Annotated in this window: 54 protein-coding genes and 1 other RNA gene (2 of these 55 running past the window's edge); 20 read left to right on the forward strand and 35 right to left on the reverse strand. The window is 59.6% G+C overall.

Annotation, left to right across the window (positions count from 1 at the left end; genetic code table 11):
- Window positions 1-858, reverse strand: the 5' portion of a protein-coding gene (gene xerD, locus ACJ8QF_RS15835) for a site-specific tyrosine recombinase XerD (RefSeq protein ID WP_048795302.1). Its footprint begins 42 nt before the window's first position; only the first 858 of its 900 coding nucleotides appear in the window; the start codon lies at window positions 856-858; its stop codon lies beyond the left edge, outside the window.
- Window positions 859-964: 106 nt separating this feature from the next.
- Between xerD and fldB the strand changes: the two genes are divergently transcribed.
- Window positions 965-1,483, forward strand: coding sequence for a flavodoxin FldB (gene fldB, locus ACJ8QF_RS15840; RefSeq protein WP_004931683.1), 519 nt, complete (start codon window positions 965-967; stop codon window positions 1,481-1,483).
- A 65-nt stretch (window positions 1,484-1,548) separates the two neighbouring features.
- On the opposite strand, the gene ACJ8QF_RS15845 is transcribed toward fldB, so the two are convergent.
- Together ACJ8QF_RS15845 and sdhE are read right to left on the reverse strand one after the other, a co-directional pair.
- The gene (locus ACJ8QF_RS15845) at window positions 1,549-1,971 is read right to left on the reverse strand and encodes a protein YgfX (protein WP_021505702.1); all 423 of its coding nucleotides are present in this window, start codon (window positions 1,969-1,971) and stop codon (window positions 1,549-1,551) included.
- Window positions 1,952-2,218 (reverse strand): FAD assembly factor SdhE, encoded by a 267-nt coding sequence (sdhE, locus tag ACJ8QF_RS15850; RefSeq protein ID WP_004931679.1) that lies wholly within the window; start codon window positions 2,216-2,218, stop codon window positions 1,952-1,954. Before sdhE ends, ACJ8QF_RS15845 begins: the two co-directional genes overlap by 20 nt.
- Before the next feature lie 321 nt (window positions 2,219-2,539).
- Here sdhE and ygfZ point away from each other — a divergent pair, with 321 nt between their 5' ends.
- Window positions 2,540-3,532 (forward strand): tRNA-modifying protein YgfZ, encoded by a 993-nt coding sequence (gene ygfZ, locus ACJ8QF_RS15855; RefSeq protein WP_286093573.1) that lies wholly within the window; start codon window positions 2,540-2,542, stop codon window positions 3,530-3,532.
- 38 nt (window positions 3,533-3,570) lie between these two features.
- Here the strand turns inward: ygfZ and ACJ8QF_RS15860 are convergent, their stop codons facing one another.
- On the reverse strand, window positions 3,571-4,068 hold the full coding sequence (locus ACJ8QF_RS15860; protein ID WP_049186827.1) for a DUF2165 family protein: 498 nt from the start codon (window positions 4,066-4,068) through the stop codon (window positions 3,571-3,573).
- A 150-nt stretch (window positions 4,069-4,218) separates the two neighbouring features.
- Window positions 4,219-4,893, reverse strand: a complete 675-nt coding sequence (trhA, locus tag ACJ8QF_RS15865) for a PAQR family membrane homeostasis protein TrhA (protein ID WP_021505704.1) — start codon at window positions 4,891-4,893, stop codon at window positions 4,219-4,221.
- A 183-nt stretch (window positions 4,894-5,076) separates the two neighbouring features.
- Between trhA and ACJ8QF_RS15870 the strand changes: the two genes are divergently transcribed.
- On the forward strand, window positions 5,077-5,685 hold the full coding sequence (locus tag ACJ8QF_RS15870) for an HD domain-containing protein (RefSeq protein WP_325962448.1): 609 nt from the start codon (window positions 5,077-5,079) through the stop codon (window positions 5,683-5,685).
- A gap of 219 nt (window positions 5,686-5,904) precedes the next feature.
- Window positions 5,905-9,057, forward strand: coding sequence for a DUF4214 domain-containing protein (locus ACJ8QF_RS15875; RefSeq protein WP_442537681.1), 3,153 nt, complete (start codon window positions 5,905-5,907; stop codon window positions 9,055-9,057).
- A gap of 323 nt (window positions 9,058-9,380) precedes the next feature.
- Here ACJ8QF_RS15875 and rbsK read toward each other — a convergent pair whose 3' ends face one another.
- The 12 genes from rbsK to ACJ8QF_RS15935 form a co-directional block, all read right to left on the reverse strand.
- Window positions 9,381-10,307 (reverse strand): ribokinase, encoded by a 927-nt coding sequence (gene rbsK / locus ACJ8QF_RS15880; RefSeq protein ID WP_021505706.1) that lies wholly within the window; start codon window positions 10,305-10,307, stop codon window positions 9,381-9,383.
- A complete protein-coding gene (gene alsK, locus ACJ8QF_RS15885; RefSeq protein ID WP_004931666.1) occupies window positions 10,304-11,212 on the reverse strand; it encodes an allose kinase in 909 nt (302 codons plus the stop codon). The genes rbsK and alsK overlap by 4 nt, the downstream gene beginning before the upstream one ends.
- Window positions 11,213-11,222: 10 nt before the next feature.
- On the reverse strand, window positions 11,223-11,894 hold the full coding sequence (gene alsE, locus ACJ8QF_RS15890; protein WP_004931664.1) for a D-allulose 6-phosphate 3-epimerase: 672 nt from the start codon (window positions 11,892-11,894) through the stop codon (window positions 11,223-11,225).
- A 31-nt stretch (window positions 11,895-11,925) separates the two neighbouring features.
- Complete coding sequence (locus ACJ8QF_RS15895; RefSeq protein ID WP_075685243.1) at window positions 11,926-12,960, reverse strand: ABC transporter permease; 1,035 nt, start codon at window positions 12,958-12,960, stop codon at window positions 11,926-11,928.
- A gap of 10 nt (window positions 12,961-12,970) precedes the next feature.
- Window positions 12,971-13,957, reverse strand: a complete 987-nt coding sequence (locus ACJ8QF_RS15900) for an ABC transporter permease (protein WP_442537682.1) — start codon at window positions 13,955-13,957, stop codon at window positions 12,971-12,973.
- Window positions 13,950-15,467: a sugar ABC transporter ATP-binding protein gene (locus tag ACJ8QF_RS15905; protein ID WP_131165545.1), complete on the reverse strand. Its 1,518-nt coding sequence runs from the start codon at window positions 15,465-15,467 to the stop codon at window positions 13,950-13,952. Before ACJ8QF_RS15905 ends, ACJ8QF_RS15900 begins: the two co-directional genes overlap by 8 nt.
- Window positions 15,468-15,469: 2 nt before the next feature.
- A complete protein-coding gene (locus tag ACJ8QF_RS15910; RefSeq protein WP_442537683.1) occupies window positions 15,470-16,453 on the reverse strand; it encodes a substrate-binding domain-containing protein in 984 nt (327 codons plus the stop codon).
- 47 nt (window positions 16,454-16,500) lie between these two features.
- Window positions 16,501-17,319, reverse strand: a complete 819-nt coding sequence (locus tag ACJ8QF_RS15915) for a DeoR/GlpR family DNA-binding transcription regulator (RefSeq protein WP_004931653.1) — start codon at window positions 17,317-17,319, stop codon at window positions 16,501-16,503.
- A 381-nt stretch (window positions 17,320-17,700) separates the two neighbouring features.
- The gene (locus ACJ8QF_RS15920) at window positions 17,701-18,018 is read right to left on the reverse strand and encodes a BrnA antitoxin family protein (protein WP_004931651.1); all 318 of its coding nucleotides are present in this window, start codon (window positions 18,016-18,018) and stop codon (window positions 17,701-17,703) included.
- The gene (locus ACJ8QF_RS15925; protein WP_088381899.1) at window positions 17,981-18,304 is read right to left on the reverse strand and encodes a BrnT family toxin; all 324 of its coding nucleotides are present in this window, start codon (window positions 18,302-18,304) and stop codon (window positions 17,981-17,983) included. Before ACJ8QF_RS15925 ends, ACJ8QF_RS15920 begins: the two co-directional genes overlap by 38 nt.
- Window positions 18,305-18,381: 77 nt before the next feature.
- A complete protein-coding gene (locus ACJ8QF_RS15930) occupies window positions 18,382-19,128 on the reverse strand; it encodes an SDR family oxidoreductase (RefSeq protein WP_031300616.1) in 747 nt (248 codons plus the stop codon).
- Window positions 19,129-19,224: 96 nt separating this feature from the next.
- On the reverse strand, window positions 19,225-19,458 hold the full coding sequence (locus ACJ8QF_RS15935; protein WP_004931645.1) for a hypothetical protein: 234 nt from the start codon (window positions 19,456-19,458) through the stop codon (window positions 19,225-19,227).
- Window positions 19,459-19,647: 189 nt separating this feature from the next.
- On the opposite strand from ACJ8QF_RS15935, the gene ACJ8QF_RS15940 reads away from it, so the two are divergent.
- Genes ACJ8QF_RS15940 through ACJ8QF_RS15950 form a run of 3 tightly spaced genes read left to right on the forward strand, consistent with a single transcriptional unit; the run spans window position 19,648 to window position 22,257 of the window.
- Complete coding sequence (locus ACJ8QF_RS15940) at window positions 19,648-20,307, forward strand: response regulator (protein ID WP_250602253.1); 660 nt, start codon at window positions 19,648-19,650, stop codon at window positions 20,305-20,307.
- 4 nt (window positions 20,308-20,311) lie between these two features.
- Complete coding sequence (locus ACJ8QF_RS15945; RefSeq protein ID WP_440484576.1) at window positions 20,312-21,730, forward strand: ATP-binding protein; 1,419 nt, start codon at window positions 20,312-20,314, stop codon at window positions 21,728-21,730.
- Window positions 21,730-22,257 carry a GNAT family N-acetyltransferase gene (locus ACJ8QF_RS15950; RefSeq protein ID WP_031300620.1) on the forward strand — a complete coding sequence of 176 codons (528 nt, stop codon included), beginning with the start codon at window positions 21,730-21,732 and terminating at the stop codon, window positions 22,255-22,257. The genes ACJ8QF_RS15945 and ACJ8QF_RS15950 overlap by 1 nt, the downstream gene beginning before the upstream one ends.
- A 10-nt stretch (window positions 22,258-22,267) precedes the next feature.
- On the opposite strand, the gene ACJ8QF_RS15955 is transcribed toward ACJ8QF_RS15950, so the two are convergent.
- The 8 genes from ACJ8QF_RS15955 to ACJ8QF_RS15990 all read right to left on the reverse strand — a co-directional run bounded on the left by ACJ8QF_RS15955 (window position 22,268) and on the right by ACJ8QF_RS15990 (window position 32,765).
- Window positions 22,268-23,233, reverse strand: coding sequence for a quinone oxidoreductase family protein (locus ACJ8QF_RS15955; RefSeq protein WP_049186819.1), 966 nt, complete (start codon window positions 23,231-23,233; stop codon window positions 22,268-22,270).
- Between the two features lie 108 nt (window positions 23,234-23,341).
- On the reverse strand, window positions 23,342-26,221 hold the full coding sequence (gcvP, locus tag ACJ8QF_RS15960) for an aminomethyl-transferring glycine dehydrogenase (protein ID WP_004931634.1): 2,880 nt from the start codon (window positions 26,219-26,221) through the stop codon (window positions 23,342-23,344).
- Between the two features lie 92 nt (window positions 26,222-26,313).
- On the reverse strand, window positions 26,314-26,700 hold the full coding sequence (gene gcvH / locus ACJ8QF_RS15965) for a glycine cleavage system protein GcvH (protein ID WP_004931633.1): 387 nt from the start codon (window positions 26,698-26,700) through the stop codon (window positions 26,314-26,316).
- Window positions 26,701-26,746: 46 nt separating this feature from the next.
- A complete protein-coding gene (gene gcvT, locus ACJ8QF_RS15970; RefSeq protein WP_004931631.1) occupies window positions 26,747-27,844 on the reverse strand; it encodes a glycine cleavage system aminomethyltransferase GcvT in 1,098 nt (365 codons plus the stop codon).
- Window positions 27,845-28,350: 506 nt separating this feature from the next.
- Complete coding sequence (gene ubiI, locus ACJ8QF_RS15975; RefSeq protein WP_265261362.1) at window positions 28,351-29,553, reverse strand: FAD-dependent 2-octaprenylphenol hydroxylase; 1,203 nt, start codon at window positions 29,551-29,553, stop codon at window positions 28,351-28,353.
- An 81-nt stretch (window positions 29,554-29,634) separates the two neighbouring features.
- Window positions 29,635-30,813 (reverse strand): 2-octaprenyl-6-methoxyphenyl hydroxylase, encoded by a 1,179-nt coding sequence (gene ubiH / locus ACJ8QF_RS15980; protein WP_265261361.1) that lies wholly within the window; start codon window positions 30,811-30,813, stop codon window positions 29,635-29,637.
- A gap of 1 nt (window position 30,814) precedes the next feature.
- Window positions 30,815-32,131 (reverse strand): Xaa-Pro aminopeptidase, encoded by a 1,317-nt coding sequence (pepP, locus tag ACJ8QF_RS15985; protein WP_265261360.1) that lies wholly within the window; start codon window positions 32,129-32,131, stop codon window positions 30,815-30,817.
- 55 nt (window positions 32,132-32,186) lie between these two features.
- A complete protein-coding gene (locus tag ACJ8QF_RS15990) occupies window positions 32,187-32,765 on the reverse strand; it encodes a YecA/YgfB family protein (RefSeq protein WP_004931622.1) in 579 nt (192 codons plus the stop codon).
- A 319-nt stretch (window positions 32,766-33,084) separates the two neighbouring features.
- Between ACJ8QF_RS15990 and zapA the strand changes: the two genes are divergently transcribed.
- The 3 genes from zapA (at window position 33,085) to ACJ8QF_RS16005 (ending at window position 34,298) form a co-directional block, all read left to right on the forward strand.
- Complete coding sequence (zapA, locus tag ACJ8QF_RS15995) at window positions 33,085-33,414, forward strand: cell division protein ZapA (RefSeq protein ID WP_004931621.1); 330 nt, start codon at window positions 33,085-33,087, stop codon at window positions 33,412-33,414.
- Window positions 33,415-33,454: 40 nt separating this feature from the next.
- Window positions 33,455-33,637, forward strand: a non-coding RNA gene (gene ssrS / locus ACJ8QF_RS16000) — 6S RNA.
- Between the two features lie 52 nt (window positions 33,638-33,689).
- Window positions 33,690-34,298, forward strand: coding sequence for a 5-formyltetrahydrofolate cyclo-ligase (locus tag ACJ8QF_RS16005; RefSeq protein WP_197753832.1), 609 nt, complete (start codon window positions 33,690-33,692; stop codon window positions 34,296-34,298).
- 48 nt (window positions 34,299-34,346) lie between these two features.
- Here ACJ8QF_RS16005 and serA read toward each other — a convergent pair whose 3' ends face one another.
- Window positions 34,347-35,585: a phosphoglycerate dehydrogenase gene (serA, locus tag ACJ8QF_RS16010; protein ID WP_004931617.1), complete on the reverse strand. Its 1,239-nt coding sequence runs from the start codon at window positions 35,583-35,585 to the stop codon at window positions 34,347-34,349.
- A 292-nt stretch (window positions 35,586-35,877) separates the two neighbouring features.
- Entirely contained in the window at window positions 35,878-36,534 is a 657-nt protein-coding gene (rpiA, locus tag ACJ8QF_RS16015; RefSeq protein ID WP_004931614.1) for a ribose-5-phosphate isomerase RpiA, read from the reverse strand.
- Window positions 36,535-36,738: 204 nt separating this feature from the next.
- Here rpiA and ACJ8QF_RS16020 point away from each other — a divergent pair, with 204 nt between their 5' ends.
- Entirely contained in the window at window positions 36,739-37,632 is an 894-nt protein-coding gene (locus tag ACJ8QF_RS16020) for a LysR family transcriptional regulator ArgP (protein WP_004931613.1), read from the forward strand.
- Between the two features lie 48 nt (window positions 37,633-37,680).
- On the opposite strand, the gene ACJ8QF_RS16025 is transcribed toward ACJ8QF_RS16020, so the two are convergent.
- Both ACJ8QF_RS16025 and argO read right to left on the reverse strand, forming a co-directional pair.
- Window positions 37,681-38,412, reverse strand: a complete 732-nt coding sequence (locus tag ACJ8QF_RS16025) for an oxidative stress defense protein (protein WP_031300626.1) — start codon at window positions 38,410-38,412, stop codon at window positions 37,681-37,683.
- A 121-nt stretch (window positions 38,413-38,533) separates the two neighbouring features.
- Window positions 38,534-39,151: an arginine exporter ArgO gene (gene argO / locus ACJ8QF_RS16030; RefSeq protein ID WP_004931603.1), complete on the reverse strand. Its 618-nt coding sequence runs from the start codon at window positions 39,149-39,151 to the stop codon at window positions 38,534-38,536.
- Between the two features lie 210 nt (window positions 39,152-39,361).
- On the opposite strand from argO, the gene ACJ8QF_RS16035 reads away from it, so the two are divergent.
- Window positions 39,362-40,060, forward strand: coding sequence for an RluA family pseudouridine synthase (locus ACJ8QF_RS16035; protein ID WP_049186812.1), 699 nt, complete (start codon window positions 39,362-39,364; stop codon window positions 40,058-40,060).
- 7 nt (window positions 40,061-40,067) lie between these two features.
- On the opposite strand, the gene ACJ8QF_RS16040 is transcribed toward ACJ8QF_RS16035, so the two are convergent.
- Window positions 40,068-40,607, reverse strand: a complete 540-nt coding sequence (locus ACJ8QF_RS16040; protein ID WP_004931599.1) for a DUF2058 domain-containing protein — start codon at window positions 40,605-40,607, stop codon at window positions 40,068-40,070.
- A gap of 304 nt (window positions 40,608-40,911) precedes the next feature.
- Here ACJ8QF_RS16040 and ACJ8QF_RS16045 point away from each other — a divergent pair, with 304 nt between their 5' ends.
- The 3 genes from ACJ8QF_RS16045 (at window position 40,912) to ACJ8QF_RS16055 (ending at window position 44,468) form a co-directional block, all read left to right on the forward strand.
- Window positions 40,912-41,889, forward strand: a complete 978-nt coding sequence (locus ACJ8QF_RS16045) for a DUF1852 domain-containing protein (protein WP_033632135.1) — start codon at window positions 40,912-40,914, stop codon at window positions 41,887-41,889.
- Between the two features lie 25 nt (window positions 41,890-41,914).
- Window positions 41,915-42,946 carry a methionine synthase gene (locus tag ACJ8QF_RS16050; RefSeq protein ID WP_004931594.1) on the forward strand — a complete coding sequence of 344 codons (1,032 nt, stop codon included), beginning with the start codon at window positions 41,915-41,917 and terminating at the stop codon, window positions 42,944-42,946.
- Window positions 42,947-43,118: 172 nt separating this feature from the next.
- Window positions 43,119-44,468 carry an MFS transporter gene (locus ACJ8QF_RS16055; RefSeq protein ID WP_280631227.1) on the forward strand — a complete coding sequence of 450 codons (1,350 nt, stop codon included), beginning with the start codon at window positions 43,119-43,121 and terminating at the stop codon, window positions 44,466-44,468.
- Window positions 44,469-44,549: 81 nt separating this feature from the next.
- On the opposite strand, the gene mscS is transcribed toward ACJ8QF_RS16055, so the two are convergent.
- On the reverse strand, window positions 44,550-45,416 hold the full coding sequence (mscS, locus tag ACJ8QF_RS16060; protein WP_015378992.1) for a small-conductance mechanosensitive channel MscS: 867 nt from the start codon (window positions 45,414-45,416) through the stop codon (window positions 44,550-44,552).
- A gap of 205 nt (window positions 45,417-45,621) precedes the next feature.
- Between mscS and ACJ8QF_RS16065 the strand changes: the two genes are divergently transcribed.
- Window positions 45,622-46,290 carry a DUF1345 domain-containing protein gene (locus ACJ8QF_RS16065; protein ID WP_049186806.1) on the forward strand — a complete coding sequence of 223 codons (669 nt, stop codon included), beginning with the start codon at window positions 45,622-45,624 and terminating at the stop codon, window positions 46,288-46,290.
- A 56-nt stretch (window positions 46,291-46,346) separates the two neighbouring features.
- Here the strand turns inward: ACJ8QF_RS16065 and fbaA are convergent, their stop codons facing one another.
- From fbaA to ACJ8QF_RS16085, 4 genes are all read right to left on the reverse strand, one after another.
- A complete protein-coding gene (gene fbaA, locus ACJ8QF_RS16070; RefSeq protein ID WP_004931586.1) occupies window positions 46,347-47,426 on the reverse strand; it encodes a class II fructose-bisphosphate aldolase in 1,080 nt (359 codons plus the stop codon).
- Between the two features lie 116 nt (window positions 47,427-47,542).
- Window positions 47,543-48,706, reverse strand: a complete 1,164-nt coding sequence (gene pgk / locus ACJ8QF_RS16075; protein ID WP_025160206.1) for a phosphoglycerate kinase — start codon at window positions 48,704-48,706, stop codon at window positions 47,543-47,545.
- 70 nt (window positions 48,707-48,776) lie between these two features.
- Window positions 48,777-49,793 carry an erythrose-4-phosphate dehydrogenase gene (epd, locus tag ACJ8QF_RS16080; RefSeq protein WP_004931582.1) on the reverse strand — a complete coding sequence of 339 codons (1,017 nt, stop codon included), beginning with the start codon at window positions 49,791-49,793 and terminating at the stop codon, window positions 48,777-48,779.
- Window positions 49,794-50,105: 312 nt separating this feature from the next.
- The gene (locus tag ACJ8QF_RS16085) at window positions 50,106-51,065 is read right to left on the reverse strand and encodes a LysR substrate-binding domain-containing protein (protein WP_306211264.1); all 960 of its coding nucleotides are present in this window, start codon (window positions 51,063-51,065) and stop codon (window positions 50,106-50,108) included.
- A gap of 82 nt (window positions 51,066-51,147) precedes the next feature.
- Between ACJ8QF_RS16085 and ACJ8QF_RS16090 the strand changes: the two genes are divergently transcribed.
- From ACJ8QF_RS16090 to ACJ8QF_RS16105, 4 genes are all read left to right on the forward strand, one after another.
- Window positions 51,148-52,233, forward strand: coding sequence for a tartrate dehydrogenase (locus ACJ8QF_RS16090; protein ID WP_004931578.1), 1,086 nt, complete (start codon window positions 51,148-51,150; stop codon window positions 52,231-52,233).
- Between the two features lie 364 nt (window positions 52,234-52,597).
- Window positions 52,598-54,208 (forward strand): BCCT family transporter, encoded by a 1,611-nt coding sequence (locus tag ACJ8QF_RS16095; RefSeq protein ID WP_021505733.1) that lies wholly within the window; start codon window positions 52,598-52,600, stop codon window positions 54,206-54,208.
- 26 nt (window positions 54,209-54,234) lie between these two features.
- Window positions 54,235-55,359 carry an aromatic ring-hydroxylating oxygenase subunit alpha gene (locus tag ACJ8QF_RS16100; protein ID WP_131165538.1) on the forward strand — a complete coding sequence of 375 codons (1,125 nt, stop codon included), beginning with the start codon at window positions 54,235-54,237 and terminating at the stop codon, window positions 55,357-55,359.
- Window positions 55,360-55,404: 45 nt separating this feature from the next.
- Window positions 55,405-56,114, forward strand: partial view of an NAD-dependent succinate-semialdehyde dehydrogenase gene (locus tag ACJ8QF_RS16105; protein ID WP_131165537.1) — the beginning only. Its footprint extends 739 nt past the window's final position; the window shows 710 of its 1,449 coding nt (coding positions 1-710); its start codon is at window positions 55,405-55,407; its stop codon lies off the right edge, out of view.

Consider the following 56,114-nt stretch of genomic DNA (forward strand, 5'->3'; position numbering starts at 1 on the left):
TTCGGTCGCTACATGAGTATAAATTTGCGTGGTCGAGAGATCGCTGTGCCCTAACAACATCTGTACGACACGGAGATCGGCCCCATGGTTCAGCAAATGGGTAGCGAACGCGTGCCGCAACACGTGCGGCGACAGACGCTCGCTGTCGATGCCCGCAAGGATGGCATAGTGTTTGATGCGATGCCAGAACGTCTGTCGGGTCATTTGCTGACAGCGGGTGCTGGGAAACAGCACATCCAGCGTCTGGCCGTTGACCAGCCATGGGCGGCCGTGCTCCAGATAGTTTTCGATCCAGTAGACCGCCTCTTCGCCCAGCGGCACCAGCCGCTCCTTGTTGCCCTTGCCGATCACCCGCACCACGCCCTGGCGCAGGCTGACGTCGCTGATGCTCAGCCCCACCAGTTCGGAGACCCGCAGCCCGGTGGCGTACAGCACTTCGAGCATCGCCTTGTCGCGCAGCTCCAGCGGCTGATCGACGCAGGGCGCCTGCAGCAACGCATCGACCTGCGCCTCGCTCAGATCCTTCGGCAAGCGCTGCGGCAGTTTGGGAGACGCCAGCTGCGCGGTGGGATCGTCGGCGCGCAGCTTTTCGCGGTACAGATATTGAAACAGGCGCCTCATGGCGCTCAACAAACGCGCGGAGCTGGTGGCCTTGTAACCGCCATCCACCCGCTCGGCGAGAAACGCCTGCAGATCCAGCGCCTGCGCCTGCAGCAAATCGGTCTTCTGCTGGCCAAGCCAGGCGCCCAGGGCCTGCAAATCCAGCCGGTAGGAGGCCAGCGTATTTTCCGCCAGATTGCGCTCAAGCCACAGCGCATCCAGGAATTGTTCAATCAGCGCATTGTCTTGCTGTTGCACGCGGTCCTCTCTTCGTTGCATTTCCACCCGCGCCATTATGCCTTAAGCCGACGCAAATCAGGTATACTCGCTGCAATTCTCTAAACAGCAACGTAACGGTTTACACATGAAGATTGGTCTGTTTTACGGCTCCAGCACCTGCTACACCGAGATGGCGGCAGAAAAAATCCGTGAGATTCTGGGTGAAGACCTGGTCGACCTGCACAACCTGAAAGACGTCTCGCCCAAGCTGATGGAGGACTATTCCATTCTGATCCTCGGCATCCCGACCTGGGATTTCGGCGAACTGCAGGAAGACTGGGAAGCGATCTGGCCGCAGCTGGCGGCGCTGGATCTGAAAGGCAAAATCGTCGCCATGTACGGCATGGGCGATCAGCTCGGTTACGGTGAGTGGTTCCTCGACGCGCTGGGCATGCTGCACGATCACATCGCGCCGCTGGGCGTACAGTTCATCGGCTTCTGGCCCACTGAGGGTTTCGAGTTCACCAGCCCCAAACCGCTGAGCGCCGATGGCAAACACTTCGTCGGCCTGGCGCTCGATGAGGTCAACCAATACGATCTGAGCGAAGAGCGCCTGCAGCAATGGTGCGAACAGATCCTGTTGGAGATGGAGCCGCTGCTGTAGCCGCTATCGGGCGTTCCTCCCCAAACGCCGAGCGCCGGCGGCATGATTCGCGCCGGCGCCCCCTATCAGTCTTGTTCGCCGTCACCCGCCGGCGGATACAGCAACAGCTGCCGCAGGTGGCGCCATTCCTCTTTGCTCATGCAGTCGGAAGCCAGCCACAGCCGGCGGCGCTTTTTGCCTTCCATCGGCTGCAGCGTCAACAGCATGCCGTAACCCGGCATCCACGGTTTTTTCGCCAGCCGCCACTCGCGGCCGTGCCAGCTGAAACGCCGATCCGCCAGCAGCCGCAGCTCGCCCTGCACCGCGGCGATGCGCTTCTGGCTGCGAATGCACTGAAACACCACCAGCGTCAGCAGCACCAGCCAGAGCGGGCCAAAGCCTTCCGGCCAGGGCGAAATCAGGATCAGCAGGATCAGAACGCCGTGGGTCAACAGTGAAAACAGCTGGGTGCGCCAGGAAATGCGGATATCACATCGCCACTGGGCCACGGTCTTTATTTCGCGTTTGGATCAGGGTCACCATTCTCTGCAGCTCGCCGTCCTGCGGCGCGCCATGATTCATCAGCCAGTTGAACAAATCGGGATCGTCGCACTCCAGCAGGCGGATAAACAGCGCCTTGTCCGCGTCATTCAGGCTGTCGTATTCGTATTCGAAGAACGGCATGATGGAGATGTCCAGCTCGCGCATGCCACGGCGGCAAGCCCAGTGAATACGTGCTTTGTTGTTAATATCCATGTTGTTATGACTCACCTCTTTTCAGCGCGGCAGCGCCAGCGCAGGGTTCAAATGACACACTGTATGGCAACGCCGTCGCAATATAATTCCATCAGCCGGGGGGTCTGTGTGCAAGGGTGCCCTGGCCACAAGTCTATAGAGTAACAATTTGACATACACGCCGGGAAGGCGCTTTGTGGCGGAAAACGCAATAAAGCGCAAAATGCCAAAAAAAGCGCCCCCCGGCGCCGCGGCGCGAATAACAGTTTGCAAAGCCCGCCGCCTCTTTTACCATGGGCCCAATACCCTTCAGGTAAGCTAAACGTTGAGCAGGAACTTACTATGGCGCATAACATTCCATTCCCACCCCGTCAGCCCTCCGCTTCCACCCATCTGCCCCTGACGCTGATCTCGCTGGAAGATTGGGCGTTGGTGACGCTGAACGGGCCGGACACGGTGAAATATCTCCAGGGCCAGGTGACGGCGGACATCGACGCGCTGGCGGCCGATCAACACGTGCTGTGCGCCCACTGCGACGCCAAGGGCAAAATGTGGAGCAACCTGCGTCTGTTCCACCGTGGCGAAGGCTTCGCCTATCTGGAGCGCCGCAGCGTGCTGGACAGCCAACTGGCGGAAATCAAAAAATACGCGGTGTTCTCCAAAGTCACCATCGCCGCCGATAATGACGCGGTATTGCTGGGCGTCGCCGGTTTCCAGGCGCGCGCCGCGCTGACGGGCCTGTTCGCCACGCTGCCGAGCGCCGAGCACCCGGTGGTGCAGGACGGCGAGACCACGATTCTGCACTTCAATGCGCCGGCGGAACGTTTTCTGCTGGTGACCCGCCCCGCCGTGGCCGAACAGCTGATCGGCAAACTGCATGACCAGGCGGAACTGAATGACAGCAGCCAATGGCTGGCGCTGGAGATCGAAGCCGGTTATCCGGTTATCGACGCCGCCAACAGCGCGCAGCTGATCCCGCAGGCCACCAACCTCCAGGCGCTGGAAGGCATCAGCTTCAGCAAGGGTTGCTATACCGGTCAGGAGATGGTGGCGCGCGCCAAGTTCCGCGGCGCCAACAAACGTGCGCTCTACTGGCTGGAAGGTAAAGCGGCCCGCGCCCCGCAGGCGGCGGAAGATCTGGAGCTGCAGCTGGGGGAAAACTGGCGCCGCACCGGCACCGTACTGGCGTCGAGTCAGTTAGCCGATGGTACGCTGTGGGTGCAGGTGGTGATGAACAACGATCTGGATGCCGACAGCAAGCTGCGGGTGCGCGACGATGCCGCCAGCCAGCTGGCGATCAAACCGTTGCCCTACTCGCTGGCCGAAGAGAAATAATCCGTCGGCCGCAGGCCCCCTGCCTGCGGCCATCTTCGTTACTCGTCCAACTCCCCGTCGCGCTGCACCAGATAGATCAGCACCAAGATGATGGTGACGAAGAAGCGAAACGCGCTCGGCACGCCGTTCCATTGCTGCGACATCCACATGCCGAACCACTCCCCCCCAATCGACATAAAACCGACCTGCCAGGTAAGGAAGCCCAGCGTCAGCCCCGCTACCGCCCATTTTTTTCGGCCGTTGAAAGCGTTGGCGGGCAGTTTCAGGCCGCACAGCAGGCGCAGGCCACCAATCCAGCACAGCAGCGCGGTCAGACTCTCCAACGCAATGATGAAAATATAACCGGCGTGATGCAGCCACGGCGTCTGTATCGAGCGGTAGCCGATGGTGGCCTCGGGGAATATAGTGTCCATCATAAAGACGTGGCGCACGAAGGCGAAGTTGGAGCCGTAGTCGGTGAGGTTACCGAAGGCCACCAGCGAAGCGAACAAGGCGATAGCGCAGACCAGCAGCGCTTTGGATAAGCGAACGATCATCTTGATGAGTCCTGAACAGAGGTTAGAGAAACGGTATGCGGGCTCAGAAATGAAGGACAGGGCTTGCTGGATACCCGAAAGAAGCAAGCGCCTCTTTTTTAAAACAAAAGAGGCGCTTGTTCAATACGCATTCAGATGTAGCGGCAACGCTTAGACGTACAGGTAGATCGCCATGAAGTGGCAGGCGCTGCCGCCGAGCACGAAGCCGTGCCAGATGGCGTGGCCAAAGCGAATGCGCTTGGAAGCGTAAAAAATCACGCCCAGGGTGTAGACCACCCCGCCGATCGCCAGCAGCGTGACGCCGCCGGCCTCCAGCCGCGTGACCAGCTGATAAATCACGATCAGCGACAGCCAGCCCATCGTCAGGTAGGTCACCAGCGACAGGGCTTCAAAACGGTGGGCGAAGGCCAGCTTGAACAGTACGCCAAGCAGCGCCAACCCCCAGATTACCGCCATCAAGCCCTTCGCCAGCGGCGAATCCAGCCCTACCAGCAAGAACGGGGTGTAAGTGCCGGCAATCAGGAGATAAATGGCGCAGTGGTCAAATTTTTTCAGCCAATGCTTGGCCTTTTGATGCGGGATCGCATGGTACAGCGTAGAAGCGAGAAACAGCAGGATCATGCTGCCGCCGTACAGGCTGTAACTGGTGATGGCCGTCGCATCGGCGCCGGTATTCACCGCCTGCACCAGCAGCAACACCAGGCCGACAATACCGAACACCAGCCCGATGCCGTGGCTGATGCTGTTGGCGATCTCTTCCGCCCACGGATAAGCCGCGGTGACAATCTTATTGTTCCCGGCTTTCACTACGTCCGTTTTCCCCATAACGCGCAACCCCTCAAAATGCCCTGCTTTGTGCGAAATTAACGCAAAGCAGCTTAACTGAGAATAATTCCAGTGTACACGTGTACGCTAAAATAAAAATGTGAACACGTGTAACCATCGAAATCCCCCGCCCGCTGGTCTACAATCGTCAGGCTTCAACCCACCCACCTTGAGGTTTACACCATGTCATCCGCTGTACACGCGTTAGATTTCGGTTCAATGACCCAGGCCATCCAGTTCCTGATGGAAATCGATAAGTTAAAAGGCGTACAACGCCGCACCAAGGTACTGGGCACCCAGCGCCAGGAAAACTCCGCCGAACACAGCTGGCATTTCGCCATCGCCGCCATGAGCCTGGCGCCCTACGCCGGTGATGACGTAGACATTCAGCGCGTGATCCAGATGGCGCTGCTGCATGACATCGTGGAAATCGACGCCGGCGACGTGCTGGTCTACGATCTGGCGGCCCGCGCGGCGATCCACGATCAGGAAGTGGCGGCGGCGCGCCGTCTGTTCGGCATGTTGCCGGAGGCTCAGCGCGAGTATTTCACCGCTTTATGGCAGGAATATGAAGACGGCGAGAGCGCCGATGCCCGCTTTGCCTTGCTGCTGGATCGCACCATGCCGATGCTGATGAACCTGCACAATGAAGGCCAGAGCTGGGTGGAAAACGGCATCAGCCTGGAGCAGGTGCTGGCGCGCAATGCGTCGATCGCCGACGTGCATCCCGAGCTGTGGCGCCATATGGAGCAACATCTGCGGGACGCGCAGCGCAAAGGCTGGTTGAAGTAATTGTATCTGCTGCAGTGAGTACACTGCAGCCTATTGATTTCACAGTGCCGCCTCATCCCCGGAGGCGCCATAGCTTGCTTTTAGCCTCCATCGTAACGGTCAGTACAAGGCAAAACCACTTATACTCCCAGCCCCGGCACGTAGCCTGTCTCATACTTGCTTATCCCAAGGTTCTCTCCTTTACTTACCTTTTGCGAATCCATTTCTTTGGGGAAATTCATGAGCTCAATATTCGTTCAACGCGATGTCGCCGCATTATTTTATGCCATTATAGGAAAAAAAGCCGACATTAAAGATATTGATTATTTTTCAAAAAAAATAACGCAAGAAAACCTCTCCATTCCTGTATTAACTAATAAATTAATCAATTCTGAATTAGGTCAATCACGCCTGTCAGAGTTAAATGAACGCGAACAAGTACAGTTTATTTATCACAATATTCATGGTACCTACGCATCAGAGAAAACACTCACTTATCTTCTCAGCCTATTGGAGAGGAGAGGTGATCTCGGTAGCCTTGCTGCTTACATGAGCAACGATCTTCTTCACTACTCCGGGCAAGAAACCCTCTTGCAAGAACAACAAGCTGCGTTGATTGAAACCGTTAATCAAACGCTATTTCCCTCTTTTAACAGCTCAGTATCAGACGGGGCTGAATGGGTGCAAGGTTTTTATTATGCAGTGAAATCCACTATGACATCCGATGGCATAAACTATTGGGGTAATGTGATAAATAGTCACCCTGAACAGTTAAATTTGATTGCACAAAAGTTTGTCGAAGGTAAAAAAACGTTGTCTAACCTTAGCGACAATGATTTCGTCATCAAAATCTATGAAAATATTTTTGGATCAACCCCAGATAACGACCAACTACAAAAATATATTACCGAATTGAATATCAATACTGAAAGCCGTGGTGATGTCATAGTACGCATGATTAATGATATCCGCAATGATGAAACCAGCGTTCATGCTGATGCTAAAGCAATTTTTTTGGCTAACACTCATGTTTATGCTGCTGGAGAGTTACCCGCACCGAAGTATCAGGAAGCCATAACTGCAATATACTTGAGCATTGCCGGTTATTATATTGATGCCAATGCATTGGATACCTACAGTAAGCAATTAGCCGCTGGGCGATCTGAGAGTGACATCCTCGCCATGTTCTCCAAGCAACCTGCTTTCGCCAAAGCCTCCTCGTACCAGATAATATTCAATAACCTATGGGGAAGACCCATGACGACAGCCGAGTCTGTCGCAATTATGAACGAAAGTGGCAACGATGCACTGAAGGCGACACTGGCTGTATTGGCGCACTTCCGTGCTAATGAGAGTATTATTGCAGGCAATGGCGGAGCACCAGGCAGTTATGCTGTCCAACAATTCGAACAAAAGATCGGAGCCAACTTAAACTATGTCAAACAGGGCATACTGACAAAAAGTGGTGAAAACGGAGAGTTAACAGGGATAATAAATAATCATGGCGTCGAACATATTATCTCCAACGCTGAGTTATCCATGCTGAATGACATTACGCTGAACGTCGTAAAATCAGGCACTATCGATATTAGTCAATTCAATGGGTGGCATACTCTTACCATCGACGGTACTGAAAGTGTTTTGCTGAAGTTGTTCGCTCAAGCACTCAATAATATTGATATATTCCTGAAAAACCCGAATGTCACCTTGGTCAGTCCTATTACTGGAAACAATCAAAACATCATCATCACAGCAGATGCAGATATGGCGCATGCCACCGGTGTGCTTCGATTCAATTTTGCAAAAAATATCAATGTGCAATGGCAAGGCAATAGCATCAATGACGGCGCCAATAGCGTTAGCGATACGTTCAAAATTAAGGGGTATGATCAAGGCTCGGTATTAGCGGCTAACCTTATCACCAAGAATGTTTATCTCACTACGGGTGTCGATGGTGCGCTTTCCGGCACGATTGCCACCAATGTAGGTAACTTTACGCTTTTTCCCCAGATCGATTTGGCGGGTTATCGAGGTACGGGTTCTATCTACGTTGACGGACAATTAGTCGGCAACGAGGGCAGGCATGTATTTGATATAGGCCTCTTGGCCGATCTCTCTATCGCTAATATACACAACAAGGATTATACGCATGTCACCGACCTGAAAGCCCCCGAACTTTGGGATCCTGCGTGGGGAATGCCAAACGGCTTTACGGGTTCATACGGTTTTGCGCTGTCTGGCTTTGCCGATAACGTTACGGTGATTAATGTGCCGGTAGATTCATTTATGGATGTCCCTTTTAGCCAACGCGCCCTGGAAATCACCGGTAATGCCGGTGGAAACAGCCATATTACCTTTGAGTACGCTCCCGATTACCGCTATAAAAATTTTTCGCCAGTGATGACTATCACTTTTGATGCAAAGAATATAACTCACGCTGATGCCGGCACCTTATCGTTCAAAACCGACACTGTTTATATTGACTCTGACATTCCGGAGGTCAGAGAGTTCTTGGAAATATCATCTAAAGGGGATGCGGAAAATACCCTACGCCTTGAGGGCCATGACAACCATATCAGTGAAATTAACATTACTGGTGATAAGGCGCTTAACCTCACCATCAAAAACAATTTCAGCGAAGAATTGAAATCCATCACCTGTCACATGGCTAATAGCACACCACTGAATTTGACCCTGGAACAAGGGGGGACTGGCGGCGGGTTGTTCTATCAGGTGCTAAAACAATTAGGCGGACTGACGGGATACGATACCATCATGTCCCAAATGGCCGGTTACCAACTGTCGATCGCTAACGACGCCCCCACGACCAACGGAATCCAGGCTAATCATCTCTACAACGTAATGGGCAATACGAGTCTGGCAACCGGCAAAGGCACGGATACAGTGGTATTCAGCCACAGTAGCATTGATAACATGGTCACCTTTAACGATTATGAAAACAGCAGCACGCAAAATGCATCATGGGTTGAAGGCGACAACATTGTCGTCGGTGATATCGATCGGCAGTGGCTCTTTTCCGCAGGTGGCAGCAAGACTATCGATCTCGTCGGCAGTTTATCTCTGAATGACCTGACAGTGCTACTCTCCGGAATGAATGTTCCGACGAATACGACTCCGCAACAATTGTTCATTGAACTGGTCTCTAAAGTCACTCAGGGCCACAGCCAGGGTACATTGAGCGAAGTCAGCGCCTTATCGTTGAATGGATCCTATTTTGTAATGGTGGATAAGAACCTGAATCACAGTTTGGACAACGATGACATTATTTTTGGTCTCACAAGCGACAATGCCTTCAAAATGGCCCATTACGATTCACCTGTTCTGGAGGTTAATGGCATTGGCAGTTTTACTCACGATGCCGTCGCTGCATAGCTGTTATTTATCATGCTTAACTTTCACACCGGGCTTTGACCCGGCGTGAAAGTTACTACGGTTTGTTCGCCCTCTTCTTCGCGGCAATCACCGCCCACAGTGCGCTCAGTAATCCCCCCGCCCCCCGAATGCAGGCCAGCGGCGATCCGCGATCAGGGAGTGCCGGCGGCGCGCCATCTATTGGGCATGCTGCCAGGCGCACTGTATGAGTATTTCACCGCTTTATGGCAGGAACACGGGGCAACATCTGCGGGACGCGCAGCGCAAAGGCTGGTTGAAGTAAGGGAGCCGGGCTGCCGCCTCTGCGCCACAGCCCGTCAACGTCAAGCGAACGCCTGCTGGCGTTCCAACGCTTCCTCATAGCTCGGCATCGACCCCGCCGCCCCGGCGCGTTCCACGCAGACCGCCGCGTAGGCGGCGGCGAAGCGCGCCGCATCGGCTAACGGCACCTGATTCGCCAGCTGCGCCGCCAGAGCGCCGTTAAACGCATCCCCCGCGCCGGTGGTGTCTTTCGGCTGCGCCGGAAACGCCGGGATCAGCTCACTGTGTTCCCCGTCCGAGAACAACGCCCCCTGCGTGCCCAAGGTCACGATCAGCAAACGAATGCCCTTGGCGTGCAGCACCTGCGCCGCCTGACGCGCCGAAGCCACATCCCGCACCGGCACGCCGGTCAGCAACGTGCATTCGGTGGCGTTGGGCGTCAGCAGATCGACCTGCGCCAGCAGGCTGTCCGGCACCGGCTGAAACGGCGCCGGGTTGAGAATGATGAACGTCCGCGCCTCGCGGGCGATGGCGATCACTTGTTCGATCGCCGGCAGGTTGTTCTCCAGCTGGGTCAACAGAATATCCGCCGCGGCGATCGCCGGGCGGCACTGGCGCACCTCGTCCTCGCTGACCGTCAGGTTGGCGCCGGGATCGACGGCGATCATGTTCTCCGCATCCTCGCCGGCAACGTAGATAAGCGCATTGCCGGTCGGGCAATCGCCGGTCGAGAACAGCGTCACCGCATCGAAGCCGGCCGCGGCGAGATGGCGCCGGGCGAAGGTGCCGAAGTCGTCGCGCCCCACCTTGCCGATATAATGCACCCGCGCCCCGGCGCGCAGCGCGGCGGTGGCCTGGTTGGCACCCTTGCCGCCCGCCCCCATCATACTGTTACGGGCGATCAGCGATTCGCCGGGCTGCGGAAAGCGCGCCATGCCGGCGACGATATCCAGGTTGAACGAACCGAACACGCAGACTTTGCCTTTCATTGCTGGTACTCCCTGCTCAATTGGAGGTGGCGCCGGGCTGCCAAACAGGCGCCTTTGCTGCCGGTTTCATCGGTCTGGCGGCTGATGGAGATCGCCAATCCCTGTGCCGGCTGCGGCCCGCGCAGATGACGGCGGATCTCTTGCTCCAGCCGCGCCAACGGAAAACCGCGCATGGCAATCACGCCGCCACCCAGGATCAGCCGTTGGGGGTCGATCACATTCATTTCGATGGCGATGGTCTGCGCCAATCGTTCAACGAAACGCTGCAAATCCGGATGATCGCCATGGCGTTCGAACAGCCGGTCGAACGGCGTTTGCGCCGCGTTGGCGCGCGCCCAGCCGGTCAGCCAATGGCCGGAGGTCAAACTCTCGACGCAGCCCCGTTTGCCGCACGGGCACTCGCCCAGATGGCCCGGCCAGGGAATGTGCCCCAACTCGCCGGCGGCGCCATGCGCCCCGTGGTAAAAATCGCCGTTCAGCCACAGGCTGTTGCCCATGCCGGTGCCCAGATACAGCCCTACCGCCACCTGCGGCAGCGCCGGCAGCTGCTGCAAATCCCACCACAGCAGATGGTTGACGTCCTTGTCCATTCGCACCGGCAGAGCCAGCAAATCGGCCAACAGCGCCGCCACCGGCTGGGCATCCAGCGCCGGAATGAACGGCAGCGACAGCACCCGCGAGCGATCGCGGCTGAGGATCCCCGGCAACCCAAGCATCACCTGCGCCACCTGACGATCCTGGCTATGCCGGGCGATAAGATCGCCCAACGCCGCCAGCGGATCGGCCTGCTGTGCCCAGTCGGCGGTCGCTATCTTGCGGTAAGCGCTAAACTCGCCGTCATCATCCATCAACAGCAGGCGGGTATTGGTGCCGCCAACGTCAACGCCAAGAAAATGCTGCATCATGTCCCCCGCCTCAGGCCGCCTGCCGCATCTGATCCAGCATTTTTTCCCATGCCGCCTCCAGATCCGGATCGAGATTGAACAACCCGGAGCTGCCGACGATCAACACTTCCGCGCCGGCGCCCAGCAGATCGCGATAAGTACGTTGGTTGCAGGATCCGTCGATCTCGATCAGATAGCGCAGATTTTGTTGGCTTTTCAGATCGCGCAACTGGCGGATCTTGTCCAGCATTTCGGGAATGAACGGCTGCCCGGCATAGCCCGGATCGACGGTCATCACGGTGACTTTATCCAGCAGATGAATATAGTGGCGGATAAACTCCACCGGCGTGGCGGGGTTCAGCACCACCCCCACTTTTTTGCCCAGCGCGCGGATTTGATTGATTACCCGGAACGCGTCGCGGTTGATGGTTTCGGCGTGCGGGCAGATAAAATCCGCGCCGGCACGGGCGATAGGGTCGATAAAGTCGGTCGGGTTCTCCACCATCAGATGCACGTCCAGCAGCAACGAGGTGTGCGGCCGGATCTGTTCGATAAAGAACGGCGATAGCGTGATGTTTTTAACGTAGTGCCCGTCCATGATGTCGATGTGCAGCATATCGGCGCGGCGATTCAGCACCGCCAATTGCTGCCGGATATCCATCAGGTTCATGCACATCAGTGAAGGTGAAATCTGGTATTTCATTAGCGTTATCCTGCGCAAAAGGGAAAAGGGATCAGTGGCCCGCCGCGATTCTGGCCTGGGCCGCGCTGCGGCGCATCGCCCGCCGCTGCTGATAGCGATGGCGGAAAAACTTCAGCGCCAGCACCGCGATCAGCACCGCGCCCCACATCGCCAGACTGAAATGCGGGCTGACGTTCATCAGGTTCAAACCGGTCGCGATCACCTGCAGCACGATCAGCGCCAACACCACGCCGCTGACCCGGCCAAAACCGCCGAACGGATCGGTGCCGCCCAGAATGATCGCCAGCACCGTGAGCAGCAGGTAGGAGTCGCCGTAACCCATGCGCGCCGAGTTGAAGCGCGCCATCATCACCAGCCCGGCAATGACGCACAGCAGGCTGGAGAGGGTGTAAATGGCGATCAACACCCGATGGGTATTCACGCCGCTGAAGTGGGTGGCGTTGATGTTGCTGCCGCTCATGTAGATGCATTTGCCGAGCCGGGTTTTCTGCAAGAACAGCGCCAGCAAGGCGGCGACCACCAGGAAGATCCACAGCGGTACCGGCACGCCCAGCACGCGCTCGGCGCCGATAAACCGCACGATCTCCGGCATGCCGCTCAGGGCCGCGCCGCGCGTCAGGTAAATGCCGATGCCGTTGACCGTCGTCATGGTGGCCAGCGTCACCAGAATCGGATGCGCGCCGACGTAGGCCACCAGCGCGCCGGTCGCCGCGCCGATAAGCCCGGCCAGCAGCATCGCCGCCGCCAGCGCCAATGCCAGCCACAGCGCCTGCAAACCCAGCCCGGCATCCGCCGGCAGGTAGCTGATGAACAGCCAGGCCATCAGCAGGCTGGTCAGGTTGGCGCTGGCGATAATGCACAGGTTCAGGCCACCGCTGAGGATCGGGATGAACATCGCCAGCGTCAGCAGGCCCAGCTCCGGCAGCTGGAAGGCCACGCTGGTGAAGGTGGCGCCGCTGAAGAAGCGCCCCGGCATCAGCAGGCTAAAGGCCAGCACCACCGCCAGCAGCAATGCCAGCAGACCGACGGCGACCCCGTCCGGACGAAATTTCAGGTTGTTGCCCATCAGGCGCTCCTCAGGCGAAACCGACGTCGGTTTCTTTGCGTTTCTTGTAGTGGGTGACGGTGATCGCCGCGACGATCACCAGACCGATCACCACGTTCATGAAGTAGCTGGACACGCCGATCAGGTTGAGGCCGTTTTTCAGCACGCCGATCAGGAAGACGCCCATCAGCGTGCCGACCACGCTGCCCTTGCCGCCGTTCAGGCTGGCGCCGCCCAGCACCGCCGCCGCCAGCACGTCGAGCTCCCCGCCCACCAGCGCGTTGGGCACCACTTCCCCCATGCGATACACCTGCACCAGGCCGCCGATCGCCGCCATCGCGCCCAGATAGCCATAGGCGAACAGATGCAGCAGGCCAACGCGGATGCCGATGCGCCGCGCCGATTCCGCATCACCGCCCACGGCAAACAGCTGGCGCCCGAGGTGCGTTTTGTTCAGCAGCAGCCAGGTCAGCAGCGCCACCGCCAGCATCACCAGCGTCGGCAAACCGAGCTGATAGCTCTGCTCACCCAGTTGGAACGGCAGCACGCTGCGCGGCAGCGTCCACCAGTCCGGCAATGCATACAGGCTGCGGCCGTTGGTCATCCACATCAGCATGCCGAACAACAACGCCTGCATGCTGATGGTGACGATGATCGAGACGATGCGCAGGCAGTAGATCAGCAGCGCGTTGACCATGCCCAGCGCGGCGCCGATCGCCAACGCCAGCAGAATGCTGCCCGCCGGGCTGGCCAGGCCGTAGTGGGTCGCCAGCGTGGCGATCAGGTACTGCACCACCGAGGCGACTGCGGCGAAGGAGATATCGATGCCGCCGGTCACCAGCACTACAAACAGGCCGAGGGCGAAAATACCGCTCACCGCATAGCTTTCGCTGAGATCGAGCAGGTTTTGCACCGTTAAAAACCGATCGCTGAGCAGCGAAAAGACCATGACCGTTAGCAGCAGCACCCAGGCCAGGTAGCCTTCGTTGCCGCGCGGTTTCAGACTGAATCTACGCATTGACCGCCTCCGCGAGCTGTTGCTGGCTCACCTGCCCCGGCAGGTATTCGCCGATCACGCTGCCGCCGCTGAAGTGCAGCACCCGATCGCAGTTGTAATACACCTCCGGCACCTCGTCGGAGATCAGCAAAATGGCGATCCCCTCCTGCGCCAGCAGATGGATCAGTTGGTAGATGCTGGCCTTGGCACCGACGTCGACGCCGACGGTCGGCGAGTCGAGGATCAAGATCCGCGGCTGGGTCAGCACCCACTTGGCCAGCACGATCTTTTGCTGATTGCCGCCTGACAGCGTCGAAACCGCCTGATCCGGATCCGCCACCCGCACGCCGAGCTTGGCGATCCACTCCGCGACGATGCGATTCTTGCGGTAGTCGTCGATCAGGCGAAAACGCCCGCGCAGCTTATCGAGAATGGTCAGCACCGCGTTATCCGCCACCGACTGTTGCTGCACCAGACCCAGCGTCAGGCGATCCTCCGAGACGTAGCCGATGCCGGCCTTGATCGCGTCCTCATGGCCGCGAAAGCGCACCGGTTTGCTGTCGAGGTAGAGTTTGCCGCTGTCCGGCCGGGTCATGCCGAACAGGCTCAGCGCCAGCTCGGTACGCCCGGAGCCGAGCAGCCCGCACAGACCGAGCACCTCCCCCTGATGCAGACGGAAACTCACATCCTGATACTGCCCAGCGCGGCTCAGGCGATCCGCCTCCAGCATCACCCGATCCTTATTCAGGCTGGGCGCTTTCAGGCGATAGTCCAGCTTCAGACCGGTCATCAGCTCGGTCAGACGATCGCCGGTGATCTCCGCCGCCGGCCAGGTACCGACTTTGTTGCCGTCGCGGATCACCGTGACGCGATCCGAGATCTCCAGCACCTCGTCCAGCCGGTGGCTGACGAACACCACGCAGATGCCCTGCGCTTTCAGATAGTCCACCGTGCGCAGCAGTTGGTTGACCTCGGTGCGGGTCAGCGAAGCGGTCGGTTCGTCCATGATCACCAGCCGCGCCTGCGCCACCAGCGCGCGGCAGATCGCCACCTGTTGGCGCTGCGCGATCGGCAGCTCCGCCACCCGTTTGTCGAGATCCAGATTGAAACTCAGCGATTGCAGCTGGCGTTCGGCGGCGCGCCGCAGCCGCGCCGGGCGGTGCCAACCCAGCAACCCGCGCAGGTTGTGTTCGAAAGCGATGTTTTCCGCCACCGTCAGGTTGGGAAACAGCGACAGATCCTGATAGATCACCTGAATGCCGAAGGCGCGCGCCTGATCCGGCGACAGCCGGCCGAAGGTTTGCCCATCGAGGGTAATGCGGCTGCCGTCGTCCGGTTGATAGACGCCGGCGATCGCCTTGATCAGCGTGCTCTTGCCGCAGCCGTTGGTGCCGGCCAGACAGTGCACCTCCCCCGGCATCAGCGCCAATGAAATATCGTTCAGCGCACGCTGCCCGCCAAAGGTCATCGACAGCTGTTGCAGTTCGATAAGCGGCGCGCTCCGCGTTGCCGTATTGCCGGAAATCGCCATGATTACAGCCCCATCTTCACCAGTTTCGGCAGATTTTGCTTATCCAGGCTTTCGGTGGCGTTGCCCAGAATGGTGTGCTGCTGCGCATCCACCTGCACCTTGCCCATGCCTTCGATGGTCATGCCGTCGGTGATTTTCTCCCCCTTGTGCATCATGTCGGCGATGCGCACGAACACTTCGCCGGCCACCATCGGATTCCAGATGTAACCGCCCTTGATGGCGCCGCGATTGACCAGCGAAGCGCCCTGGCCCGGGCTGAACGGCCCGATGACGCAGATATCGTTGCTTTTGCCGCGGTTGAGCACCGCGCGCCCGGCGCCGATCGGCCCCTGCGAGCCGAATGCCAGCACGCCTTTCAGATCGGGATACTTGGCCATCAGATCGTTGGTGGTGCGCACGCTGTCATCCAGCGATTCCCCCACGCCGAACTTGTCGCCCACCAGTTGCATGTTCGGGTAGTGTTGCTTCTGGTAGTTGATGGCCGAGTCCGACCAGGTGATGTGCAGCGGCACCATCAGGCTGCCGACGTATACCGCGTACTTGCCCTGCTCTTTCATGCAGGCGGCCAGTGCTTTCATGTGGTTGACTCCGTGCTGCGAGGCGTCCACCAGCTCAAAATCCCAGTCGGCGTACTTCTGGCCGGGGGATTCGTGCACGATCACCTTGATGCCCGCTTCCTGCGCGCGCTTGAGCACCGGCTCCAGCACCCGGGCGTCGTTCGGCACCACGCCGATGATGTCCACCTTCTGCGCGATCAGATCCTCGATGGCGCGCACCTGCAGCGCCGGATCCGCCGCCGTCGGCCCGACCATCCAGGCGTCGATGCCGCGTTTGGCGCTCTCGCTTTTGATGCCGGCCTCCATGGCGTTGAACCAGGGAATGCCGCCGATCTTCACCACCACGCCCATTTTCAGCTTGTCCGCCGCCTGCGCAGAGACCGACAGCAGCAGCGAGGCAAACAGACCGACCAGTACGGATTTTTTCATTGTTCTCTCTCCACAAGTGTTGGCTGTAATAAGGGTTTTCGTTGTTGTTATCGCGCCGCCCTTTTCGCGGCGGGTGAAACTTCAATCACGTCGACGTTGTTCCAGGCCAGTTCCTGACGAAATTCGTCGTCGCTGAGCCTGTCGGTGATCAGCGTGTCTATTTCCCGGTAATGACAAATGCGGGCGAACGAGCGGCGGCCGAACTTGTTGCTGTCCACCAGCAGGAACTTGCGTTCCGACGCCAGCAGCATCTGCTGCTTCAGCCGCGCATGGTGCTCATTGCTTTCGCGGATGCCGCCGTCCTGGCAGATGCCGTGGCAGGAGAAAAACAGCTTGTTGATCACGAACTCCTTCAGCATCTGCTCCGCCAGCACGCCGATAAAATCCTCGTACTTGGCGGAATACTCGCCCCCCAGGCCGATGGTGCGCACATTGGCCTTGCAGGCCAGCGTCTGGATGATGTGCAGCGAGTTGGTCAGCACCACCAGCGAGATATCCGGCAGTTGGCGCGCCAAAAACCAACTGGTGGAACTGCTGTCCAGCAGCAGGCAGTCCCCCGGCGCGATAAATTCCAGCGCGCGTTTGGCAATGCGCGTCTTCTGTTCCGGCGCCTCGTTGCTGCGCTGGCGGAAAGATTCCCCCTGGTCTATCTCGGCGGGCACATAGGTTTTCTCCACCGCCGGCGGCTCGACGAACACCGCGCCACCGTGGCTGCGCAGCAGCAGGCCGCGCCGTTCAAGCAAGGCCAGATCACGCCGCGCCGTCTCGATAGAGATGTGGCACAGCTGCGCCACCTCCTGCACCATCACGCGGCCGCGCTGGCTCAAGACTTCGGTGATAAAGCGATGACGTTCTACAGGCAGCATGTTTCTTTTCTCCTCCACAACGTTGATTACGATATCGATTTGCCGCGCCGCGTTTTGCGCGCGGACGCAAAGCGCATCGCCCTGCGATCGGTCAACGATCGCGATGTGATAGTTGTCAAAAAAATCGGGAAGGAAATGAAATGAATAATTACGAAAGTGTGGAGTAACAGGCAGTTATGATGCGCGTACGCCTGAGGTAAACAGGAGAGAAACGGTAAACGGTCACAATTCCACGCTCCGCAGCATGACCGTTAATGACCGTTTGTGTGGTTTTGACCGAGCGCCGCAATTAGACCGCCGGCGTTGATAACGCATTACCTGAAAAAACAGCAAAAAAAATCCGGTGAGAACCTCACCGGATCGTTAGCCGCCTGGCACACATTATTCCCCGTGTTCATGCTCTTTCAACATCGCCTCACGCAACACGGCGTTCAGGCGTTTCTGATAGCCTTTGCCTGGCCGCTGAAGCCAGGCCAACACATCCGCATCGATTCGGATGGTTTTCGATACTTTCATCGGTTTATAAAAACGCCCCTGAACCGCAGCCTGCCACTTTTCCTCATCCAGTGCCGGCGCATCGGCATAATCGATGTCCTCGTCCGGCAACGCACTCAGTGAAGCAATTTGCGCTTTCTGCTCCTCCGTCAACGGCGGGAGTACGCTATGGGCCAGATTTTTGGCGGAATTTTTGCGCTTCATATTTTCCCCTCTCTTTGGCATCGGCCTTGCGTGCTGAAATGATACGCACGATCTCTACTGTATCGCCTTCGACATCCGTTTCGATCGTCGTATGTGCCACCAGCAACAGCAAGCAGGATCCGACCATGCCGATCGTTTGCCAACGTTCTTCTCCACCCTCGATCCTTTCCAACACAGCCAAATGGTTGGGATCCAGAAAAACCCGTTGCGCAATCTCAAAACTGACACGGTGTTTGCGCTGGTTACTGTGATTTTTATCCTGATTCCATTCAAAATAAACATACATTTTTGTAACTACATTTTGATTGTTATTTAATCAAAATACCTCACATCCGGAGGGATGTCAAAACCCTACGGATGCGTTCAACGCCCGCCTGCGGCCTCGATAAAGGTGCCGGTCACGTAAGACGCGGCGTCAGACAGCAACCAGGCGATCGCCTCCGCCACTTCCTGCGGCTGGCCGCCGCGCTGCATCGGCAAACTGTCCTTCACGCGATCCACCCGGCCAGGCTCGCCGCCGCTGGCGTGCATCTCGGTATAGATGAATCCGGGCCGCACGCCGTTGACGCGAATGCCCTGCGCCGCCACTTCCCGCGATAACCCGATGGTCAGCGTATCGACGGCGCCTTTCGAGGCGGCATAGTCGACGTACTCTCCCGCCGCCCCCAGTCGGGACGCCGCGGAGGAAACGTTGACGATGGCACCGCCCCGCCCGCCATAGCGCAGCGCCATGCGCTTCACCGCCTCGCGGCAACACAGGAAGTAACCGGTAACGTTGGTGCCGAGCACCTGATTGATGCGCTCGGCGGTCAACTGTTCAATGTTCGCCTGCTGGAACAGAATGCCGGCGTTGTTGACCAGCGCGCTGAGCGTGCCCAGCCCGGCATCCAGTGCGCCGAACATCGCCATCACCTGCGCTTCGTCGGCCACGTCAGCCTGCAATGCCAGCGCCTTACCGCCCTGCGTCTCAATCTCCGCCACCACCTGCCGCGCCGCACTTTCGTCACGCAGGTAATTCACGCCCACCGCATAGCCCTGCCGGGCCAGCAGCAAAGCGGTCGCGCGGCCAATTCCCCGGCTTGCGCCAGTCACCAATGCCACTTTCGTCATCGTATTTTTTCTCTGGTTGGCGATATAAAAATAACGGCCTGCGCACAGGCTCCCCGTTTGCCAGTCAGAGTATAGAGCGGCGCTCTAGAAAACGCTTCAGAGCTGAGCCAGGCGGCGCAGCAGCTTTTTAATCCGATATTTCGCGCAGCCGGAGGCGTCCGTTACCGCCACCTGATGGCCCCGCTGCAAACCGGAAGCATGCAGGCCTTTGTGAGCAGGGCTGTGCACATCGCCGCGAAACGACAGCATCAACAGCACGAGCAGCATCGCCACGCCTGAATACATCAGCCGCCGCGAGGCGCCCGCGAGCGGGGAACCGTCAGTCTGCATGTTTCGCTCCCTCAGCCATGATTTCGAATGGCAGCAAAATAACTGAAATCCCCCCTCGTTCCCTTAACGCGAGATTAAAGCCAGATTAAGGTTTGCTTAAGAACGTGCAGGCAGCGCAGGTTTCCCCGTTGTCTTCCCGTCAGCGTTATAGTTAGATAAGCGCGACTCAAGGATCTCAGCGGAAATAACGTGAACATACTGTTGGTGGAAGACGACCTGCAATTAGGCAAGGCGCTGTGCCGAGCATTGGAGCTGGCCGGCTTTAATTTGTGCTGGGTGCGCCTGCTCGTCGACGCGGAAAATAAACTTTCATCCAGCGGGTTCGATTTGATGCTGCTGGATCTCACGCTGCCGGACGGTGACGGTTTGCAGAGGCTGATCGCCTGGCGCGCCGCCGGGCAAAATATCCCGATCATCATCCTGACCGCCCGCGACCGCATTGAAAGCCTGGTGAACAGCCTGGATTCCGGCGCGGACGACTTTCTGGCCAAACCCTTTGCGCTGCCCGAACTCATCTCGCGCGTCAAGGCGGTCAACCGGCGCATGGCGGGCTTCGCGTCACAAACCTGGAGCCTCGGCGCGCTGTATCTCGATCCGGTCAACCATCAGGTCATGCTGGATAACGAACTGCTGATGCTGTCGAAAAAAGAGTATCACCTGCTGCACGAACTGATGCGCTGCGCCGGCACCGTGGTGCGCAAAGCGGTGTTGGAACAGCGGCTGTTCGGCCACGGCGACAGCGTGGAAAGCAACTCGCTGGAAGTGCACATGCATAATTTACGGCGCAAGATCGGTAAAGAAAGAATTATTACCGTACGCGGCATTGGTTATTTGCTGAAGAAAGAGTAGCGAAATGATCGGTTTCAAATCCTTCTTTATGCGCACCATTATTTTCCAGGTGCTGGCCATTTTATTATTGTGGGGGCTCCTCGTCGCCTGGGTGAAATATTGGTATTACCCCGACATGGAGAAATATTTCGATAACCAGCAACGCATCGTCGCTGCAGGCATCGCCAATATTCTCGACGAAACCGGCACTGACCATATCGATTACCGCGGCATCATCAAGACCATTGAAGGCATGTACATTGATTCCATCAATAACGGCATGCAGGATGAAATCGACTATCACCCGCTGTTTGTGGTTTACGATCGAGACAACCGGGTGCTTTACAGTTCGCAAACGCAGGGAGAGCCGCTGCGCCTGCCGCCTTCGGTGCTGTCCGGCTCGGTCAATTACGCCGGCGCCAACTGGCATCTCGCCGGCAGCTGGAGCGAGGATCGCCAGTACCGGGTGATCGTCGGCGAATCGTTCAACGATCGCACCACGCTGTTCGGCAACCCGGCGGAGAGCACCGCCATGCCGCTACTGGGCATTCTGGCGGCCATCATCATCACCTTGCTGTTTACCGCCTATTTCAGCCTGCGGCCGCTGCGCCAGATCGCCCGCACCATTTCCGATCGTCAGCCCGGCAATCTGTCGCCGATCAACGTCAGCGAGCAGTATCAGGAAATCCGGCCGGTGGTGATGGAGGTTAACAAACTGATGGCGCGCATCGACGCCGCCAATCAGCGCGAGAAACGATTTATGGCCGACGCCGCGCATGAGCTGCGCACGCCGATCGCCGCCGTGCTGGCGCAGCTGCATTTGCTGACCCAGGTCAGCGAGCAGCAGGAGCGCCGGGAAATCATCGGCGACATGCAGCAAGGACTGGATCGGGCGGCGTCGCTGTCACGCCAGCTGATCAACCTGGCCAAGCTGGAGGCGGAAGATTTTCCGCTGAAGATTGAGGCGGTGGATATCTACGCCGAAATTGGAAAATGCATCGCGCAGCACGTCCCCTATGCGCTGGAAAAAGATGTCGAACTGTCGCTCGACGGCAGCGAGGAGGTGGTGGTGAGTACCGACCGCCATGCGCTGATCGCCATCTTCACCAACCTGCTGGACAATGCGCTCAAGTATGCGCCGCCCGGCAGCCGCATCGAAGCCAATATCCGCTCGCTGGCGCCACTCGGCTGCTATATTACGTTGCGCGACAACGGCCCCGGGGTGAGCGAAGAGCACCTTCCGCGCCTGTTTGAGCGCTTTTACCGCGTGCCCGGCACGCAGCAGACCGGCAGCGGGCTGGGATTGGCCATCGCCCGCAACCTGGCCGACAAAATCGGCGCGCAGCTGCGCGTCACCGAAGGCCTCGACGATCGCGGCATCGGCTTTATCATCGATTTGCCGGAAAGTTACCGGCCACAGACTGAGAGTGAACCACGAGCATGATCGCCCCTGTACTGCTGCAACGGCAGCAACTCGACCGGCTGTGGGATATCGACCGCAGCGAAATTATCGACACCCTGTATCGCCTGCAGGACGGCAAGCTGCACCCCTACCCGGACTACTACGATGTGCGCGGCTGGGATCCGCACGATCGGGAAACCTATACGCCGATCCATGAAGCGTGCTTCGATCGCGGCGGCGCGTTCTTCGCGCTGTTCGAAGGCGAGGAGATCGTGGCGGCGGCGGCGCTGGACACCGAACCGCGCGGCCCGCGGCAAGATCTGCGCCAATTGCTGTTCTTTTACGTCAGCGCGCACCAACGCGGCCAGGGGTTAGGCAAGCAGCTGTTCCAGCTCTGCCTGCGGCAGGCGGCGCAAGAAGGCGCCGCCGGGCTGTACGTCTCCTCCATTCCCAACAAAAGCACCGTAGACTTCTATCTGGCGCAGGGTTGCCGGCTCATCGAACAGCCGGATACCGAATTGTTCGCCCGTGAGCCGGAGGACATTCACCTGGTCTGCCTCTGCCGCTAGCGGCCGGGGCCTAACGGGCGATGCGTATCACCGAACGCACGTCGCTTTTCTTGTTCAGATCCCACACCTCGTTGATATCCGCCAGCGCGTGTTCCTGCGTCTCGACGGTGAGCGCTCCCGTCGCCGCCAGCGCCAAAATCTCGGTCGCGTAGCGCTGCATCTCCGGGATCGGCGGGAAGTTGCCGGTGCCGCTGCCGAGGATCTGCAGCTGATTGCTGCGCAGCACCGCCGCCGGCAGCCGGATGTCCGGCGCGGCCATCGAGCCGACGTTGACCAAGCGAATGCCGCGCCCCCCGGCGTAAGACGAGAGATCGTGATTATTGAGCGTCGCCAGCAGCGCTTCGGTCGCCGGGCCCCAAATGTAATCGACAATCACCTGATAACCACCCGGCCCCGCCGCCGCCGCGAAGGCCTGCGTCAGCGCCTCGCCCTGCAGGCTCAGATCCACCGTGGCGTCTACACCCAATGCCTCCAGCACGCTCAGGCGCCGACCGGCGGCAACAATGCGTCCGGCCCCCGCCTGACGCGCCGCCGCGACCGCCAGCTTGCCGGAGGTGCCGGTGGCGCCAATGATCAGCACCGTTTCTCCGGGCTGCAGATCCGCCCGCCAGCGCAGCGGCAGCCAGGCGGCGAAGGCCGGATTGATCAGCGCCGCCGCCGTGGCGTCGTCCACCGTCTCCGGCACCGGCACCGTCCAGGACGCGACGCTGCGCTCGGCCATCGCGCCGTAAGGGCGACGGAAAGAGGCGAAGTACACCCGTTGCCCGTCCGCCGTACGGCCCACGCCGTCGGTGCCGGGCACGATCGGCAATTGCTTCGGGCTGGAATAATGAGTGCCGGCGACGGTGGCGCGATCCAGCTGCTTGATGCCGGCCGCCAGAACGTCGATCGGCACTTCATTCGCCTGCGCCTGAGGCTCCTCAAAGGTGCCGAAAACCGGGGGTTGCCCCAGCGCTGTTACGATTGCCGCTTGCATGATGACTCCTCAAATCGTGGGAACGTACCGGAAAGAATAGGCCGCGATAAAATAAAAAGGGACACCGCATCATGCGGTGTCCCCCAAACACAAACTTTGCCGAACGTGTTATTCGTAATCGCTCATCGGCACGCAAGAGCAGAACAGGTTACGGTCGCCGTACACGTCGTCCAGACGCTTAACGCTCGGCCAGTACTTGTTCTCGCGTACGCCGGCCACCGGGAACACCGCCAGCTCGCGGCTGTACGGGTGCTGCCAGTCGTTGACCAGCTCCGCCTGCACGTGCGGCGCATTCACCAGCGGGTTGTCTTCCAGCGGCCATTCGCCTTTGGCGACGCGGTCGATTTCGCTGCGGATCGCCAGCATCGCATCGATAAAGCGATCCAGCTCCACCTTGCTTTCCGACTCGGTCGGCTCGACCATCAGCGTGCCCGCCACCGGGAACGACATGGTCGGCGCGTGGAAGCCGAAGTCAATCAGGCGCTTGGCGATGTCCATTTCGCTGATGCCGGTCTCTTCCTTCAGCGGACGAATGTCGAGGATGCATTCGTGCGCCACGCGGTGATCGCGGCCGGTATACAGAATCGGGTAAGCGTCTTTCAGACGGGTAGCGATGTAGTTGGCGTTCAGGATCGCCATCTGGCTGGCCTGCTTCAGGCCCTCCGCGCCCATCATGCGGATGTACATCCAACTGATAGGCAGGATGGAGGCGCTGCCGAACGGCGCCGCGGAGACCGCGCCCTGCTGGGTGGTCACGCCGTCGATCTGCACCACGCTGTGGCCCGGTACGAACGGCGCCAGGTGCGCTTTCACGCCGATAGGGCCCATGCCCGGGCCGCCGCCGCCGTGCGGGATGCAGAAGGTTTTATGCAGGTTGAGGTGCGAAACATCCGCGCCGATGTAGCCTGGCGTGGTGATGCCCACCTGGGCGTTCATGTTGGCGCCGTCGAGATACACCTGACCGCCGAACTGATGCACGATCTGGCACACTTCACGGATGGTTTCTTCATACACGCCGTGAGTCGACGGGTAGGTCACCATGATGCAAGAGAGTTCTTCGCCTGCCTGCTCCGCCTTGACGCGCAGATCGTGCAGATCGATGTTGCCGTTCTTGTCGCAGGCGACCACCACCACGCTCATGCCCGCCATTTGGGCAGAGGCCGGGTTGGTGCCGTGCGCGGAACTCGGGATCAGGCAGACGTGACGGCCCGCTTCGTTGCGGCTTTCGTGGTAGCGGCGGATCGCCAGCAGGCCGGCGTATTCGCCCTGCGCGCCGGAGTTCGGCTGCATGCACACCGCGTCATAGCCGGTCAGCTGCACCAGCCACTGAGACAGTTGGCCGATCATCTGCTGGTAACCGGCAGCCTGCTCCGGCGGGCAGAACGGGTGCAGTTCGGAGAATTCAGGCCAGGTGATCGGGATCATTTCCGCCGCGGCGTTCAATTTCATGGTGCAAGAGCCCAGCGGGATCATCGCCTGGTTCAGCGCCAGATCCTTACGCTCCAAGCGATGCATGTAACGCATCATCTCGGTTTCGCTGTGATAGCGGTTGAATACAGGGTGGGTCAGGATCGGATCCTGGCGCAGCATGGCGGCCGGGATCGATTGACTGTTTTTGCTCACCGCCGCGTCCAGCGCGTCGATGTCCAGACCGTGATTGTCGCCCGCCAGCAGTGCGAACAGCGTTTGCACGTCTTCACGCGAGGTGGCTTCATCCAGCGTGATGCCCACGGCGCCGTGGATGTCGGTACGCAGGTTGATGCCGAAGCTCAGCGCGCGCTCCAGCACCGCCGCCTTGTCTTTCACTTCAACGGTCAGGGTGTCGAACCAGGTGTTGTGGCGCAGCGTCAGACCGGCCTTCTGCAGCCCGGCGGCCAGGATGTCGGTCAGGCGATGGATGCGCCCGGCGATGCGCTGCAGCCCTTGCGGGCCGTGATACACCGCATACAGGCTGGCGATGTTGGCCAGCAGCACCTGCGAAGTACAGATATTCGAGTTGGCCTTCTCGCGGCGGATATGTTGCTCGCGGGTCTGCATCGCCATGCGCAGCGCGGTGTTGCCGGCGGCATCGCGGGAAACGCCGATGATGCGGCCCGGCATCGAGCGTTTGAACTCGTCGCGGCAGGCGAAGAAGGCGGCGTGCGGGCCGCCGTAGCCCATCGGCACGCCGAAGCGTTGCGCGGAGCCGAACACCACGTCGGCGCCCTGCTTGCCCGGCGCGGTCAGCAGCACCAGGGCCATGATGTCGGCAGCCACGCTGGTGATGATTTTGCGCGATTTCAGTTCGGCCAGCAGCGCGCTGTAGTCGTGCAGTTCACCGGTGGTGCCCACCTGCTGCAGCAACACGCCGAACACGCCGTCCAGCTCCAGCACTTTTTCCGCTTTATCGACGATGACGTCGAAGCCGAAGGTTTCGGCGCGGGTGCGCACCACGTCCAGCGTCTGTGGATGCACGTCGTCAGCCACGAAGAAGCGGTTGGCGTCTTTCAGCTTGCTGGCGCGTTTGGCCAACGCCATCGCCTCAGCGGCGGCGGTGGCTTCATCCAGCAGCGATGCGGAGGCCAGATCCAGGCCGGTCAGATCGAGGGTCACGGTCTGGAAGTTCAGCAGCGCTTCCAGACGGCCCTGCGACACTTCCGGCTGATAGGGGGTGTAAGCGGTGTACCAGCCCGGGTTTTCCAGCATGTTGCGCAGGATCACCGGCGGCGTCAGCACGGCGCTGTAGCCCATGCCGATATAGGATTTGTAGCGCTGATTCTGCGAGGCGATCGCCTTCAGCTCAGCCAACGCCTGATGTTCGGTCGCCGCGTCGCCAACCGGCGGCGGCCCCGGCAGCTGAATGTCCGCCGGCACGATCTGTTGGATCAGCGCGCTGAGCGAGCGAGCGCCCACCGCTGCCAGCAACTCCTGGCGTTGTTCCGCAGAAGAGCCGATGTGGCGTTCGATGAACGCTTCGCTGTGTTCGAGTTGGCTGAGTGTCTGAGTCATTGCTACAAATTCCTGAATGCTTGCGTGATACGGGATATAGCTTGAACGGTAACTAAAACGCCCCGGCCGAAAGGCCTGGGGCGTGGGCACGATTACTCGTCGATCGAGGCCTGATAAGCCGCTGCGTCCAGCAGGTTCGCCAGCTCGCCTTCGTCGGAGGCTTTAATCTGGAACAGGAAGCCGTCACCGTAAGGTTCGCTGTTCACCAGCTCCGGGGAGCTTTCCAGCTCGGCGTTCACCGCCACGATTTCACCGCTGATTGGCGCGTAGATGTCCGACGCCGCCTTGACGGATTCCGCCACGGCGCAGTCTTCACCGGCGGCGACTGTGCGGCCCACTTCCGGCAGATCGACAAACACCATATCGCCCAGCAGTTCCTGCGCGTGTTCGGTGATGCCCACGGTGTAAACGCCGTTACCTTCTGCGCGAACCCACTCGTGAGAGGATGCGTATTTCAATTCTGTTGGCACATTGCTCATCGCCGGTTACTCCTTCGAAGAAATAAAAGAATCAATCAATAAAAAATCAATTTGTCAGCGGCTTGCCGGCGCGAACGAAACCGGGCTTGGTCACTTTGACCGGCATCTCGCGGTTGCGGATCTGCACGATGGCCTGCTCGCCGATACCCGCCGGCACGCGCGCCAGCGCGATGCTGAAGCCCAGCGTCGGGGAGAACGAACCGCTGGTGATCACGCCTTCATGGGTTTGCCCCGCCGCGTCGGTGAAACGCACCGGCAGCTCATTACGTAATACGCCTTTTTCCGTCATGATCAAGCCGACCAGTTGCTCGGTGCCCTGCTCGCGCTGTTGTTCCAGCGCTTCGCGGCCGATGAAACGGCGATCTTCCGGCTGCCAGGCGATGGTCCAGCCCATGTTGGCGGCCAGCGGCGAAACGCCTTCATCCATCTCTTGCCCGTAGAGGTTCATGCCCGCTTCCAGGCGCAGGGTGTCGCGCGCGCCCAGACCGGCCGGCTTGACGCCCGCGGCCAGCAATTTTTGCCAGAAATCCGCCGCCTGCTCTTTCGGCAGCGCGATCTCATAGCCGGCCTCGCCGGTGTAACCGGTGGTGGCGATGAACAGCTCGCCGGCCTGCACGCCGAAGAATGGCTTCATGCCTTCGACCGCGCTTTTTTGTTCCGGGGTGAACAGGGTGCCGGCGCGCTCTTTGGCCTGCGGGCCCTGCACCGCGATCAGCGCCAGATCGTCGCGCACCGTCAGCGCGACGCCATACGGTGCGGCGTGCTCTTCGATCCAGGCCAGGTCTTTATCGCGGGTGGCGGAGTTCACCACCAGGCGGAAATAGTCTTCAGTGAGGAAATAAACGATCAGGTCGTCGATCACGCCGCCGGAAGCATTCAGCATGCCGGTGTACAGCGCTTTACCGGGTTGGGTCAGTTTGGCGACGTCGTTCGCCAGCAGGTAGCGCAGGAACTCGCGGGTGCGAGCGCCGTGCAGATCCACGATGGTCATGTGAGACACGTCGAACATGCCGGCATCCTGACGTACCGCGTGGTGCTCATCGAGCTGCGAGCCGTAGTGCAGCGGCATCATCCAGCCGTGAAAGTCTACCATGCGCGCACCGCACGCCACGTGCTGGTCGTACAGTGGGGTTTGCTTTGCCATCTTTTCCCTCTTTCCACTCGTCGCTAGAAGTTAGGGTGCTGCCACGCAATGCGGCGGAGCCTGGCTCGCGGCCCGATCGCCATGGCGCACTGACTGCTCAACACAAATGCTGCGCCGGGACGGGCGAAAACTGCGTGCAACCGCCGTGACGCAAACGATACCTTTCCCCCGAACTTATCACCGAACGACCACATTAACCATAAGTTAAAATAGGCTCATCGCCGTTCCGGGGAGGTAAAATGCCGGGCTAGTGTGCAGAGTTTTTCACTGGAAAAATGCGCCTTAAGGCACAAAATTAACAATTAAAGCGGCAAAATGCCGAACTTATATAACAAACCTATGGCCGCACATAGGATCCGGACTTTTGATAACCGAACATGGAATTAGAAAAAGTAATGATAAAAAGCGGCTGAAATTAGATTATTTCAAATGAAGGGTTATATAAGGAAACGCGATGGCATAAGGCGAGAAGCGCGAGCCCGCTGCGGGCTCGCAGAAGGCAGGTGTCAGGCAAGCCACTCGGGCAGATCGTTCAGGCCCATCGCCTGACGCACCAGCTTAGGCTTGACGCCAGGCAGGCTGTCCGCCAGCCGCAGACCCACGTCGCGCAGCAGCTTTTTGGCCGGGTGGTTGCCGTCGAACAGTTCGCGGAAACCCTGCATGCTGGCCAACATCACCGCCGCGCCGTGTTTGCGGCGGCGCTCATAGCGGCGCAGATAGAGGTGCTGGCCAATATCCTTGCCCTGCCGCTGCAGGCGGCGCAGTTCGGAAATCAGCTCGGCGGCGTCCATAAAGCCCAGGTTCACGCCCTGTCCGGCCAGCGGATGCACGGTATGCGCCGCATCGCCCACCAGCGCCAGGCGGTGCGCTGCGAAGCTGCGCGCATAGCGGCCGGTCAGCGGGAACGCCAGCCGTTCGCTTTCCAGGCTGCAGGCGCCCAGACGCATATCGAAGGCCATCGCCAGTTCGCGGTTGAATTGTTCCGGCTCCAGCTGCTTGAGACGCTCAGCGTCTTCCGGCGCGACCGACCAGACGATGGAGCTCAAATGCGGATCGCTGAACGGCAGGAACGCCAGAATGCCGTCGCCGTGGAAAATTTGCCGCGCCGTGGCCTGATGCGGCTCTTCGGTGCGGATGGTGGCCACCAACGCGTGGTGGCGATAGTCCCAGAAGGTAAGCGGGATATCGGCATGCTGGCGCAGCCACGACTGGGCGCCGTCGGCGCCAATCACCAACCGGGCGGTCAGCATACGGCCGTCCTCCAGCGTGATGAAGGCGTCATTCTCGCCCCACGCCACCTGCTTGAGCGCGGCCGGGGTAATCAGCGTGATGTCCGACAGGCTTTCGGCGCGCTTCCACAGCGCCTGCTGGATCACCGAATTTTCGATGATGTGGCCGAGATGGCTGAAACCGCACTCGTCGCCGCGGAAGGCGATTTTACCGAAGCTATCGCGATCCCACACTTCCATCGCGTTGTAGGCGCTGGCGCGCTGCTGGAGGATGTCGTCCCACACGTCGATATGCTGCAGCAAACGCTCGCTGGCGGCATTGATGGCGGAAACGCGCAGCGCAGGCTGCTCCGACGGCGGCGCCATATCCGGCTGGCGCTGCTCCAGCACCGCCACGCGCAGCCCGCTGCCCTGCAGGCCGCAGGCCAACGCCAGCCCCACCATACCGCCACCGGCGATAATCACGTCAAATGATTGCATGCTGCTCGATTTCCTTAAATAACGCGCGACGCCTTGCCACGCCGCGTTTTTGGGCGCGCCACAGGGCGCCCGATTCTGTGTCTAACGTTCCACCCAGCCCAATGTGCGCTTGGCGAAGGCGTCGCGCACCGCCGGCAAACGCTCCATCGCCATCAGCCCCAGGTTGCGGCCGACCACCAGCGGGGCATAACGGTTGGCGAACAGGCGAATCAATCCGTCGGTCACGCCGATCGTCGCCTGCTGATCGTTTTGCCGCCGCTGCTGATAGCGGCTCAGCAGCGCATAACCGCCGGCGTCTTCGCCGCTGTTCATCGCTTCCGCCAGCGTTTCCGCCAGCGACATCACATCGCGCAGACCAAGGTTGAACCCCTGCCCGGCGATCGGATGCAGCGTCTGCGCCGCGTTGCCCACCAGCGCCAGCCGGTGGCTGACATGACGATCGGCGGTTAGCAGGCCAAGTGGATAACTGTGCCGCTTACCGGCCTTGAGGATGCGCCCCAGCCGCCAGCCGAAGGCCTGTTGCAGCTCGGCGATAAAACGCGCGTCGTCCCAGGCATCCACCTGGGCGCGATCTTCACGCGCATGGCACCACACCAGCGAACTGCGCCCCTGTGACATCGGCAACAGCGCCAGCGGCCCATAACGGGTAAAGCGCTCGAAAGCTCGCCCCTGCGGATCTTCCGCCGTGGTGACGTTGGCGATGGTGGCGAACTGCGGATAGTCCTCCTGCCGCCACTGCACGTTGCAGGCCTGCGCCAGCGCCGAACGTGAGCCGTCGGCCGCCACCAGCAGCTGCCCGCGCAGACGCTGGCCGTTGTCCAGCAGCACTTCCGCCCGCTCCGTGGTGCGAATCACGTCCACCACCCGCGCGGGGCAGTGCAGCGTGACGCCCGGCGCCTTCGCCAGCAGCGCGAACAGCCGCTGCCCGGCGTCGTGCAGTTCGATCACCTGGCCGAGCGCATCGACCTGATAATCCTGCGCCTGCAGATTAACGAAACCGGCGTGACCGCGATCGCTGACGTGCACCTGAGTGATCGGCGTGGCGCAGTCGCGCAGCGCCGGCCAAACGCCGATGCGCGCCAGCTGTTGGCAGGTGCCCTGCGCCAAAGCGATGGCGCGGGCGTCAAAGCCAGGATGGCTGCGGTCGTCCGGCCGGGTCGCCTCGACCAGATCCACCGCCATTCTTCCCTGAGTGAGCGACGAAATGGCCAGCGCCAACGTCGCGCCCGCCATACCGCCACCAACGATAATGACGCTCATGCTATGACCTTGCCGCCGCCATCAACGCTTCGATGGCATCGGCGTCTTTCACCACGGTGGCGGTCAGGTTTTCATTGCCGTCGGCGATGATCACGATGTCGTCCTCAATGCGGATGCCGATGCCGCGGTATTCCTCCGGCACGTCCGCATCCGGCGCGATATACAACCCCGGTTCCACGGTCAGCACCATGCCCGGCTCCAGCAGCCGATCGCGGCTCGGCGTGCCATAGTGGCCAACGTCGTGCACGTCGAGACCCAACCAGTGGCTCAACCCGTGCATAAAGAACTGACGGTGAGCCTGCTCGGCGATCAATTGATCGACTTCACCTTTCAATACACCCAGCTCCACCAGCCCGACCACCATGATGCGTACCACTTCGTCGTTGACTTCACGGATGCTGGTGCCGGGCTTAAACAGCTCCAGCGCACGCTGCAGCGACGCCAGCACGATATCGTACACTGCGCGCTGCGGCCGGCTGAACTTGCCGTTGACCGGGAAGGTGCGGGTGATGTCGCCGGCATACCCCTGGAACTCGCAACCGGCGTCGATCAGCACCAGATCGCCGTCGCGCATCTGGCTCTCGTTCTCGGTGTAGTGCAGGATGCAGCCGTTTTCGCCGCTGCCGACGATGGTGTTGTAAGACGGGTAGCGAGCGCCGAGGCGGGTGAACTCATGATGAATTTCCGCTTCCAGCTGATATTCGAACATGCCCGGGCGGCATTTTTCCATCGCGCGGGTATGCGCCAACGCGCTGATCTCACCGGCGCGGCGCATCACCGCCAGCTCTTCCGGCGATTTGAACAGGCGCATGTCGTGCAGCCACGGCCGCCAGTCGGTCACGGTGGCAGGCGCCTGCAGATTCTGGCGGAACCCCTTGCGCAGCTTGTCCAACGCGCCGAACAGGATCTGATCGGCATAGGCGTATTCGCCCTGCGCGTGGTAGACCACATCCAGGCCGTTGAGCAGCAGGTGCAGTTGGTCATTGATTTCATCGAACGGCAGCGCGCGATCCACGCCCAGCTTTGCCGGTGCGGCGTCTTGCCCCAGGCGGCGGCCAAACCAGATTTCCGCCGTCAAATCGCGCACCCGGTTGAACAACACGCTGTGGTTGTGCGTTTCGTCGCTTTTAATCAGCACCAGCACCGCTTCCGGCTCATTGAAGCCGGTCAGGTACCAAAAATCGCTGTTCTGCCGGTAGGGATAGTCTGAATCTGCACTGCGCGTCGTTTCCGGCGCAGAGAAAATAACCGCCGCGCTGGCCGGCGCCATTTTCGCCAACAGCGCCTGGCGGCGGTTGTTGAATTCCTGCTGAGTCATTACCTTCTCCTGAAATCATGCCATCCGCACCGCCGGCGGAGGGGCGATAGAACGTTTAGTGCAGCGTCGGTTTGATATTTTCCGGCGCCGTCGGTTTGTGACGGGTGAATTCGCCGTGGCACATGATGGCGGCGACCCGCACATACTCCGCCACTTCTTCCAACGACTGTTCCAATTCTTCCTGATCTTCGTCTTCGTCGTAGCCCAGTTGCGCGATGTTGCGCAGATCGTCGATCGCTTCACCGACTTCGTCTTTCACCTGAGCCAGCTTCGGCTGCATCATGCCCAGACCGAGCAGGAAGTGGTTGACCCAACCGGCCAGCGCGTCGGCACGATCGAACACGCTGACGATCTCCCCTTCAGGCAGCATCAGTTGGAACAGGAATTCGTCATCTTCCAGCGTGTCACGCGTCGCTTCATACAGCTGCTGCAACGGTTGGCTGAGCGCCTGTGGGAAGGCGACGCCTTCGTTGGTCAGATCGTGCACCAGCGCCTGCCAGCCGGCGTCACGGCTGCCGCCACACAGCAGGCCGCTGATCAGGCCGTGCATTTCTGCCGCGGTCAACGCCACCGACTGCTGGTTGAGGGCCACGGTTAAAGATTGGTAACTTGGAAATGTATTCTGTATAGACATGCGCATTCGTCATCGTTGGCAGGATAAGTTCGTGTTATGCTACCACCAAGGTCCGTCGCTATACCAGATAAGCGCGACACCTCAGTGGCTAGTTATAATCGCGATGTGGCAGGTTTCACACTGCGCCGGCGGGTGACGAAAGTGCGGTAAATACGCATTTTGAAACCCTTTTTTGACTGGCAATGTGCGTCACAGTAGATTACAACCAGGTACTGAAAAAGGGGTTGTATCTTGGTACCGAGGTATATATAGTGGCGCCCGCTTTGACGACCCGGCCAGGGCGGACAAGGCTGGCGCGAAATTTAGGCAGGAAGGTGGCATGTCTGCACAACCGGTAGATATTCAAATTTTTGGCCGCTCGTTAAGAGTCAATTGCCCGCCAGAACAACAAGATGCGTTGAATATGGCGGCGGACGATCTTAACCAACGGTTGCAAGATCTTAAAGTTCGCACTAGAGTCTCCAATACTGAGCAACTGGTTTTCATCGCGGCATTGAACGTCTGTCACGAACTTGCTCAAGAACGGTTGAAAACCCGTGACTACGCGTCCAATATGGAACAACGCATACGGATGCTGCAGCAGACCATTGAACAAGCGCTGCTTGAACAAGGTCGCATCTCTGAACGTCAGGATGCACAATTCGAATAACTTAAGTTGTTGAAATTAAAGTTTCGGCAACGAGTACAAAATTTCTCTGAGATGTTCGCCAGTGGGCCAGTCCCCTGAGCCGATATTTAGTACAAACAGAATGTGTTGCTCCGCGATCGGTGAGCACGCTCGGTGCGCCGAGAAGCCTTAAGATTGCGACGGCACGTTCACCTTGAACCATGGGTTCAAGGGTTACAGCCTGCGACGGCATCTCGGAGATTCCCCTTCTCAGCGGTTTATGTGTGCTGAACGCCACACTGAGCAAGCCTGATACGATGCCTTTTCAACCCCAATTCGCGCAGCAGCGCCAAGCCATTCGTCAACTCATTCGCCAACGTCGGCGCGAGCTTACGCCGGGCCAGCAACGCTTTGCCGCAGAAAAGATAGCCGAACGCCTCGTCACGCATGAACGCATTCAGACGGCGCACAGCATCGCGGTGTTTTTGTCGTTTGACGGCGAACTCGATACCGGGCCGCTGATCGAACGGCTGTGGACGCTCGGCAAACGGGTTTACCTGCCGGTGCTGCATCCGTTCAGCCCGGGCCACCTGCTGTTCCTGCGCTATGCGCCGGAAACGCCGCTGGTGCGCAATCGCTTCAATATTCTCGAACCGCGCCTCGATGTGCGCAAGGTGTTGCCGCTGGGTGAACTGGAGGTGGTGCTGACACCGCTGGTGGCGTTCGATCATACCGGGCAGCGTCTGGGCATGGGCGGCGGCTTTTACGATCGCACCCTGCAAAACTGGCGCAGCGGCGGCCCCTATCCCATCGGCCTGGCCCATGATTGCCAGCAGGTGGAGCATCTGCCGACCGAACACTGGGATATCCCGCTGCCGGAAATCCTCACCCCGCTCTGCAGCTGGGCGTGGCACGAGCCAAAATAGCAAAAGGCCGGATCGCTCCGGCCTTTTTCGTTGCGGCATGCCGCCGAATCAGAACAGCAGGCGGGCGCGGATGGTGCCGTCGATGGCCTTCATACGCTGCAGCGCGGCGTCGGCGCGCGCGGTTTCCGCTTCGATGTCGATCACCACATAGCCGATTTCCGGCCCGGTTTGCAGATACTGTGCGGCGATGTTAACTCCCTCTTCGGCAAAGATCTGGTTAATCTGCGTCAGCACGCCCGGACGGTTTTCGTGGATGTGCAGCAGGCGGCTGGCGTTCGGGCCATGCGCCGGCAGCGACACTTCCGGGAAGTTGACGGCGGACAGAGTCGATCCGTTGTCGGAGTATTTCGCCAGCTTGCCGGCCACTTCGTCGCCGATGTTCTCCTGCGCTTCCTGAGTGGAACCGCCGATGTGCGGCGTCAGCAGCACGTTGTCGAACTCACACAGCGGCGAGTTGAACGGATCGCTGTTGGTCGCCGGCTCTTCCGGGAAGACGTCGATCGCCGCGCCCGCCAGGTGATTGCTGGCCAGCGCGTCGCACAGCGCGGGAATATCCACCACGGTGCCGCGCGAGGCGTTGATCAGAATGGCGCCCGGTTTCATCAGCGCCAGCTCTTCCGCCCCCATCATATTTTTGGTCGATGGCGTTTCCGGCACGTGCAGCGTCACCACGTCGCTCATATTGAGCAGATCGGACAGATGGCGCACCTGCTGCGCATTGCCCAGCGGCAGCTTGTTCTCGATGTCGTAGAAGAACACCTTCATGCCCAGCCCTTCGGCCAGAATGCCCAGTTGGGTGCCGATATGGCCGTAGCCGATGATGCCCAGCTTTTTGCCGCGCGCCTCATAGGAGCCCACGGCCAGTTTGTGCCACACGCCGCGGTGCGCCTTGGCGTTGGCGGCCGGAATACCGCGCAGCATCAACAGCAGCTCGCCCAGCACCATTTCGGCCACGGATCGGGTATTGGAGAAGGGGGCGTTGAAGACCGGAATACCGCGTTTGGTCGCCGCTTTCAGATCAACCTGGTTGGTGCCGATGCAGAAGCAGCCCACCGCCACCAGTTTTTCTGCGGCGGCGAACACCTCTTCGGTCAGATGCGTACGCGATCGGATGCCGACGAAGTGTGCATCGCGGATGGATGCCTTCAACGATTCGGTGTCTAACGCACCCTTGTGGTATTCGATGTTGGTATAACCGGCGGCACGCAAATTATCGACCGTGCTCTGATGAACCCCTTCCACCAACAGGAATTTAATCCTGTCTTTCTCCAATGATACTTTTGCCATTTACCCGACCCTATGTTCAGACTTCAGAAGCGGCTGTGACGACACAGCTCCCATCCAACATAACAAAAATAACGCGGGCGGCAATACAAACGATTGCCTGCCCGGCAGGACAAGGCGCAGCGCTGATGGCGGTTTACGGCAGAAAATGCCATAGGGAAAGTTTTCGGCAGAAGCTTTGGGGAGTCAGTTTTCACAATGTGACATAAGTCACCAAATTTGCCGTTTTTCAGAAAAGATATTTTAACCGAAGAATTATGCGGCCCGGCACCGCCGGGCCACAAACGGCAGAAGCTTATTTGACCACTTTCACGCCTTCCGGGGTGCCGACCAGCGCCACGTCCGCGCCACGGTTGGCGAACAGCCCCACGGTCACCACGCCGGCGATGCCGTTGATCTTGTTCTCCAGCGCCACGGCGTCGGTAATGCTCAGGTTATGCACATCGAGGATCACGTTGCCGTTGTCGGTCACCACGTTCTGGCGATACTCCGGCAGGCCGCCGAGTTTCACCAGCTCACGCGCCACGTAAGAGCGAGCCATCGGGATCACTTCCACCGGCAGCGGGAACTTGCCCAGCACGTCCACCTGCTTGCTGGCGTCGACGATGCAGATAAACTTCTTGGCGATGGCGGCAATGATCTTCTCGCGCGTCAGCGCCGCGCCGCCGCCCTTGATCATCTGCATATGGCCGTTGATTTCGTCCGCGCCGTCCACGTAGATATCGAGCGAGTCCACTTCGTTGCTGTCGAACACGTGGATACCGAGGCTTTTCAGCTTGGCGGTGGAGGCATCGGAGCTGGACACCGCGCCTTCGATCTGGTGCTTGATGGAGCCCAGCGCGTCAATAAAGTGGGCGGCGGTAGAGCCGGTGCCGACCCCGACGATGGTGCCCGGCGTCACGTATTCCAGCGCCGCCCAGCCCACCGCTTTTTTCAGTTCATCCTGCGTCATAATATGTCCCTTGCCTCTGTACGAAAACGTGTGCGTATTATAGGGTAAAACGCTGTTTTTCACGCCGGCAGGATCACACTTATTTACCGCAGCCCGCATTTTTACCCGCCTGGCGGCGAGCTGGGAGCGTGATTTTTCCACCTGCGCCATGCGTAAAATGTGGCATAGTGCCGGTATCATTCTAATTTAAGGGATATCTTTCCGATGAAACGCCCAGACTATCGTACGCTGCAAGCGCTGGACGCGGTGATCCGTGAGCGCGGCTTCGAGCGCGCCGCGCAAAAACTCTGTATCACGCAATCGGCGGTATCCCAACGCATCAAACAGCTGGAAAACCTGTTCGGCCAACCGCTGCTGGTTCGTACCGTGCCGCCGCGCCCGACCGAACAGGGGCAAAAGCTGCTGGCTCTGCTGCATCAGGTGGAGCTGCTGGAAGAAGAGTGGCTGGGCAACGACACCGGCGTCGATACGCCGCTGCTGCTGTCGCTGGCGGTCAACGCCGACAGTCTGGCGACCTGGCTGCTGCCGGCGCTGAAGCCGGTGCTGGCGGACTCCCCCATTCGCCTGAATCTGCAGGTGGAAGATGAAACCCGCACCCAGGAGCGGCTGCGCCGCGGTGAAGTGGTGGGCGCAGTGAGTATTCAGCCGCAGCCGCTGCCGAGCTGCCTGGTGGATCGGCTGGGGGCGCTGGACTACCTGTTTGTGGCCTCCAGCGGCTTCGCCGAGCGCTATTTCCCGAACGGCGTCACCCGCTCCGCGCTGCTGAAAGCGCCGGCGGTGGCCTTCGACCATCTCGACGACATGCACCAGGCATTCCTGCAGCAGAACTTCGATCTGTCGCCGGGCAGCGTGCCCTGCCACATCGTGAACTCATCGGAAGCCTTCGTGCAGCTGGCGCGTCAGGGCACCACCTGCTGCATGATCCCGCATCTGCAGATCGAAAAGGAGCTGGCATCCGGCGAACTGATCGATCTGACGCCGGGGCTGTACCAGCGCCGCATGCTGTACTGGCACCGCTTCGCGCCGGAGAGCCGCATGATGCGTAAAGTGACCGACGCGTTGCTGGAGCACGGTCACCAGGTATTGCGCCAGGATTAAAACGAAAAAAGGTTCGCCGCGGCGAACCTTTTCTTCAATACCACACCCTTACTGCGCGGCGTTACGCTGCAGCTCAAACACCACATCCACCTGATCGTCGAAGTGAATGCTTTGCTGTTCATAGGTTTGTGCCGCGTCGTTTTCCGCCGCCGCGCCGGCCGCCTTATACATCCGCGCCACCGGCATCGGCTGGTAGTTGGCGACCCGGTAGCGAATGCTGTACACCGGCCCCAGCTTGGCGTGGAAGCCTTTGGCCAGGGATTCCGCCTGCTGAGTCGCGTTCTCGATCGCTTTTTGCCGCGCCTGCTCGCGATACACGTCCGGTTTGGCGACGCCCAGCTCCACCGCGCGGATCTCGTTCAGGCCGGATTTCAGCGCGCCGTCCAGCAACTCGTTCAGCTTGTCCAACTGGCGCAGGGTGACCTGCACCTGGCGCACCGCCCGGTAGCCCTTCAGCACCGACTCGCCGGTTTTCAGGTAGTCGTATTCCGGCTGAGTGCGCAGGTTGGCGGCGCTGATGTCTTTCTTCTCGATGTTGTTTTTCTGCAGGAAATCAAAGTACTGCGCCACGCGCTCGTCTACCTGCTTCTTCGCCTGGGCGGCGTCTTTGGAGGAAACGCTCACCTCGATCGCCAGGGTGGCGATATCCGGCGTGGCGTCCACGCTGGCGGTGCCGGAGGTGACGACGTGCGGCCCTTCAGGCAATTCAGCCGCCTGCAGCGCCATCGGTAGCGTCCCTAATCCGACCATTGCGGCCATAGCCAATGCTTTTAGCTTCACAGTGTCTCCTTAATGACAGGCTGTCTCTGATCGCCGGCTTTTCCCTGCGAGAACCGCCGGATTCCTGGCATCAAACGTAGCATATCGCACGGCGTTTTGAATTCGGATTAGTGACAAATTCTTATAAATTTGCCCCCTGCCAGGCCAGCTGCAGCGCGATGCCCCACATCACCAGCCCGACCAGCGCATTGATGATGCGCTGCGCTCGCTGCGTGTTCAGCCACGGCGCCAACCAGGAGGCCAGCAGCGCCAGGCCGAAGAACCACACCGCCGACGCGCTGACCGCGCCAAGCGCGAACCAGGAGCGCACATCCGCCGTCAGCTGTCCGCCCAGGCTGCCGAGCACCACGAAAGTGTCCAGATAGACGTGCGGATTCAGCCAGGTGACCGCCAGCATGGTGACCACGATGCGCCAGCGGCTCTGCGCCAGCTCTTGCGCCGCAGCCTGCGCCGGTTGCGGACTGAAGGCTGAACGGAACGCGCCCCAGCCGTACCACAGCAGAAACGCCACACCGCCCCAGGTGACCAGCGCCAGCAGCAGCGGCGAGCGGGTCAGCAACGCGCTGCCGCCGAAAATACCGGCGCAGATCAGCACGATATCGCTCAGTGCGCACAATGAGGCGATCATCAAATGGTACTGACGGCGAATGCCCTGATTCATCACGAATACGTTCTGCGGGCCCAGCGGCAGGATCATGGCGGCGCTCAGGGCAAAACCCTGCAGGAAGACGGCTAACATGGGAGATTCCTCGAATGATAAAAGGCGCCGGACGTGGGCGCGTATCGGTCAACACGCGCATCATACGAGGAAGCGATCATTAGGTGAAATTGATGTTTCTAATCCAGTATCAGAAGCACTAATACTCCAAGCGGCGGGATTGCGCCGTCAAATTCGCTCATCGACGCGAAATTCGCTATCATCCGCACCCACCCTCCAGCCGGCCACCCGATGTCTACGATCACCGATACCTTTATCGCCCCGCCATGCCATGACCAGATAGAGATCCTCTATCAGGACGATCATCTGGCGCTGATCAATAAGCCGGCCGGGCTGCTCAGCCTCTCGGGCAAAAATCCGCAGAATCTCGATTCGGTACACCACCGGCTGGTACAGCTGTTCCCCGGCTGCGCCCTGGCGCACCGCCTGGATTTCGGCACGTCCGGTTTGATGGTGGTGGCCCGCAACAAGGCCGTCAACGCCGCGCTCTGCCGGCAGTTCAGCGAACGCACCATCGGCAAAGTGTACAGCGCGCTGCTCTGCGGCCATCTGGCGGATAACGAAGGGGTAATAGACGCAGCGATCGCCAAAGATCCGGCGTTGTTCCCGCTGATGTCGATTTGCGCCCTCCACGGCAAGCCCGCCCGCTCCCGCTATCGGGTCGTCGAGCGTTTTTATCGTGAAACGGAAGGCGGGATCTCGCTGCCGCTGACGCGGGTGCAGCTCACCCCGGAGACCGGACGCACCCACCAGCTGCGTATTCACAGCCGGCAATTGGGCCATCCTATTTTAGGTTGCGATCTGTATGGCGGGCGCCTGCTGCCGGGTACCGAGCAGACGCCGCGGCTGATGCTGCACGCCAGCGAGCTGGACTTTGTGCACCCCATCAGCGGAGAGCGGATAGCCGCTCGTCACGCCGCGCCGTTCTGAACGCGGCTTACCACATCAAATCGTCGGGCACTTTAAAGTCGGCGTACGGATCGTCTTCATCCTGCTCTTCCTGACTCAGCGCACTGTGCAGCACTATGCTGGCCGCATCGCGCTGCGCGATTTTATCGGCGACGCTCGCGGGGATAATCGCGTATTCACACTCTTCGCGGCTCTCGACAACCAAGCGGGCAATGGCGAGGCGGCCATTGATCAGCTGCGTCTGGGTCGCTTTATCCACCAGGATTTTCTTGATCAGGTTACCGTCGGTGAAGTTGAAACCGATATCGCCTTTCGCCAGGACGATGCGGTTCATCTCGATCAGCTGCTTCACCTGCGCCTTGTATTCTTTGGACAGCGCGGCCTGCTTTTGCTGCTCGCTCAATTGCTTATCGCGCTCAAGCTGCGCCTTTTTATTCTCTTCCACCGCCTCTCTGGCCTCGCGCGCCTGAACGCGTGATTTTTTAGCCGTTCTCTGGACTTTGGCCATTTTCTTGCTGGTTACCAAGCCCGCTTTGAGCATCTGCTCTTGTAAGGTGAGTTTTGTCATGTTCGTGTCTGAAGCCGTGGGGTCATGGGGGGATTATACCCGTAATTTTTCAGGCTGCACCAGCTTGCCGGGCGGCTTGCACCGCAGGGCAACGGCGGCAAACCCACCTGACCCCCAGATCATGAATGTGGCTCATGTGGTAATGAAATTAAGTCTCTTTCACTCCCACCGGGACTCTGGCAAAAATAGACCTCATTAACGACAGACGATATGAAATCGGCTGAATGAAAAAATAGAAAAACAAGCCATTGAAATAAATGGATAAAACCAGCCTTCATATCATATAACAGGATGCTATAAGACGATGAATAGAGACTTTACCTTTACGATTAAGAGCAGTTCTTTCGATGAAGATTATAACCCTTCTGAAAATACGCGTATCACCACCAACTTCGCCAATTTGGCCAGAGGGGAAAATCGCCGGGAGAACCTGCGCAACACGCTGGTGATGATTAACAACCGCTTCAATTCGTTGGCGCATTGGGATAACCCCAAGGCCGATCGCTATGCGGTCGAGCTTGAAATCATTTCGGTTGAGATGCGCATTGAAGATCACAGCGCCAGCTTCCCGGTGATAGAAATCCTGAAAACCAACATCCTTGATAAAAAAACGCAAACGCGTATCGAGGGCATCGTCGGGAACAATTTCTCCTCTTACGTGCGCGATTACGACTTTAGCGTCTTGCTGCCGGCGCACAATAAAAACACGGCGGAATTTACCATTCCGGATGATTTCGGCGATTTGCACGGCAATATCTTTAAGCACTTCGTCAATTCAAACGAATACCATGAGAATTTCAGCAAACCGCCGGTGATCTGCCTCAGCGTGTCCAGCAAAGACACCTATCATCGGACGGGCAATCAACACCCGGTCTTGGGCGACGAGTATCGGCAAGACGGCGCTTCGCTGACCGACCGGTATTTTAAAAAAATGGGCCTGCAGGTGCGCTATTTCATGCCGAAAAATAGCGTCGCCCCCCTGGCGTTTTATTTCCCCGGGGATTTGCTGAGCGATTACACCGATCTGGAGCTGATTGGCACCATCAGCACGATGGAGACCTTCCAAAAAATCTATCGGCCTGAAATTTACAATGCCAACTCGGCGGCGGGGCAATGCTATCAGCCAAGCCTGAATAACCAGGATCATTCATTAACCAAGATTGTTTACGATCGCGAAGAGCGTAGCCAGTTGGCGATTGAGCAGGGGAAATTTACGGAAGAGCAATTTATCAAACCCTACAAGCCTATTCTTGAGCAATGGTCTGCCCACTACGCGCTTTGATTCACTTAAATACAGGTCACCTATCATGAAAATATTGCTCCCCACATCGACCGCCGGCAGCTTACCCAAACCGGTCTGGCTGGCCCAACCGGAAACCCTGTGGTCGCCCTGGAAATTGCAAAATGAAGAATTAATCGAAGGCAAGCAAGACGCCCTGCGTTTATCGCTGGCAGAGCAACAACAGGCCGGCATCGATATCGTCAGCGATGGCGAGCAAACCCGTCAGCACTTCGTCACGACGTTTATCGAACACCTCAGCGGCGTCGATTTCGAGAAACGCGAAGTGGTTAAAATCCGCAATCGCTACGAGGCGAGCGTGCCAACCGTGGTGGGGGCGGTCTCGCGTCAAAAGCCCGTTTTCGTTGAAGACGCCAAATTTTTACGCCAGCTGACCCAGCAGCCGATTAAATGGGCCCTGCCGGGGCCGATGACCATGATCGACACGCTCTATGACAACCACTATAAAAGCCGCGAGAAATTGGCCTGGGAGTTCGCCAAGATCCTCAATCAGGAAGCCAAAGAGCTTGAGGCCGCCGGCGTCGACATTATTCAGTTTGATGAGCCCGCATTTAACGTGTTCTTTGACGAGGTGAATGACTGGGGCATCGCCGCCCTGGAAAGAGCCGTTGAAGGGCTTAAGTGTGAAACGGCCGTACATATCTGCTATGGATACGGCATTAAGGCCAATACCGACTGGAAAAAGACGCTGGGCTCTGAGTGGCGGCAATATGAAGAGGCGTTTCCCAAGCTGCAAACGTCGACTATCGATATTATCTCGTTGGAGTGCCATAACTCGCACGTGCCGATGGATCTGCTTGAACTGATTCGCGGTAAGAAAGTGATGGTCGGCGCCATTGACGTGGCGAATCATGCCGTTGAGACGCCGGAAGAAGTGGCCGCTACGCTGCGTAAGGCGCTGCAGTTTGTCGATGCCGACAAGCTCTATCCGTCGACCAACTGCGGCATGGCTCCTCTGCCCCGTCAGGTCGCCCGCGGCAAGCTGAATGCCTTAAGTGCAGGCGCCGAGATCGTGCGCCGGGAACTGTTGGCCAAATAACCGCGCCAGCGCCCGCCGCAGTAGCCTCCTGCGGTGGGCGATTATCAATCGACTCCTCCTCCCCGCAACGCCCCCGCGCTGGTGTATACTCGGATTTCTACGCGATGCCAGCCACAGCGGCCTGAACGGCCCCTCAGCCAGCCCACACCAGCTTAATAACAGTGGAACCCTCATGAGCCCAGATACCGCTCGCATCAGCGAAATCATCGATCGCGCCAGGATCTCACCCTACCAAATCCTGATCCTGACCTTATGTTTCCTCATCGCCCTGCTGGACGGCTTCGATACCGCCATCATCGGCTATATCGCCCCGGCGCTGCGCGAAGAGTGGGGCCTGCAGCCAGCGCAGCTCTCCCCCGCCTTCGGTGCGGGATTGTTCGGTCTGCTGATCGGCAGCCTGCTGTTCGGGCCGATCGCCGACGCTATCGGCCGCAAACGCGTGCTGCTCGTCGCGGTGCTGGTGTTTGGCGGCTGCACCCTGGCTTCGGCCTATACGCATTCGATCGAATCCCTGACCCTGCTGCGCTTCATCACCGGCATTGGCCTCGGCGGCGCGATACCGACCTGCATCACCCTCAGCTCTGAGTACTCACCGGCGCGCCGGCGCATGTTGATGGTCACCCTAAGCTGGAGCGGCTTTACCGCCGGGCTGGCCCTAGGCGGCCTGCTGGCCGGGCAGATCATTCCAGCGTTCGGCTGGCGCGGCCTGCTGCTGGTCGGCGGCATGGCACCGTTGGCGCTGCTGCCGCTGTTGGCCTGGCAAATGCCCGAGTCGGTGCGCTTTATGGCCGCCAGCGCCAAACATGCCGATCGGCTGCGCCGGGTGGTCGAGCGTATCACCGGCCAGCGTTGGACGGGGGGACCCATTGTCGATGACGAGCGCCCGGCGCAGGCCAGGTCGCCGATCTCGCACCTGTTTATCGAAGGGCGCGCCGTGCGCACCCTGCTGCTGTGGGCGGCATTCTTCTGTTCGCTGTTCGTGTTCTACCTGCTCACCAGCTGGCTGCCGACGATCCTCAAAGACGCCGGTTTCGATATCGCCCACGCCTCACGCATTGGCGCCATGGTGCCGCTCGGCGGCACCATGGGCGCCATTCTGATGGCGCTGCTGATGGATCGGGTCGGGCCCTATCGCGTGCTGGCCTTCTCCTACCTGGGCGCCGCGCTGGTGATCGGCGTGACCGGGTATCTGATGGGCGACGCATACACGCTGGCCGCCGTCGTGTTCCTGATAGGCTTCGGCGTGGCCGGCGCGCAAAACGGCCTGAATCTGGTTTCCGCCACCCTTTACCCGACCGCAGCCCGCGTGACCGGCGTCAGCTGGGCCATGGCCAATGGCCGCTTCGGCTCGATCGTCGGCTCGATGCTCGGCGCCTGGATGATGACCGCCGCCGGTTCGCCGGAAGTGTTCTTCCTCTGGCTGGCGCTGCCGGCGCTGCTGGGCGCCGTCGCCATCTTCCTGCTTTATCGTCTCAGCCTGCGCCGCCGCGCGCCGCTCACCGAACCGGCGGCCGGCATCTGAACTCGCGGAAAATAAAAGGCCGAGACGCCATCAGTGACGTCTCGGCCTGCAATAAAAAAGGGGGCCAAGGCCCCCTCTCTGTTATTCCGCCTTGGCGGAAGCGTCTTCGGTGCGATACAGGTGCACGTCCATCTGCGGGAACGGAATGCCGATGTTGTGGGCATCCAGCGCGCGCTTGAAGTTTTCCATCAGATCGAAGTACACATTCCAGTATTCCGCGTTAGTGGTCCAGGAACGGGTCACGAAGTTCAGAGAGGACGGCGCCATCTCGTTCAGACGCACGGTCACGCCTTTGGCGTGCATGATGCGCTTGTCGGCGGCGATCACGTCGCCCAACACCTTCTTCACCACATCGATATCGGCGTTGTAGGCCACGCCTACCACGATATCCACGCGGCGGTTCGGTTCGCGGGAGTAGTTAATGATGTTGCCGGCGATGATTTTACCGTTCGGCACCACGATGGTTTTGTTGTCTGCGGTACGCAGGGTGGTGGAGAAAATCTGCACCTGATCGACGGTACCGGCCACGCCGCCCAGATCGACATACTCACCCACGCGCAGCGGGCGGAAGATCACCAGCAGCACGCCGGCGGCGAAGTTGGACAGCGAGCCTTGCAGCGCCAGGCCGACGGCCAAACCGGCGGCACCCAGCACGGCGATCACCGAGGTGGTCTGCACGCCGACGCGCCCCAGCACCGCGATGAAGGTGAATGCCAGCACGCCGTAACGTACGATCGCCGACAGGAAGTCTGCCACCGTGGCGTCGATGCCGCGCAGTTTCATCACGCGGTTCAGCGCATTGCCGACCACGCGGGCCACGATCGAACCGATGATCAGGATAACGATGGCGGCAACGATATTCACCGCATACTGGATCAACAGATCCTGGTTCTTCACCAACCAGTCGCCGGCACCGTTGATGCCGTCTACTACATTCAAATCTTTCATTCGTGTCGTCCTAACTCAGTCCCTAACGGGAGAAACTCGCAAAAATACACTGGCTTCGGCAGCCAGTAGGAAACCACCGCCTAAGGGTAACCAACATTAAAGGCTCATGCCAACCGTCAGCGTTAAAAATAGCCGAAACCGCCCGCCGCTTCTTCTATGCTGAAAACAGCGCGTTGGCCATTTCACGACAAGGGATCCGTTCTTCATGCACATTCGCTCTTCGCTCAAACACTATTGGCAAGTGCGGCCCAGGCTGCTGCTTTCCGTCGGCGCCGGGCTGTTGTGCTTTCTGCTTCTGCCCGCCCAGCTCTCGCTGCTGCAACGCTTGATGATCGGCTGGAATACGCTGGCCTGGCTCTATCTGCTGTTTCTCTGGCGGCTGATGTTGGTCAGCACGCCGCAGCACATTCGCCAGATCGCCCGGCGACAGGATGAAAGCGCCAGCACAGTGTTGGCGCTGGTCAGTTTCGGTTGTCTGGTGAGCATTCTGGCGATCCTGTTCGAATTGAGCAGCGCCAAACAGGCCAGCGACTCGCTGAAAACCCTGCATCTGGCACTAACCGGCGGAACGCTGGCGGTCTCCTGGCTGCTGCTGCCAACTGCCTTCACCATGCACTATGCTCATCAGTTTTATCGCCAGGGCGCACAGCAGGATCCTTTGCCGCTGCTATTCCCCGGCAACCTCACCGAGCCGACCTATCTGGACTTCGCCTACTTCTCCTTCACCATCGCGGTCGCGTCGCAGACCGCCGATGTGGCGGTCGGCGCCGCGGAGGTGCGTAGAATCGCGCTCGTGCAGTCGGTCATTTCGTTCGTGTTCAACATGTTGATCCTGGGCCTGTCTATCAACGTCGGCGCCGGCTTGCTGAGCTGAAAACGAAAAAGGCTCCCCGCAGGGAGCCTTTTGCATCGTGCAACAGCTGACGAAGATTACAGAACGTCTACCGCGTTCAGATCTTTGAAGGCCTGCTCCAGACGCGTCACCATGCTGGTCTGCGCTGCGCGCAGCCAGACGCGTGGATCGTAGTATTTCTTGTTCGGCTGATCGGCGCCTTTCGGGTTGCCCAGCTGGCCCTGCAGGTAAGCTTCGTTCGCTTTGTAGTACTGCAGGATGCCGTCCCAGGTCGCCCATTGGGTGTCGGTGTCGATGTTCATCTTGATCACGCCGTAGCTGACGGACTCTTTGATTTCCGCATCGCTGGAACCGGAACCGCCGTGGAACACGAAGTTCAGGCTGTTATGCGGCAGGTTGAATTTCTCGGAAACGTATTTCTGAGAATCGCGCAGGATGGTCGGAGTCAGCTTAACGTTACCTGGCTTGTACACGCCGTGCACGTTACCGAACGATGCAGCGATGGTGAAGCGCGGGCTGATGGCGTTCAGTTTTTCGTACGCGTAAGCCACGTCTTCCGGCTGGGTGTACAGCGCGGAAGCGTCCATATGGCTGTTGTCCACGCCGTCTTCTTCACCGCCGGTGCAGCCCAGTTCGATTTCCAGCGTCATGCCGATTTTGGCCATGCGCTTCAGGTAGGCGCTGCAGATCTCGATGTTTTCTTCCAGAGATTCTTCAGACAGATCGATCATGTGGGAAGAGAACAGCGGTTTGCCGGTAGCGGCGAAGTGCTTCTCGCCGGCGTCCAGCAGGCCGTCCAGCCATGGCAGCAGTTTCTTCGCGCAGTGGTCGGTGTGCAGGATCACCGGCACGCCGTAGTGTTCAGCCATCTGGTGAACGTGGTGTGCGCCGGAGATAGCGCCCAGAATCGCTGCGCCCTGAGGCACATCGGTCTTCACGCCTTTGCCGGCGATAAACGCGGCGCCGCCGTTGGAGAACTGAACGATGACCGGCGCGCGCACTTTAGCCGCGGCTTCCAGCACTGCGTTGATGGAGTCGGTACCCACGCAGTTTACCGCTGGCAGTGCAAAGTTGTTCTCTTTAGCAACTGCGAAGACTTTCTGAACGTCATCACCCGTGATGACACCCGGTTTTACGAAATCAAAAATTTTAGACATGTTACTTTGTCCTGTTTCGTCGGCCGTAGATGGATGTAAATCGATGTTTTCACGCCGCGCAGCGTTAGCCGCGCGGTATAAAACAAACGGGCGGCTTTCGCCTCCCGTTGTCTGAATTACTGCTTAGCGCGCTCTTCCAGCATCACGACTGCAGGCAGCGGTTTCCCTTCAACGAATTCCAGGAATGCGCCACCGCCGGTGGAGATGTAGGAAATTTTGTCAGCGATACCGAACAGATCGATGGCTGCCAGAGTGTCGCCGCCGCCAGCGATAGAGAAAGCGTCGCTATCGGCGATCGCGCGGGCGACAATTTCGGTGCCCTTACGGAAGTTAGGGAACTCGAATACGCCAACCGGGCCATTCCACAGAATGGTCTTGGCGTTCTTCAGGATAACGGCCAGACGCTCGGCAGAGACGTCGCCCATATCCAGAATTTGCTCGTTGTCCTGGATCTCGTTGGCCTGCTTCACGGTCGCGGTCGCGGTTTCGGAGAACTCGGTCGCTACGCGCACATCGGTCGGCACCGGAATGTCGCAGGTTTCCAGCAGTTTCTGCGCGTTCGGGATCAGGTCAGGTTCGTACAGGGACTGGCCCACGTTGTTGCCCTGCGCCGCCACGAAGGTGTTGGCGATGCCGCCGCCGACGATCAGCTGATCGGCGATTTTGGACAGAGAATCCAGCACGGTCAGTTTGGTGGACACTTTAGAACCGCCCACGATGGCGACCATCGGACGGGCCGGGTTGCCCAGGGCTTTGCCCAGCGCTTCCAGCTCGGCGGACAGCAGCGGGCCGGCACAGGCGACAGGCGCGAACTTGCCCACGCCGTGGGTGGAAGCCTGCGCGCGGTGCGCGGTGCCGAATGCATCCATCACGTACACGTCGCACAGCGCCGCGTATTTCTTGGACAGGGTTTCGTCGTCTTTCTTCTCGCCCTTGTTGAAGCGGACGTTTTCCAGCACCACCAGTTCGCCTTCGGCGACGTCGACGCCATCCAGATAATCCTTCGCCAGACGCACTGGGGATTTCAGGTGGTCTTTCAGGTAGTTGACCACAGGCAGCAGGGAGAATTCTTCGTTGTATTCGCCTTCGGTAGGACGACCCAGGTGGGAGGTTACCATCACGCGGGCGCCTTGCTTCAGCGCAGCTTCGATAGTCGGCAGGGAAGCGCGGATACGCGCGTCGGAAGTCACTTTACCGTCTTTTACCGGCACGTTCAGATCGGAGCGGATCAGTACGCGTTTACCCGCCAGATCCAGATCGGTCATCTTAATTACAGACATGGTGAACCCTCTTTATTGAATCTCTATAAAATTGCCTGAGCAGCGCGCCAATCACGCCGGCGCCGCCGTACTAGAAACCGCTGGCGGCCATTGCCCGTGTTGTATCCAACATCCGATTGGCAAAGCCCCATTCATTGTCGCACCAGACCAAGGTCTTTATCAGGTGCTGCCCGCTGACCCGGGTCTGCGTACCGTCGACGATAGCGCTGTGCGGGTCATGGTTAAAATCGATCGAGACCAATGGTAATTCCGTGTAGTCAACTATACCACGAAATGATTCCCGTGCGGCCTTTTGCAACAGCTGGTTGACCTCCGCCACCTTCACCGCGGCGCTCACGCTGACGCTCAGATCGATAGCCGTCACGTTAATGGTCGGCACGCGCACCGAGATCGCCTCGAAGCGGTCGCAAAACTGCGGGAAGATGCGGGTGATGCCCGCGGCCAGCTTGGTATCGACCGGAATGATCGACTGGCTCGCCGCGCGGGTGCGCCGCAAATCCGCGTGATACGCGTCGATCACCGGCTGATCGTTCATCGCCGAGTGAATGGTGGTCACGGTGCCGGACTCGATGCTGTAGGCGTCGTCCAGCAGCTTGATCACCGGAATAATGCAGTTGGTGGTGCACGAGGCGTTGGACACGATGCGATGTTCCGCCAGCAGCGTCTGATGGTTGACGCCGAACACGATGGTGGCGTCCAGATCGTTGCCGCCCGGGTGGGCGAACAGCACTTTCTTCGCCCCCGCCGCCAGATGGGCTTCGCCATCCGCCCGGCTGCCGTACACGCCGCTGCAGTCCAGCACCACGTCGACGCCCAATTCGCCCCAGGGCAACTGCTCCACCGCCGGCTGATGCAACAGGCGAATCGCGTCGTCCCCGACGCTCAGCGTGTCACACTCCTGCCGCACATCCCAGGCGAAGCGGCCGTGGCTGGAGTCGTACTTCAGCAGATGGGCCATGCCCTCGGCGTTCGCCAGCTCGTTGATCGCCACCACGGAGATTTCCGCCCGTCGTCCCGATTCGTACAGTGCGCGCAATACGCTGCGGCCGATGCGGCCAAAGCCGTTTATCGCTATGCGGATGGTCATGCTGCTCCTGAAAAAGGGCCGTCCACGCCGGGTTGGCTCACCGGCACCGGTCGGCGCTGACTGGTTGTCTCACTAACCCGCATAGAGTAGTGGATCGCACCGCCCGCTGTGAATCGCCGCGTTTGCATTATTCCCGCGCTTCAGCGGCTTTTCGCCGCCGTCACATCGGCGTTTCTGTCGAAGAGTGTCTCAACTGAAACGCTTCAGCTGAGCATAAACCAAAGTTTTGGCAAAAGGAACAGGTGCAACAGTCCCACAAGTAACGGAGGGGAGTTTTACGAGCATAAGATGATCTGGCGCACATTTTTGGCCTTAAGATCGCGGTGGATTTTCGCTTGCCGCCCCCGTTTCGCCGTAGTGCTCGCGGAAATAGTCGCGCAAAAATTCAACCGTCACCCGCACTTTCGCCGACGTTGCCAGCCGGGAAACGTATACCGCCCAGATATTGGCCGGCTGATAATACTCCGGCAGGATGTGCACCAGCCGGCCGCTGTCGATGTTCTCTTTCACGTCCCAGGCGGAACGCAGCGCGACGCCCTGCCCGTCCAGGCACCACTGGTGCACGATTTCGCCGTGGTTCGACGCCAGCGCCCCCGTCACCTTCACCGTCTCTTCGCCGCCCGGCCCCTGCAGCCGCCACAGCCCGAACGGATGATCGCGTTCCTTGATCACCAAACAAGTGCGGCCCGCCAGCTCCGCCGGATTTTTCGGCACGCCGTGGCGCTGCAGGTACGCCGGCGAAGCGCACAGGATGCGCTGATTGTCCGCCAGCTTGCGCGCAATCAAATTGGGGGCGATATCGTCGCCGATGCGGATATCCAGATCGAATCCTTCGCTGACCAGATCCACCAGCCGATCGGACACGTCGAGCCGCAGCTCCAGCTGCGGGTACTGCCGCGCCAGCGCCGACAGCGCCGGTGCCACGAAACGCCGGCCGAAGCCGAAGCTGCTGACCACGCGCAGCATGCCTTGCGGCGCCTGGCGCACCTCGGACAGTTCGTCCATCATCTGATCGACATCGTTGAGAATGCGCTGCGCCCATTCGTAGATGCGTTCGCCGTCTTCGGTGATCGCCACCCGCCGCGTGGTGCGGTGCAGCAACGACACGTCCAGCGCCTTCTCCAACAGCGCGATGCGCTTGCTGATAAAGGCAGGCGAAACGCCCAGCTCTTCGGCGGCGGCGGCGAACCCGGCGCGACGCGCCACCAGCACGAACACCCGCAGGTCACTCAGGATCGGCATATTGTTCATGATTCGTGTTTTATGTTTCACCGTTTTCGCGATTGATTAACAGTTAGTCAATTATAGGATAAGAGTGTTGTCAATCTCCCCTACCTACAAATGAGACCTCTGTATGAGCAAAACTTACAAGATTGCCGCTATCCCCGGGGACGGTATCGGACGGGAAGTGTTGCCGGAAGGCATACGGGTATTGCAGGCGGCGGCGGCGCGCTGGGATCTGTCGTTGGAATTCGACACCTTCGAGTGGGCCAGCTGCGACTACTACCAGCACCACGGCCAGATGATGCCGGACGATTGGTTTGAACAGCTCAAGGGCTTTGACGCCATCTATTTCGGCGCCGTCGGCTGGCCGGATACGGTGCCCGACCACATTTCGCTGTGGGGTTCACTGCTGAAATTTCGCCGCGACTTCGAGCAATACGTCAACCTGCGCCCGGTGCGGCTGTTTCCCGGCGTGCCCTGCCCGCTGGCGAACAAGCAGCCGGGCGACATCGATTTCTACGTGGTGCGCGAAAATACCGAAGGAGAATACTCCTCGCTCGGCGGGCGGATGTTCGAAGGCACCGAACGCGAGATGGTGATCCAGGAGTCGGTGTTCACCCGTCAGGGCGTGGACCGCATCCTCAAATACGCCTTTGAGCTGGCGCAGCAGCGCCCGCGCAAGCGTCTGACCGCCGCCACCAAGTCCAACGGCATGGCCATCAGCATGCCGTACTGGGATGAGCGCGTGGCGGAGATGGCGCGCCAATACCCTGATATCGCCTGGGATAAACAGCACATCGATATTCTGTGCGCGCGCTTCGTGCTGAACCCCGAACGCTTCGACGTGGTGGTGGCTTCCAACCTGTTCGGCGATATTTTGTCGGATCTCGGCCCGGCCTGTACCGGCACCATCGGCATCGCGCCGTCGGCCAACCTGAACCCGGAACGCAACTTCCCGTCGCTGTTCGAGCCGGTACACGGCTCGGCGCCGGACATTTTCGGCAAGAACATCGCCAACCCGATCGCCATGATCTGGAGCGGCGCGATGATGCTGGATTTCCTCGGCGACGGCGATGCCCGCTACCGCCAGGCGCACGACGGCATCCTGCAGGCGATTGAGCGCATTATCGCCGACGGGCCGCGCACGCCGGATATGCGCGGCGACGCCTCCACCCAGCAAGTCGGCCAGGCGATCGCCGCCCTGCTGCAACGCTAAACGCCGTTGATTTTACTGCGCAGGGCGCCCTTTCGCGCCCTGCTCTGCCACGTCCGTTTTTCCGCTTCGATCGCCGCCGCAAATCCGCTGAAAATCACCGCAGAAAGCACGCCAATACCCCGGTCAAGATCACAACAAATTGTTTACATACTGTGTTTTATCCTTTTACAGATGCCCCAATTGTGGCCCTCCTGTAATTTGTGCACACTCAAAAATGTTAATGAAGAGTAAACATTTCCGGTGGCGTTCTGTCGGGGCGTTTGCTCCTCGCGGTGTAACAAAACAAAGGGTTCAAACCAACAAGGCCCGGGCGCACCCTACGCTTCGCGCACCGGCCCACCACCGATAACAGGAGTTCACTCCCATGCAGAGCACCCCTAAAAAGGATGTCACGCTCATCGCCATCAGCCTGTGCAGTATTGCGCTGATCGCCCTTTGCCTGATGCTCTTTCCGGCTCAATCCGCGCTTATCGCCAACACCATTTTCAACGGCGTCACCCGGCTGTTCGGTTCAACCATTCAAATCCTGGTGCTGATCGCCCTGCTGGTGGTGCTGTATCTGGCGTTGAGCAAATACGGCAACATCCGCCTCGGCGAAGGCAAACCGCAATACTCCACGCTGGCCTGGCTGTTCATGTTCATCTGCGCCGGCCTGGGCTCGTCCACCCTGTACTGGGGGGTGATGGAATGGGCGTATTATTACCAGACGCCGGGGCTGAACATCGCGCCGCGCACCCCAAAGGCGCTGGAATACAGCATCAGCTACTCCTTCTTCCACTGGGGCCTGAGCGCCTGGGCGACCTACGCCCTCGCCTCGCTGATCATGGCCTACCACTTCCACGTGCGTAAGAACAAAGGGCTCAGCCTGTCGGGGATCATTGCCGCCATCACCGGCGTGCGTGCCAACGGCCCGATCGGGCGGATGGTGGATCTGATTTTCCTGGTCGCCACCGTCGGCGCCCTCACCATTTCGCTGGTGCTGACCGCCTCCACCTTTACCCGCGGGCTGACGGCGTTGACCGGCATCCCGGATAACTTCACGGTACAGGCGACGGTGATCCTGCTGGCGGCAGTGATCTTCTGTCTCAGCTCTTACATCGGCATCGACGGCGGCATGCAGCGCCTGAGCAAAATGGTCGGCTGGGGCGCCTTCGCCTTCGCCGGGCTGGTGCTGCTGGTCGGCCCCACCGAGTTCACCATCAACAACACCATCAACGCCATCGGCCTGACGGCGCAAAACTTCCTGCAGATGAGCCTGTTCACCGACCCGATGGGCGACGGCAGCTTCAGCCGCAGCTGGACGGTGTTCTACTGGCTGTGGTGGATCTCCTATACCCCGGGCGTGGCGATGTTCGTCACCCGCGTCTCGCGCGGCCGCAAGATTAAAGAGGTGATCTGGGCGCTGCTGCTCGGCAGCACCCTCGGCTGCTGGTTCTTCTTCGGCTCGCTGGAAAGTTACGCCATGCACCAGTTCATCAGCGGGCAGCTCAACGTGCCGGAGATCCTCAGCACTCAGGGCGGCGAAACCGCCGTGCAGATGCTGCTGACGGCGCTGCCGCTTGGCAAGCTGTTCCTGGCCGCCTATCTGTTCATCATGATCATTTTCCTGGCCTCGCACATGGACGCCGTGGCCTACACCATGGCCGCCACCAGCACCCGCAACCTGCAGGAGGGGCAAGATCCCAGCCCGATGCTGCGCCTGTTCTGGTGCGTGGTGATCACCTTGATCCCGCTGTCGATCCTGTTTACCGGCGCCTCGCTGGACACCATGAAAACCACGGTGATCCTGACCGCGCTGCCGTTCCTGCTGGTGCTGCTGGTGAAAACCTACGGCTTTGCCCGCTGGCTGAAACAGGACTACGCGGCCATCCCGGCGCACCTGATCGAAAGCAGCCCGCCGGCGCTGCCAGACGCGCCGCCGGCCGCCGAACTCTCCGCTCCATCGTCGTATCAACCGCGCCCTATGGCGAAATGACAATAAGAAAAGAGGAAGGTTAACTTATGAGCACTCTGATCCCTGAATTTACCTTACCGAAAGATTTCTGCGCCGACGCCCGCGAGGCTTACACCATTCCGGCCCGGTTCTATACCCACCAGGCGGCGTTCGAACACGAGAAAGAGCAGGTGTTCGCCACCAGTTGGATCTGCGTGGCGCACCGCAGCGAGCTCGCCCAACCGAACGACTACATCACCCGCGAGATCATCGGTGAAAACATTCTGGTGGTACGCGGCCGCGACAAAGTACTGCGCGCCTTTTACAACGTCTGCCCGCACCGCGGCCACCAGCTGCTGGCGGGCGACGGCCGGGCGAAAAACGTCATCACCTGCCCTTATCATGCCTGGGCGTTCAAGCTGGACGGCGAACTGGCGCACGCGCGCAACTGCGAAAACGTGCAGAACTTCGATAAGGAAAACTCGCACCTGATGCCGGTGCGGGTCGAAGAGTACGCCGGGTTTATTTACGTCAATCTGGACCCGCAGGCCGGCACGGTGGAAGACCAGCTGCCGGGCCTCGGTGCCAAAGTGCGCGAGGCCTGCCCGCAGGTCGACGATCTCAAGCTGGCGGCGCGCTTCGTCACCCGCACTCCGGCCAACTGGAAGAACATCGTCGACAACTACCTCGAGTGCTACCACTGCGGCCCGGCGCACCCCGGCTTCGCCGACTCGGTGCAGGTCGACCGCTACTGGCACACCCTGCACGGCAACTGGACGCTGCAGTTCGGCTACGCCCGCCCTTCCGAGCAGTCGTTCAAGTTTGAAGAGGGTAAAGAAGCCAGCTTCCACGGCATCTGGCTGTGGCCGTGCACCATGTTCAACATGCCGCCGCTGGAAGGCATGATGACGGTGATCTATGAGTTCCCGGTCGATGCGGAAACCACCCTGCAGCACTACGACATCTACTTCACCAACGCCGATTTGAGCGACGAACAGCTCAAACTGATCGACTGGTACCGCGACGTGTTCCGCCCGGAAGATTTGCGGCTGGTGGAGAGCGTGCAAAAAGGCCTCAAATCGCGCGGCTATCGCGGCCAGGGGCGCATCATGGCCGACGGCGCCGGCAGCGGCGTCAGCGAGCACGGCATCGCCCACTTCCACAACCTGCTGGCGCAGGTTTATCAACCCTGATGCGACGGGGCCCAAGGGTCCCTTCCCCTGACTTGTGAGGTTCTCGTGAATATTTCCGATCGGGCGCTATTCCGCCAACAGGCCTACATCAACGGCCAATGGCGCGACGCCGACAACCAGGAAACCCTGCCGGTGAGCGATCCCGCCACCGGCCAACTCATCGGCAACGTGCCCAACATGGCGACGGCCGAAACCCAATCGGCGATCGACGCCGCCCAGCAGGCGCTGGAAGGCTGGCGCGCGCTGCCGGCGCAACAGCGCGCGCAGCTGCTGCGCCGCTGGTTCGAACTGATGCTGGAACACCAGCAGGATCTGGCCAGCCTGATGACGCTGGAGCAAGGCAAACCGCTGGCGGAATCGCTGGGCGAAATCCGCTACGCCGCCTCCTTTATCGAATGGTTCGCCGAACAGGCCAAGCGCACCAATGGCGACATCATCCCCTCGCCGAGCAGCGATAAACGCCTGATGGTGCTGAAGCAGGGCATCGGCGTGTGCGCGGCGATCACGCCCTGGAACTTCCCGGCGGCGATGATCACCCGCAAGGCCGCGCCGGCGCTGGCGGCCGGCTGTACACTGGTGGTCAAACCCGCCAACGAAACCCCTTATTCGGCGCTGGCGATGGCCGAACTGGCCGAGCGCGCCGGCATTCCCGCCGGGGTGTTCAACGTAGTGACCGGCAACTCGCAGGCGATCGGCGCCGAGCTGACCCGCCACCCGCAGGTGCGCAAACTCAGCTTTACCGGCTCCACGCCGGT

The sequence above is a fragment of the Serratia sp. CY81684 genome, from assembly GCF_052166595.1.
In the GTDB taxonomy this organism is placed as follows: domain Bacteria; phylum Pseudomonadota; class Gammaproteobacteria; order Enterobacterales; family Enterobacteriaceae; genus Serratia; species Serratia nematodiphila.

Excerpts from the sequence above, each read along its gene's own strand:
- fldB (WP_004931683.1), top strand. The coding sequence starts at position 965 with ATGAAGATTGGTCTGTTTTACGGCTCCAGCACCTGCTACACCGAGATG.
- sdhE (WP_004931679.1), bottom strand. The coding sequence starts at position 2,218 with ATGGATATTAACAACAAAGCACGTATTCACTGGGCTTGCCGCCGTGGC.
- ygfZ (WP_286093573.1), top strand. The coding sequence starts at position 2,540 with ATGGCGCATAACATTCCATTCCCACCCCGTCAGCCCTCCGCTTCCACC.
- ACJ8QF_RS15860 (WP_049186827.1), bottom strand. The coding sequence starts at position 4,068 with ATGATCGTTCGCTTATCCAAAGCGCTGCTGGTCTGCGCTATCGCCTTG.
- trhA (WP_021505704.1), bottom strand. The coding sequence starts at position 4,893 with ATGGGGAAAACGGACGTAGTGAAAGCCGGGAACAATAAGATTGTCACC.
- ACJ8QF_RS15870 (WP_325962448.1), top strand. The coding sequence starts at position 5,077 with ATGTCATCCGCTGTACACGCGTTAGATTTCGGTTCAATGACCCAGGCC.
- ACJ8QF_RS15875 (WP_442537681.1), top strand. The coding sequence starts at position 5,905 with ATGAGCTCAATATTCGTTCAACGCGATGTCGCCGCATTATTTTATGCC.
- rbsK (WP_021505706.1), bottom strand. The coding sequence starts at position 10,307 with ATGAAAGGCAAAGTCTGCGTGTTCGGTTCGTTCAACCTGGATATCGTC.
- alsK (WP_004931666.1), bottom strand. The coding sequence starts at position 11,212 with ATGATGCAGCATTTTCTTGGCGTTGACGTTGGCGGCACCAATACCCGC.
- alsE (WP_004931664.1), bottom strand. The coding sequence starts at position 11,894 with ATGAAATACCAGATTTCACCTTCACTGATGTGCATGAACCTGATGGAT.
- ACJ8QF_RS15895 (WP_075685243.1), bottom strand. The coding sequence starts at position 12,960 with ATGGGCAACAACCTGAAATTTCGTCCGGACGGGGTCGCCGTCGGTCTG.
- ACJ8QF_RS15900 (WP_442537682.1), bottom strand. The coding sequence starts at position 13,957 with ATGCGTAGATTCAGTCTGAAACCGCGCGGCAACGAAGGCTACCTGGCC.
- ACJ8QF_RS15905 (WP_131165545.1), bottom strand. The coding sequence starts at position 15,467 with ATGGCGATTTCCGGCAATACGGCAACGCGGAGCGCGCCGCTTATCGAA.
- ACJ8QF_RS15910 (WP_442537683.1), bottom strand. The coding sequence starts at position 16,453 with ATGAAAAAATCCGTACTGGTCGGTCTGTTTGCCTCGCTGCTGCTGTCG.
- ACJ8QF_RS15915 (WP_004931653.1), bottom strand. The coding sequence starts at position 17,319 with ATGCTGCCTGTAGAACGTCATCGCTTTATCACCGAAGTCTTGAGCCAG.
- ACJ8QF_RS15920 (WP_004931651.1), bottom strand. The coding sequence starts at position 18,018 with ATGAAGCGCAAAAATTCCGCCAAAAATCTGGCCCATAGCGTACTCCCG.
- ACJ8QF_RS15925 (WP_088381899.1), bottom strand. The coding sequence starts at position 18,304 with ATGTATGTTTATTTTGAATGGAATCAGGATAAAAATCACAGTAACCAG.
- ACJ8QF_RS15930 (WP_031300616.1), bottom strand. The coding sequence starts at position 19,128 with ATGACGAAAGTGGCATTGGTGACTGGCGCAAGCCGGGGAATTGGCCGC.
- ACJ8QF_RS15935 (WP_004931645.1), bottom strand. The coding sequence starts at position 19,458 with ATGCAGACTGACGGTTCCCCGCTCGCGGGCGCCTCGCGGCGGCTGATG.
- ACJ8QF_RS15945 (WP_440484576.1), top strand. The coding sequence starts at position 20,312 with ATGATCGGTTTCAAATCCTTCTTTATGCGCACCATTATTTTCCAGGTG.
- ACJ8QF_RS15955 (WP_049186819.1), bottom strand. The coding sequence starts at position 23,233 with ATGCAAGCGGCAATCGTAACAGCGCTGGGGCAACCCCCGGTTTTCGGC.
- gcvP (WP_004931634.1), bottom strand. The coding sequence starts at position 26,221 with ATGACTCAGACACTCAGCCAACTCGAACACAGCGAAGCGTTCATCGAA.
- gcvH (WP_004931633.1), bottom strand. The coding sequence starts at position 26,700 with ATGAGCAATGTGCCAACAGAATTGAAATACGCATCCTCTCACGAGTGG.
- gcvT (WP_004931631.1), bottom strand. The coding sequence starts at position 27,844 with ATGGCAAAGCAAACCCCACTGTACGACCAGCACGTGGCGTGCGGTGCG.
- ubiI (WP_265261362.1), bottom strand. The coding sequence starts at position 29,553 with ATGCAATCATTTGACGTGATTATCGCCGGTGGCGGTATGGTGGGGCTG.
- ubiH (WP_265261361.1), bottom strand. The coding sequence starts at position 30,813 with ATGAGCGTCATTATCGTTGGTGGCGGTATGGCGGGCGCGACGTTGGCG.
- pepP (WP_265261360.1), bottom strand. The coding sequence starts at position 32,131 with ATGACTCAGCAGGAATTCAACAACCGCCGCCAGGCGCTGTTGGCGAAA.
- ACJ8QF_RS15990 (WP_004931622.1), bottom strand. The coding sequence starts at position 32,765 with ATGTCTATACAGAATACATTTCCAAGTTACCAATCTTTAACCGTGGCC.
- zapA (WP_004931621.1), top strand. The coding sequence starts at position 33,085 with ATGTCTGCACAACCGGTAGATATTCAAATTTTTGGCCGCTCGTTAAGA.
- ACJ8QF_RS16005 (WP_197753832.1), top strand. The coding sequence starts at position 33,690 with ATGCCTTTTCAACCCCAATTCGCGCAGCAGCGCCAAGCCATTCGTCAA.
- serA (WP_004931617.1), bottom strand. The coding sequence starts at position 35,585 with ATGGCAAAAGTATCATTGGAGAAAGACAGGATTAAATTCCTGTTGGTG.
- rpiA (WP_004931614.1), bottom strand. The coding sequence starts at position 36,534 with ATGACGCAGGATGAACTGAAAAAAGCGGTGGGCTGGGCGGCGCTGGAA.
- ACJ8QF_RS16020 (WP_004931613.1), top strand. The coding sequence starts at position 36,739 with ATGAAACGCCCAGACTATCGTACGCTGCAAGCGCTGGACGCGGTGATC.
- argO (WP_004931603.1), bottom strand. The coding sequence starts at position 39,151 with ATGTTAGCCGTCTTCCTGCAGGGTTTTGCCCTGAGCGCCGCCATGATC.
- ACJ8QF_RS16035 (WP_049186812.1), top strand. The coding sequence starts at position 39,362 with ATGTCTACGATCACCGATACCTTTATCGCCCCGCCATGCCATGACCAG.
- ACJ8QF_RS16040 (WP_004931599.1), bottom strand. The coding sequence starts at position 40,607 with ATGACAAAACTCACCTTACAAGAGCAGATGCTCAAAGCGGGCTTGGTA.
- ACJ8QF_RS16045 (WP_033632135.1), top strand. The coding sequence starts at position 40,912 with ATGAATAGAGACTTTACCTTTACGATTAAGAGCAGTTCTTTCGATGAA.
- ACJ8QF_RS16050 (WP_004931594.1), top strand. The coding sequence starts at position 41,915 with ATGAAAATATTGCTCCCCACATCGACCGCCGGCAGCTTACCCAAACCG.
- ACJ8QF_RS16055 (WP_280631227.1), top strand. The coding sequence starts at position 43,119 with ATGAGCCCAGATACCGCTCGCATCAGCGAAATCATCGATCGCGCCAGG.
- mscS (WP_015378992.1), bottom strand. The coding sequence starts at position 45,416 with ATGAAAGATTTGAATGTAGTAGACGGCATCAACGGTGCCGGCGACTGG.
- ACJ8QF_RS16065 (WP_049186806.1), top strand. The coding sequence starts at position 45,622 with ATGCACATTCGCTCTTCGCTCAAACACTATTGGCAAGTGCGGCCCAGG.
- fbaA (WP_004931586.1), bottom strand. The coding sequence starts at position 47,426 with ATGTCTAAAATTTTTGATTTCGTAAAACCGGGTGTCATCACGGGTGAT.
- pgk (WP_025160206.1), bottom strand. The coding sequence starts at position 48,706 with ATGTCTGTAATTAAGATGACCGATCTGGATCTGGCGGGTAAACGCGTA.
- epd (WP_004931582.1), bottom strand. The coding sequence starts at position 49,793 with ATGACCATCCGCATAGCGATAAACGGCTTTGGCCGCATCGGCCGCAGC.
- ACJ8QF_RS16090 (WP_004931578.1), top strand. The coding sequence starts at position 51,148 with ATGAGCAAAACTTACAAGATTGCCGCTATCCCCGGGGACGGTATCGGA.
- ACJ8QF_RS16095 (WP_021505733.1), top strand. The coding sequence starts at position 52,598 with ATGCAGAGCACCCCTAAAAAGGATGTCACGCTCATCGCCATCAGCCTG.
- ACJ8QF_RS16100 (WP_131165538.1), top strand. The coding sequence starts at position 54,235 with ATGAGCACTCTGATCCCTGAATTTACCTTACCGAAAGATTTCTGCGCC.